At 61.6% G+C, this 57,492-nt stretch carries 49 protein-coding genes (2 of these 49 running past the window's edge); 30 read left to right on the top strand and 19 right to left on the bottom strand.

What is annotated here, in order from left to right; translation table 11 throughout:
- The 3 genes from F7R06_RS13070 to F7R06_RS13060 all read left to right on the top strand — a co-directional run.
- Positions 1–1,098: the 3' portion of an MFS transporter gene (locus F7R06_RS13070; protein ID WP_090319103.1), read on the top strand. Its footprint begins 240 nt before the window's first position; 1,098 of the gene's 1,338 nt are visible here — the last part of the coding sequence; its start codon lies beyond the left edge, outside the window; the stop codon is at positions 1,096–1,098.
- A gap of 25 nt (positions 1,099–1,123) precedes the next feature.
- Complete coding sequence (locus tag F7R06_RS13065) at positions 1,124–2,386, top strand: gallate dioxygenase (RefSeq protein WP_090319106.1); 1,263 nt, start codon at positions 1,124–1,126, stop codon at positions 2,384–2,386.
- Positions 2,387–2,521: 135 nt separating this feature from the next.
- Entirely contained in the window at positions 2,522–3,769 is a 1,248-nt protein-coding gene (locus tag F7R06_RS13060) for an OprD family porin (RefSeq protein WP_090319109.1), read from the top strand.
- Here the strand turns inward: F7R06_RS13060 and F7R06_RS13055 are convergent.
- Positions 3,744–4,985 (bottom strand): LysR family transcriptional regulator, encoded by a 1,242-nt coding sequence (locus F7R06_RS13055; RefSeq protein ID WP_090319112.1) that lies wholly within the window; start codon positions 4,983–4,985, stop codon positions 3,744–3,746. The two genes, F7R06_RS13060 and F7R06_RS13055, sit on opposite strands and share 26 nt — an antisense overlap.
- Before the next feature lie 157 nt (positions 4,986–5,142).
- Between F7R06_RS13055 and galB the strand changes: the two genes are divergently transcribed.
- Genes galB through F7R06_RS13040 form a run of 3 tightly spaced genes read left to right on the top strand, consistent with a single transcriptional unit; the run spans position 5,143 to position 7,687 of the window.
- Positions 5,143–5,877 carry a 4-oxalmesaconate hydratase gene (gene galB, locus F7R06_RS13050; RefSeq protein ID WP_090319116.1) on the top strand — a complete coding sequence of 245 codons (735 nt, stop codon included), beginning with the start codon at positions 5,143–5,145 and terminating at the stop codon, positions 5,875–5,877.
- Positions 5,874–6,590 (top strand): 4-carboxy-4-hydroxy-2-oxoadipate aldolase/oxaloacetate decarboxylase, encoded by a 717-nt coding sequence (locus tag F7R06_RS13045; protein ID WP_090319118.1) that lies wholly within the window; start codon positions 5,874–5,876, stop codon positions 6,588–6,590. Before galB ends, F7R06_RS13045 begins: the two co-directional genes overlap by 4 nt.
- Positions 6,591–6,592: 2 nt before the next feature.
- Complete coding sequence (locus tag F7R06_RS13040; protein ID WP_090319121.1) at positions 6,593–7,687, top strand: 4-oxalomesaconate tautomerase; 1,095 nt, start codon at positions 6,593–6,595, stop codon at positions 7,685–7,687.
- A 354-nt stretch (positions 7,688–8,041) separates the two neighbouring features.
- On the opposite strand, the gene F7R06_RS13035 is transcribed toward F7R06_RS13040, so the two are convergent.
- From F7R06_RS13035 to F7R06_RS13010, 6 genes are all read right to left on the bottom strand, one after another.
- The gene (locus F7R06_RS13035) at positions 8,042–8,377 is read right to left on the bottom strand and encodes a c-type cytochrome (RefSeq protein ID WP_090319124.1); all 336 of its coding nucleotides are present in this window, start codon (positions 8,375–8,377) and stop codon (positions 8,042–8,044) included.
- Positions 8,378–8,628: 251 nt separating this feature from the next.
- Complete coding sequence (locus F7R06_RS13030) at positions 8,629–8,835, bottom strand: hypothetical protein (protein WP_090319127.1); 207 nt, start codon at positions 8,833–8,835, stop codon at positions 8,629–8,631.
- Between the two features lie 200 nt (positions 8,836–9,035).
- Positions 9,036–9,464: a YajG family lipoprotein gene (locus F7R06_RS13025; protein WP_090319130.1), complete on the bottom strand. Its 429-nt coding sequence runs from the start codon at positions 9,462–9,464 to the stop codon at positions 9,036–9,038.
- A gap of 136 nt (positions 9,465–9,600) precedes the next feature.
- Complete coding sequence (locus F7R06_RS13020; protein WP_090319133.1) at positions 9,601–10,014, bottom strand: VOC family protein; 414 nt, start codon at positions 10,012–10,014, stop codon at positions 9,601–9,603.
- A 91-nt stretch (positions 10,015–10,105) separates the two neighbouring features.
- On the bottom strand, positions 10,106–10,765 hold the full coding sequence (locus tag F7R06_RS13015) for a TetR/AcrR family transcriptional regulator (RefSeq protein ID WP_090319136.1): 660 nt from the start codon (positions 10,763–10,765) through the stop codon (positions 10,106–10,108).
- Entirely contained in the window at positions 10,752–11,603 is an 852-nt protein-coding gene (locus F7R06_RS13010) for a 3-hydroxybutyryl-CoA dehydrogenase (protein ID WP_090319140.1), read from the bottom strand. Before F7R06_RS13010 ends, F7R06_RS13015 begins: the two co-directional genes overlap by 14 nt.
- Positions 11,604–11,770: 167 nt before the next feature.
- Here F7R06_RS13010 and F7R06_RS13005 point away from each other — a divergent pair, with 167 nt between their 5' ends.
- Together F7R06_RS13005 and F7R06_RS13000 are read left to right on the top strand one after the other, a co-directional pair.
- A complete protein-coding gene (locus tag F7R06_RS13005) occupies positions 11,771–12,811 on the top strand; it encodes an AraC family transcriptional regulator (RefSeq protein WP_090319142.1) in 1,041 nt (346 codons plus the stop codon).
- Positions 12,808–14,622 carry an ABC transporter ATP-binding protein gene (locus F7R06_RS13000; RefSeq protein ID WP_090319144.1) on the top strand — a complete coding sequence of 605 codons (1,815 nt, stop codon included), beginning with the start codon at positions 12,808–12,810 and terminating at the stop codon, positions 14,620–14,622. The genes F7R06_RS13005 and F7R06_RS13000 overlap by 4 nt, the downstream gene beginning before the upstream one ends.
- A gap of 59 nt (positions 14,623–14,681) precedes the next feature.
- On the opposite strand, the gene F7R06_RS12995 is transcribed toward F7R06_RS13000, so the two are convergent.
- Positions 14,682–15,560: a hypothetical protein gene (locus F7R06_RS12995; RefSeq protein ID WP_090319146.1), complete on the bottom strand. Its 879-nt coding sequence runs from the start codon at positions 15,558–15,560 to the stop codon at positions 14,682–14,684.
- A 268-nt stretch (positions 15,561–15,828) separates the two neighbouring features.
- On the opposite strand from F7R06_RS12995, the gene F7R06_RS12990 reads away from it, so the two are divergent.
- Positions 15,829–16,557: a hypothetical protein gene (locus tag F7R06_RS12990; protein WP_090319151.1), complete on the top strand. Its 729-nt coding sequence runs from the start codon at positions 15,829–15,831 to the stop codon at positions 16,555–16,557.
- Positions 16,558–16,617: 60 nt separating this feature from the next.
- Here the strand turns inward: F7R06_RS12990 and F7R06_RS12985 are convergent, their stop codons facing one another.
- The 3 genes from F7R06_RS12985 to F7R06_RS12975 all read right to left on the bottom strand — a co-directional run bounded on the left by F7R06_RS12985 (position 16,618) and on the right by F7R06_RS12975 (position 20,026).
- Positions 16,618–17,526 (bottom strand): alpha/beta hydrolase, encoded by a 909-nt coding sequence (locus F7R06_RS12985; protein ID WP_090319155.1) that lies wholly within the window; start codon positions 17,524–17,526, stop codon positions 16,618–16,620.
- A gap of 180 nt (positions 17,527–17,706) precedes the next feature.
- Entirely contained in the window at positions 17,707–18,705 is a 999-nt protein-coding gene (locus F7R06_RS12980; RefSeq protein ID WP_090319158.1) for an NAD(P)H-quinone oxidoreductase, read from the bottom strand.
- A 91-nt stretch (positions 18,706–18,796) separates the two neighbouring features.
- Entirely contained in the window at positions 18,797–20,026 is a 1,230-nt protein-coding gene (locus F7R06_RS12975) for a YbfB/YjiJ family MFS transporter (RefSeq protein ID WP_090319161.1), read from the bottom strand.
- Positions 20,027–20,137: 111 nt separating this feature from the next.
- Here F7R06_RS12975 and F7R06_RS12970 point away from each other — a divergent pair, with 111 nt between their 5' ends.
- Entirely contained in the window at positions 20,138–21,013 is an 876-nt protein-coding gene (locus F7R06_RS12970; protein ID WP_090319164.1) for a LysR family transcriptional regulator, read from the top strand.
- A 42-nt stretch (positions 21,014–21,055) separates the two neighbouring features.
- Here the strand turns inward: F7R06_RS12970 and F7R06_RS12965 are convergent, their stop codons facing one another.
- A complete protein-coding gene (locus tag F7R06_RS12965; protein WP_090319167.1) occupies positions 21,056–21,778 on the bottom strand; it encodes a pirin family protein in 723 nt (240 codons plus the stop codon).
- Between the two features lie 346 nt (positions 21,779–22,124).
- Between F7R06_RS12965 and F7R06_RS12960 the strand changes: the two genes are divergently transcribed.
- Positions 22,125–23,075: a GlxA family transcriptional regulator gene (locus F7R06_RS12960; RefSeq protein WP_090319170.1), complete on the top strand. Its 951-nt coding sequence runs from the start codon at positions 22,125–22,127 to the stop codon at positions 23,073–23,075.
- 158 nt (positions 23,076–23,233) lie between these two features.
- Positions 23,234–24,718, top strand: coding sequence for an ATP-binding protein (locus F7R06_RS12955; RefSeq protein ID WP_090319173.1), 1,485 nt, complete (start codon positions 23,234–23,236; stop codon positions 24,716–24,718).
- Here F7R06_RS12955 and F7R06_RS12950 read toward each other — a convergent pair.
- Positions 24,683–27,487 (bottom strand): ATP-binding protein, encoded by a 2,805-nt coding sequence (locus tag F7R06_RS12950; protein ID WP_090319176.1) that lies wholly within the window; start codon positions 27,485–27,487, stop codon positions 24,683–24,685. The genes F7R06_RS12955 and F7R06_RS12950 overlap by 36 nt on opposite strands.
- A 357-nt stretch (positions 27,488–27,844) precedes the next feature.
- Between F7R06_RS12950 and F7R06_RS12945 the strand changes: the two genes are divergently transcribed.
- Both F7R06_RS12945 and F7R06_RS12940 read left to right on the top strand, forming a co-directional pair.
- Complete coding sequence (locus tag F7R06_RS12945; protein WP_090319179.1) at positions 27,845–28,420, top strand: flavodoxin family protein; 576 nt, start codon at positions 27,845–27,847, stop codon at positions 28,418–28,420.
- A 34-nt stretch (positions 28,421–28,454) separates the two neighbouring features.
- The gene (locus F7R06_RS12940; protein WP_090319182.1) at positions 28,455–29,279 is read left to right on the top strand and encodes an alpha/beta fold hydrolase; all 825 of its coding nucleotides are present in this window, start codon (positions 28,455–28,457) and stop codon (positions 29,277–29,279) included.
- A gap of 107 nt (positions 29,280–29,386) precedes the next feature.
- On the opposite strand, the gene F7R06_RS12935 is transcribed toward F7R06_RS12940, so the two are convergent.
- The gene (locus F7R06_RS12935) at positions 29,387–29,803 is read right to left on the bottom strand and encodes a helix-turn-helix domain-containing protein (protein WP_090319185.1); all 417 of its coding nucleotides are present in this window, start codon (positions 29,801–29,803) and stop codon (positions 29,387–29,389) included.
- Between the two features lie 235 nt (positions 29,804–30,038).
- On the opposite strand from F7R06_RS12935, the gene F7R06_RS12930 reads away from it, so the two are divergent.
- The 5 genes from F7R06_RS12930 to ycaC all read left to right on the top strand — a co-directional run bounded on the left by F7R06_RS12930 (position 30,039) and on the right by ycaC (position 35,299).
- Complete coding sequence (locus F7R06_RS12930) at positions 30,039–30,959, top strand: LysR family transcriptional regulator (RefSeq protein ID WP_090319188.1); 921 nt, start codon at positions 30,039–30,041, stop codon at positions 30,957–30,959.
- Between the two features lie 788 nt (positions 30,960–31,747).
- Positions 31,748–32,164 carry a DoxX family protein gene (locus F7R06_RS12925; protein ID WP_090319191.1) on the top strand — a complete coding sequence of 139 codons (417 nt, stop codon included), beginning with the start codon at positions 31,748–31,750 and terminating at the stop codon, positions 32,162–32,164.
- Positions 32,157–32,768, top strand: a complete 612-nt coding sequence (locus F7R06_RS12920) for an antibiotic biosynthesis monooxygenase (RefSeq protein WP_090319194.1) — start codon at positions 32,157–32,159, stop codon at positions 32,766–32,768. Before F7R06_RS12925 ends, F7R06_RS12920 begins: the two co-directional genes overlap by 8 nt.
- The gene (locus F7R06_RS12915; RefSeq protein ID WP_090319197.1) at positions 32,765–34,603 is read left to right on the top strand and encodes an amidohydrolase; all 1,839 of its coding nucleotides are present in this window, start codon (positions 32,765–32,767) and stop codon (positions 34,601–34,603) included. Before F7R06_RS12920 ends, F7R06_RS12915 begins: the two co-directional genes overlap by 4 nt.
- A gap of 69 nt (positions 34,604–34,672) precedes the next feature.
- Positions 34,673–35,299, top strand: coding sequence for an isochorismate family cysteine hydrolase YcaC (gene ycaC, locus F7R06_RS12910; protein ID WP_047530725.1), 627 nt, complete (start codon positions 34,673–34,675; stop codon positions 35,297–35,299).
- A 185-nt stretch (positions 35,300–35,484) separates the two neighbouring features.
- Here the strand turns inward: ycaC and F7R06_RS12905 are convergent, their stop codons facing one another.
- The gene (locus tag F7R06_RS12905) at positions 35,485–36,912 is read right to left on the bottom strand and encodes a mechanosensitive ion channel family protein (RefSeq protein WP_090319199.1); all 1,428 of its coding nucleotides are present in this window, start codon (positions 36,910–36,912) and stop codon (positions 35,485–35,487) included.
- A gap of 66 nt (positions 36,913–36,978) precedes the next feature.
- On the bottom strand, positions 36,979–37,998 hold the full coding sequence (locus F7R06_RS12900) for an alpha/beta hydrolase (protein WP_090319202.1): 1,020 nt from the start codon (positions 37,996–37,998) through the stop codon (positions 36,979–36,981).
- Positions 37,999–38,157: 159 nt separating this feature from the next.
- Here F7R06_RS12900 and F7R06_RS12895 point away from each other — a divergent pair, with 159 nt between their 5' ends.
- Entirely contained in the window at positions 38,158–39,075 is a 918-nt protein-coding gene (locus F7R06_RS12895) for a LysR family transcriptional regulator (RefSeq protein WP_090319205.1), read from the top strand.
- A gap of 206 nt (positions 39,076–39,281) precedes the next feature.
- Here F7R06_RS12895 and F7R06_RS30750 read toward each other — a convergent pair whose 3' ends face one another.
- The 3 genes from F7R06_RS30750 to gspG all read right to left on the bottom strand — a co-directional run bounded on the left by F7R06_RS30750 (position 39,282) and on the right by gspG (position 41,612).
- Entirely contained in the window at positions 39,282–39,821 is a 540-nt protein-coding gene (locus tag F7R06_RS30750; protein ID WP_162842366.1) for a hypothetical protein, read from the bottom strand.
- Between the two features lie 154 nt (positions 39,822–39,975).
- Positions 39,976–41,163 carry a type II secretion system F family protein gene (locus tag F7R06_RS12885; RefSeq protein ID WP_090327250.1) on the bottom strand — a complete coding sequence of 396 codons (1,188 nt, stop codon included), beginning with the start codon at positions 41,161–41,163 and terminating at the stop codon, positions 39,976–39,978.
- Between the two features lie 14 nt (positions 41,164–41,177).
- A complete protein-coding gene (gene gspG, locus F7R06_RS12880; RefSeq protein WP_090319209.1) occupies positions 41,178–41,612 on the bottom strand; it encodes a type II secretion system major pseudopilin GspG in 435 nt (144 codons plus the stop codon).
- A 206-nt stretch (positions 41,613–41,818) separates the two neighbouring features.
- Here gspG and F7R06_RS12875 point away from each other — a divergent pair, with 206 nt between their 5' ends.
- The 10 genes from F7R06_RS12875 to F7R06_RS12830 form a co-directional block, all read left to right on the top strand.
- A complete protein-coding gene (locus F7R06_RS12875) occupies positions 41,819–42,427 on the top strand; it encodes a lytic transglycosylase domain-containing protein (protein ID WP_090319212.1) in 609 nt (202 codons plus the stop codon).
- A 206-nt stretch (positions 42,428–42,633) separates the two neighbouring features.
- The gene (gene mnxG, locus F7R06_RS12870; protein ID WP_090319215.1) at positions 42,634–48,447 is read left to right on the top strand and encodes a manganese-oxidizing multicopper oxidase MnxG; all 5,814 of its coding nucleotides are present in this window, start codon (positions 42,634–42,636) and stop codon (positions 48,445–48,447) included.
- A gap of 205 nt (positions 48,448–48,652) precedes the next feature.
- Positions 48,653–50,605, top strand: a complete 1,953-nt coding sequence (locus tag F7R06_RS12865) for a YncE family protein (protein ID WP_090319218.1) — start codon at positions 48,653–48,655, stop codon at positions 50,603–50,605.
- Positions 50,606–50,618: 13 nt separating this feature from the next.
- Positions 50,619–51,275 (top strand): SCO family protein, encoded by a 657-nt coding sequence (locus tag F7R06_RS12860; protein WP_090319221.1) that lies wholly within the window; start codon positions 50,619–50,621, stop codon positions 51,273–51,275.
- Positions 51,272–51,898, top strand: coding sequence for an SCO family protein (locus tag F7R06_RS12855; RefSeq protein ID WP_090319225.1), 627 nt, complete (start codon positions 51,272–51,274; stop codon positions 51,896–51,898). The genes F7R06_RS12860 and F7R06_RS12855 overlap by 4 nt, the downstream gene beginning before the upstream one ends.
- Before the next feature lie 9 nt (positions 51,899–51,907).
- Positions 51,908–53,458: an ABC transporter substrate-binding protein gene (locus F7R06_RS12850; protein WP_090319228.1), complete on the top strand. Its 1,551-nt coding sequence runs from the start codon at positions 51,908–51,910 to the stop codon at positions 53,456–53,458.
- 13 nt (positions 53,459–53,471) lie between these two features.
- Positions 53,472–54,425 (top strand): peptidylprolyl isomerase, encoded by a 954-nt coding sequence (locus tag F7R06_RS12845; RefSeq protein WP_090319231.1) that lies wholly within the window; start codon positions 53,472–53,474, stop codon positions 54,423–54,425.
- Between the two features lie 223 nt (positions 54,426–54,648).
- Positions 54,649–55,182 carry a response regulator gene (locus F7R06_RS12840; protein WP_090319235.1) on the top strand — a complete coding sequence of 178 codons (534 nt, stop codon included), beginning with the start codon at positions 54,649–54,651 and terminating at the stop codon, positions 55,180–55,182.
- Positions 55,183–55,266: 84 nt separating this feature from the next.
- A complete protein-coding gene (locus F7R06_RS12835; RefSeq protein WP_090319238.1) occupies positions 55,267–56,973 on the top strand; it encodes a GspE/PulE family protein in 1,707 nt (568 codons plus the stop codon).
- Positions 56,954–57,492, top strand: partial view of a hypothetical protein gene (locus tag F7R06_RS12830; RefSeq protein WP_090319241.1) — the 5' portion only. Its footprint extends 265 nt past the window's final position; only the first 539 of its 804 coding nucleotides appear in the window; it begins with the start codon at positions 56,954–56,956; its stop codon lies off the right edge, out of view. The genes F7R06_RS12835 and F7R06_RS12830 overlap by 20 nt, the downstream gene beginning before the upstream one ends.

The following is a 57,492-nucleotide window of genomic DNA, read 5'->3' as shown; positions in this document are numbered from 1 at the left end:
TACGCTGACCGCCTGGGGCGCAAGAAAGTGCTGCTGTTGGCCGTGTCCGGATTCAGCGTGCTGAGCCTGGCGTGTGCGTTTGCCCGCAACCCTTACGAACTGGCTACCTTGCGGCTGTTGACCGGTGTGGCCCTGGGCGCCGCGATGCCCAACACCACGACGTTGCTTGCCGAATACCTGCCAGAACGCAATCGTTCGCTGTTCATTACCATCATGTTCACCGGTTTCAACATGGGCTCGGGGCTGGGCGGATTGTTGGCCGCCTGGTTGATTCCTCTGCACGGTTGGCAATCGGTGTTGCTGGTCGGCGGCATCCTGCCACTGGTATTGCTGCCTTTGCTCTGGTTGTTGCTGCCAGAATCCGCACGTTTCCTGGCGGCCCGCAATGCACCTGCCGCCCAGATCGCCAAAGTGCTGAACAAGCTGGGTGGCAAATTCTCGGCCACCACAAATTTCACCCTCGCCGAACCCCAGGCCCAGCATAAGGCGCCGGTGCGCATGCTATTCAGCGAGCGTTATCGCAACGGCACGCTTGCACTCTGGTTGACCTATTTCATGGGCCTGCTGGTGATCTACCTGACCATGGGCTGGATGCCGACGCTGTTGCGTGATGGCGGCCTGTCCATCGAGCGTGCAGCCACCATCACAGGCCTGTTCCAGATCGGCGGTACGGTAGGGGCGATCGTGGTGGGTTGGATCATGGACCGACGTAATCCCAATGGCGTCATTGCGACTTCCTATGCGCTGGGCGGCGTCTTTATCTTGCTGCTGGGGGCGTTCAGCCTCGAGTCGAGTCTGCTGGCGGTTGGTGTCATTGCCGCAGGGTTCTGCATGAGCGGTGCGCAAACTGGCCTAAATGCTTTTGCGCCTGGCTATTACCCGACTGATTTCCGTGCCACGGGCGTGAGCTGGATGCTCGGTATCGGACGTTTCGGCGCTATCTTTGGTTCTCTCATCGGTGGTGCGGTGCTCAGCCTCGGCTTGGGCCTGCCATTGCTGTTCGCCCTGTTGAGCGTGCCTGCCTTCATCGCCGCGTTGGCGATCCTGGCCAACGGTCATGCACGGAGCCGGGTCAACCGGACCCTGCTGGCGCAATAATCTTTTTCGGACAAAGGAACTCATCATGGCACGCATCATCGGTGGCCTCGCGGTATCCCACACACCCACCATCGGCTTCGCCGTCGATCACGATAAACAGAATGAGGCCGCCTGGGCGCCGATCTTCGACGGCTTCGAACCGATCAAGGTCTGGTTGAAGGAGCAACAACCGGATGTGTTGTTCTACATCTTCAACGACCACGTGACGTCGTTTTTCTTCGATCACTACGGTGCATTCTCTCTGGGGGTCGATGAGCGTTACGAGGTGGCGGACGAGGGCGGTAATCCGCGCTTGCTGCCCGCGGTTGGCGGACATGCGGCGCTGTCGCGGCACATTGGCCAAAGTCTGATGGCCGATGAGTTCGACATGAGTTTCTTCCGTGACAAGCCACTGGATCATGGCTTCTTTTCACCGATGTCTGCACTGTTGCCGTGCGAACCTGACTGGCCGGTAGAAATCGTGCCGCTGCAGGTTGGCGTTTTGCAGTTCCCGATCCCCAGTGCCCTGCGCTGCTACAAGCTAGGCCAGGCCTTGCGCCGTGCGATTGAAAGCTATCCCGAAGATTTAAAGGTGGCCATCGTCGCCACCGGAGGCGTGTCCCATCAGGTACATGGCGAGCGCTGTGGTTTCAACAACCCGCAGTGGGATGAGCAATTCATTGATCTGCTGGTTAACGACCCGGTGCGCCTGACGGAGATGACCCACGCCGAATACGCCACCCTTGGCGGAATGGAAGGTTCTGAAGTCATCAGCTGGCTGATCATGCGCGGTGCACTGTCGGCCACGGTGAAGAACCTGCATCAGGACTACTACCTGCCGTCCATGACCGGTATCGCTACCCTGTTGCTGGAAAATCAGGACCGTGCGGTACCCGCCGACGTTAACGCGCGCCACTTGCAGCACATGCAGCATCAGTTGGCTGGTATCGAAAAACTGCAAGGCACCTATCCGTTCACCCTGGAGCGCAGCGCCAAGGGCTATCGCCTGAACAAGTTCCTGCACCGGATGATCGAGCCGCAATGGCGCCAACGATTTCTTGATGCACCGGAGGCGCTGTACGAGGAAGTTGGCTTGAGCGAAGAGGAATGCGATCTGCTGCGACGTCGTGACTGGCGCGGTCTGATCCAGTACGGGGCGATTTTCTTCGTGCTGGAAAAACTTGCTGCTGTGCTCGGCATTCCAAATCTGCAGGTCTACGCGGCCATGCGTGGGCAGAGCCTGGACGAATTCATGAAAACCCGAAACCAGCAGGTGCTGTACTCGGTGGCGGGTAAAGCGCCTCGCTGATGATCAAGGCCTGGCGTTCCTTCATTTAGCGGCGACTCCCCGCAGTCGCCTTCAGCCATTTCTCATTGACCTCACTGTGCCCGGCACTGACGGGCGCAGGGCATTTCTTTACCCAAAAATCGGAAAACAATAACAATGAAAAACACCGTAAGTCATCGAATCGTCAGCACGTTGGCTGTCATGTGCGTACTCCCTCAGTTCGCATCGGCGGCCGGTTTCGACGAGGATGCCAGCGTCAACCTGAACCTGCGTAATTTCTACATCAACCGCAACTTTACCAATCCGGCTTACCCGCAAGGCAAGGCCGAAGAGTGGACGCAGAGCTTTATCCTCGATGCTCGTTCCGGTTTCACCCAGGGCACGGTGGGATTTGGCGTGGATGTGTTGGGACTCTATTCGGTCAAGCTTGATGGCGGGCAGGGCACTGGTGGTACGCAGCTATTGCCACTCGATAGCGATGGGCGTCCTGCCGATGATTTTGGCCGCCTGGCGGTCGCCGGGAAAATGAAAGTGGGCAAAACCGAACTGAAGATCGGTGAGTGGATGCCGGTATTGCCGATCCTGCGTTCCGACGATGGCCGTTCGCTGCCGCAAACCTTCCGTGGCGGCCAGATCACCTCGCAGGATATCGATGGCCTGACCCTGTACGGCGGTCAGTTCCGGCAGAACAGCCCACGCAACGATTCAAGCATGGACGACATGTTCATGCAGGGGAAAACCGCGTTCACGTCCGATCGCTTCAACTTCGTCGGCGGTGAATACAGCTTCAACGACAAGCGCACCATGATCGGCCTGTGGAATGCCGAGCTCAAGGACATCTATCAGCAACAGTATCTGCAACTGGTACACAGTCAGCCGCTCGGCGCCTGGACGCTGGGGGCAAACCTGGGTTACTTCTGGGGGCGGGAGGACGGCAGTGCCCGCGCCGGCGACCTGGATAACCGCACCGCCTCGGCGCTGCTCTCGGCCAAGTATGGCGGCAATACCTTCTACGTCGGCCTGCAAAAGCTCACTGGCGACAACGCATGGATGCGGGTCAACGGCACCAGCGGCGGTACCCTGGCCAACGACAGCTACAACAACAGTTATGACAACGCCCGGGAGAAATCCTGGCAACTGCGCCACGACTACAATTTCGTTGCCCTCGGCATCCCGGGCCTGACCTTGATGAACCGCTACATCAGCGGGGACAACGTGCACACCGGCAGCATTACCGATGGCAAGGAGTGGGGGCGTGAGTCGGAGTTGGCGTATACGGTGCAGAGCGGCACTTTCAAGAGCCTCAACCTGCGCCTGCGCAACTCCAGCATCCGTCGGGACTACAGCAGCAATGAGTTTGATGAGAACAGGCTGATCGTCAGCTATCCGCTTGGCTTGTTCTAGATATCGACGTTTCGGCTGCCTGCTCGCGGATGACCCGGCGAATCATGTCCATCAGGGCTTGAGCCACCGGGGAGTGCAGGCAGCCGTTGCGATAAGTCAGACCGATGGCACGGGTGGTCTGTTTCAGCTCCAGTGGCAGAATGCACAGCTCACCGGAGGCGATCTCCTGTTCCAATTGGTGGGCAGACACTGCGGCGAGCATGTCCGAGCGTAACAACAGGCCGCGAATGATCGCCATGTCGGCGCTTTCCACCACCGGCCGGGGCGGTGCAATACCGAACCGGGTGAAACACTCGTCGAGCATCTGCCGGGCGGGTGATCCGGCGCGAGGCAGTACCCAGCGGGCAGTGCTTAGCTCATCGTGCAGCGCATGTTTCGAATAGAGCGGGTGATCGCGCCGCGCCACAACCACCATATCTTCCTTGAGCAACGCCTCGCCGGCCAGATCACTGGCGTAGGCCTCCGGGCGCAGGGCGCCAAAAATGAAATCGACATCGCCGGCGCGAAGTTCAGTCGCCAGCAGATCAAACGGGCTTTCATTGGTGATGACCTGGATCGCCGGGTGTTCGGCCATCATGCGCACAATGGCCTCGGGCAATATGCGGGTGCGACCCAAGGGCAGGGCACCGACATGCACCACGCCCTGCAATGCCCCGCGCAAGGCCGTTATGTCTGTTTCGATGTGACGCAACTCGTTCAGTGCCCGACGGATCGGAAAGAGGATTTCATGGCTGACACGTGTCGGCTGCAATCCGCGAGGCGTGCGCTCGAACAGCGGCCGACCACAGCCACTTTCCAATACCTTCAGAGTCGAGCTGACGGCGGGTTGGCTCAGGCCGAACAGACTGGCCACAGTCTGCATGTGGTGCGTCTCGCACAGTTTGACGAACACTTGCAGGCGTCTTACCTGGAACAAATAAAGCGGTTCGACAGCTTGCTTGTCCGCTCCACCCAATAGACCCGGCACAGTCTCCAGCTCAGCCAATGTGCGACGTGCCCGAGGCAACAGGCGTGCACCAAAATCTGTCAGTCGCATGCCGTTGGCGTGCCGCTCGAACAACGGTACGCCCAGTCGGGTTTCCAGTTCTGAAATAGAACGGGTGACCACAGACTGTGCCCGGAACAGGGCTACAGAAGCCTTCGAAACGCTGCCGTGATCAGCTACCCGGACGAAGGCGCGCACGTGCATCAGGCTGGGCAGTTCACTGGATTCCATAGGGTTCTGGCTCGGCAACGCTCTGTTTGAACCGGACTATGCCGCCGCCTTGAAGGTTCGGCAATAAAAAAAACGCATACCTCCAACACTGCAACGCATTACTCCGTCGGTAGTGGCCGATGCGATGCTCTTTCGAAACGCACAAGGAGCATTCGCAATGATCGAGTCACCAAAAAACGCGCTGGTCGTCAGCGCACACTCTGCCGATTTCGTCTGGCGTGCCGGTGGTGCCATCGCGCTACATGCACAACAGGGTTACAACGTGCACATCGTCTGCCTGTCCTTCGGCGAACGCGGTGAGTCCGCCAAGCTGTGGCGCAAGGGCGAGATGAGCGAAGACAAAGTCAAAAGCGCTCGCCGCGAAGAGGCCCAAGCCGCCGCCGATATCCTGGGTGCCAGTGTCGAGTTTTTCGATATCGGCGACTACCCGATGCGTGCCGACAAGGAAACCCTGTTTCGCCTGGCCGATGTGTTCCGCCGGGTTCAGCCCGAATTCGTGTTGAGCCACTCGCTGAAAGATCCCTATAACTACGATCACCCGTTGGCCATGAACCTGACGCAAGAGGCACGCATCATCGCCCAGGCCGAAGGCTACAAACCGGGCGAGAAAATCGTCGGCGCACCACCGGTCTACAGCTTCGAACCTCACCAGCCCGAGCAATGCGAATGGCGCCCTGACGTGTTGCTGGACATCACCTCGGTCTGGGACAAAAAGTACGCCGCCATCCAGTGCATGGCCGGTCAGGAACACCTCTGGGAGTACTACACGCGCGTTGCCCTGCAGCGTGGTGTGCAAGCCAAGCGCAACGTCGGGATCACCTCCAGCCGCGACATCATTTATGGCGAGGGCTACCAGAGCATCTTCCCGCGCGTGACGGAGAATCTGGCATGAGCGAGTTGATCGGAAAAACCGGTGTTGTCGTGCGCAACATCGCCAGGGCCGAGCAGGTGTTGGTCGATGAATTGCGGCGCTTCGGTGTCGCGACCGTCCACGAGTCTCAGGGGCGAAAAGGCCTGCTGACGTCATCGATCGCCCCCATACAACGAGGCACAGTGATCAGTGGCTCGGCGGTCACGGTGCTGGTGGCACCGGGCGACAACTGGATGTTCCATGTGGCGGTGGAGCAGTGCCGCCCCGGCGATATCCTGGTGGTCGCCCCCAGTTCGCCATGCACCGACGGCTACTTCGGCGACCTGCTCGCCACTTCGCTCAAGGCTCACGGCGTGCGCGCCCTGGTGATCGATGCCGGCGTGCGTGATACCCACACGCTGCGCGAGATGGGGTTCCCGGTTTGGTCTCGCGCCATCAGTGCTCAGGGCACGATCAAGGAGACCCTTGGTTCGGTCAACCTGCCACTGGTATGCGGCGGTCAGTTGGTTAACCCGGGTGACGTGGTGGTAGCCGATGACGATGGTGTGGTTATCGTGCGTCGCGGCGAAGTGCTCCAGGTTGTCGAAGCTAGTCGAGCGCGTGCCGATCTGGAAGAGCAAAAGGCCTTGCGCCTGGCGAAGGGCGAATTGGGGCTGGACATCTACAACATGCGTGCACGCCTCGCTGAAAAAGGCTTGCGCTACGTCGACAGTCTTGACGATCTCGGAGATTGAGCATGAGCCAGACACGCATTCCTTGCCTGTTGATGCGCGGTGGGACGTCGAAAGGGGCTTATTTCCTTGCTCAGGACTTGCCAGAGGAGTCGGCATTGCGAGACCGCGTCTTGCTCGCTGTCATGGGCTCGCCAGATGCGCGTCAAATCGATGGCATCGGTGGCGGCGACTCGCTGACCAGTAAGGTAGCAATCATCAAGCCGTCCACGCGTGCCGAAGCTGATGTTGATTACCTCTTCGCCCAGGTGTTGGTGGAGGAGCCGCGAGTCGATTACGGCCAGAACTGCGGCAACATCCTCGCCGGTGTCGGCCCGTTCGCCATCGAACGTGGACTGCTGGACGTGACGGGGGATGTGACCCCGGTACGTATCTTCATGGAGAACACTGGGCAGATTGCGATTGCGCATGTGCCTACCCCCAATGGTGCAGTTTGCTATACCGGTGATGCGCGAATCGACGGAGTTCCCGGCGGTGGTGCGTCATTGATCGTGGAGTTCGAGGATGTCGCCGGCTCCAGTTGCGGTGCTTTGTTGCCGACTGGCAACGCAGTGGATCTGTTCGACGGCGTTGAAGTCACTTGCGTGGACAATGGCATGCCAGTGGTGCTGATCCGAGCCGAAGACCTCGCTCTGAGCGGCTATGAGAGTCCGGCACAACTGGATGCCAATACTGAGTTGAAAGGCCGCCTTGAATCGATCCGCCTGCAGGCCGGCCCACGCATGAACCTCGGCGATGTGAGACAGCGCAACGTGCCAAAAATGTGCCTGATTGCACCGGCACAAGCCGGTGGGGCGCTCAGCACCCGTACATTCATCCCTCATCGTTGCCATACCAGCATCGGGGTATTCGGTGCGGTCAGTGTTGCCGCTGCCTGCTTGATCGAGGGCAGTGTGGCTATGCGTCTGGCCATTGTGAAAGACGGGGACGTAAAGCAGGTTTCGGTTGAACACTCGATGGGCGAGTTCACCGTGGAACTGCGCCTGCACAATGGTCAGTTGGTCAGTTGCGGGCTGATGCGAACGGCAAGGTTGTTGTTGGATGGAGCCGTATGTGTTCCGACGAATCTGTGGAATGACCGGGATGCATCTCAGCGATAACACTTAAAAACACGCGCGGTGCAACGGTATGTCCCTGCCCTGATGCCCGGGGCGATCTCCTCTTGATGTCTATCGAAAGGCTACATCGCCAAATAACGAACAAAAAAATGGCCCGCATGCGGGCGGACCAAATGGGAATCTTCTAAGGAGCAGGGATAATCTGCGCCTTGAAGTGTGAGTGAATGGTGAAAAGGATGTCGCAGATACGGAAAAGCCCGATATTGGGCTGGATGCATCCTTCTAGTGCGGTGTGGCGGAGGGGAAACAAAAGCCAGGCGCTGCGCCGGGCTTCTCCTCAACGTTCTGCTCATGAGAGGGTACTGGCACCCATGGCACCCCGCCTGACCCGATGCACTACTTTTGCTTATGCAGGTACTTTTGTATTGCATCAACTTCAAGCTTGCTGGGCATTGCACCATTGTCAGATTTGAAACTCGTTCCAGCCCAATGCGGCATTGGCGCTTTCAAGGGTTTTCCATGGTCGTCGATCCCGCTCAGTACCGCTCGCTCGAAGACCTTTGATTTCCATTCACTGGCATCTCCGGCCAGCCTGGGGGCTGAGCTTCCCATCCCTCGAGCGCCGTGACAGACACTGCAGTTTTCCTGGAAAAGCATTTCTCCATCGGGTGTCGAGGCTATTGCCGATGAGCAAGTGAGCAGGGCTATGAGTGTTACAAATGCGCCTTTCATTTTGGGCTCCTGGCGGCCCGGCAGTGACGTTAGCTGCTTCAGGGGCGCTATGTGAGCGTAGCAGCAGGCGAGGGTGGCGCAGGCGGAGAAAGTGAAGGAAAAGAAAAGCCCGGCGTCGACCGGGCTTTTGGGAGTTGGTGAGGCGATCAGCTTTGTTCTGCCTTTGGCCAGCGCCTGAGTATGGCGCAGGTTGAAGTACGTTCACGGTCAGGCGGGCGACAGGTCCACAGGGGGCGCACTGTCAAGTGCGGTTAGAGTGAGTAACCCACCACCTGACCGAGGTTGCTCTCCTGTACGCCTGCAATAAGGTGCAGCGAGACATGCTGTTGCGCATCTTTGCACGGGATTTCGATACTGCCCACCACATGAAGCGTTCGCTCACTCAGCGCGGTCGTCTCTTCCTCCTTTGCCTTGGCCATTCTCGCGTGGTTCGCTGCGATTTCATTGAGAGTAGACACGTTACATCTCCGGTGACTGACCAAGCGTATCGCTGGAGTCCTTAAGCGTTGAATTGAGGCGCAGCCGCGTCAGAATTATGTCGTTCTGGGGCGCTACGTCGGGCCTGTGCAAACCCTAAGCCAGACATGGGGCTTGGGGGGTCGCTGCGTTTTCATTTACGACGAAAGGTTGTGTCCCGGGCATTCGACGCAGGACCACGCTATCGGTACTTGATGACGATCCCTTTAAGCTTGCGCCCCTCAATGGTCTTTACATCCCGGGCCCATAGCGGCCCGTTGACATAAGCCCCCACCGCTTGAATATGGTCATAGACCACCACCACCGCATCGCCACCGAGCTTGGCCGCCTCATCCCGCAGTTTTTCTTCTACCTGGGTGATGGGCGGTGCGGGATCGACGCTGGCGTCGATCAATATTTCACCCAATCGAACATGTGGGCGCAGCGGCTCGGTACGCAGTACGACCACTTCACTGGGCAGCGTTGGCGCAGGATGCTCGACTCCGACATAAGCGGTCGTCTGGGCGTCGACGGTTGCGCACCCGCTGAGAACCAGCAGGGTGGCGGTCAGCCCGCCAGCCAGAAGCGACAGTTTCAATCGGGTGGACCATGACAGGTCATGGACTGGCATAGGGGATCCTCCGAAAGGTCGCTGCTATGCGGGTGACTATTTGACGGTAGCAGACGGCCCGAGAGTTGCCAGCAAGCCCAACCTCTCAAGGTTGGGCTTTTTCATGCCTTGAACATCGCCGATCAGCAGGACTTTCTCACTGATCCTTTTCGCAGTTGACCATCCACGACACGCCAAAACGGTCTACCAGCATGCCAAAACGTGCCGCCCAAAACGTGGTGTCCAAGGGCATTTGCACGCTGCCGCCTTCCGACAGTGCAGTGAAGACCCGCTCGGCCTCGGCGATGCTGTCGACGTTGAGGGAAATCGAGCAACCGCTCATGTCGTCCACCGGGCGGTCGGGCGTGGTGTCCGAGCCCATGAGCACTTGATCGCCCACCAGCAGGCGGGTGTGAATGATCAGGTTGTGCAGGTCTTTGGGCATCTGCTCGCCGACAGGGGTTTCACCGAAAGTCGTCATGGCTTCGATTCGGCCCTGCAGGCTTTGGGCGTAGAAGGTGAATGCGGTTTTGCAGTCGCCATTGAAGATGAGGTAGGGATTGATTTTCATGGTTCGGCTCCCGGTCATTGAAGGTGTGCATCGGATTGGACGAAGGGTTCGACGGCAAAATTCCGATGGCATTGACCCGGCAAGCAAAGCGCTAAATCGGCGTGGGAGCCTGGGTTTTTTTAGATGTTTTCTCGATAGAGGAGGCCAGGCTTATTGCCTCGTTTGCACGGCGTGGCGCCAGCAGGCGTTCAATGGCACCGCTGACCATGCTTTCGAGCAACTCGTGGTGCTCATGCTCATCGAGGGCGTGAGCGGTCAACCAGGTCGGAGCACTGTTGAGCAGCGCAGCAATGGCGTGACCGGCCGCCAACTGGCCCGACTCACTGAACCGCGAGCGGGCACCGAGCATCAGCAGTAACCTGCGCTCGTACTGCTCGCGCAGTTGCTGAACCCGAACCTGTTGCTCTTCGTTCAGGCAACCGCTGTCGCGCTCGACCAGACGGAAATGCCATGGCATGTCGCGATGCAGATTCAGGTGCGCGCGGATCAGGTTGTTCAGTCGATCGCGTTTGTTCGGGGCCTTTTTCTCGATGCGCCCGAGGGTGGCCAACAGCTCTTCGTAGAACTCCTCGATCAAATCGAGCAGCAAGTGCTGTTTGCTCGGGTAATGGTGATACAACGAGCCCGGGGACAACCCCAGGCACGTGGCGAGCTCACGCATGCCGACCTGACCGAAACCTTTGCTGGCAAACAGCTCCAGCACCTTGTCCCGGTATTCGGCGAAACGCGAGCAACGCTCAGGCATAGGCATGGAAGCCACGCCCCGTCTTGCGTCCCAGGTAACCGGCGGCGACCATTTCCTTGAGCAGTGGCGCCGGGCGGTACTTGCTATCGTTGAAGCCCTCGTAGAAGGCCTCCATGATCGCCAGCAGGGTGTCCAGGCCGATCAGGTCCGCCAGGGCCAACGGGCCGATGGGCTGGTTGCAACCCAGGCGCATGCCGGCATCGATGTCTTCGGCGCTGGCCAGGCCTTCCTGAAGCACCAGGATGGCTTCGTTGATCATCGGCACCAAAATCCGGTTAACCACAAACCCCGGACGGTTGCCGGCGGTGATCGCGGTTTTGCCAAGCCTGGTCGCCATCTCCAGTGCCAGGGCGTGGGTGGCGTCGCTGGTTTGCAGGCCGCGAATCACTTCGATCAGCCCCATCACCGGCACCGGATTGAAGAAGTGCAGGCCGATGAAACGCTCAGGCTGGCTGACGCTGGCGGCGAGTTGGGTGATCGACAGCGACGAGGTGTTGGAAGCGATTACACAGTCGGTGCTGACCTGGGCCGCGATCTGTTGCAGCACACGCAGTTTAAGATCGAGGTTCTCGGTAGCCGCTTCGATCACCAGTTGTGCGCCTTGCAGGCTGGCGTAATCGGTGCTGGTACGGATCTTGTCGAGGGCGGCGAGTTTTTGCTCGGGCGTCAGGGTTTCTTTGGCGATTTGCCGATCGAGATTTTTGCCAACGGTCGCGAGCGCTTTTTGCAGCGCGTTCTCGGAGATATCGATCAAGGTCACGCTGAAACCGGCCAGGGCGCAGACTTGCGCAATGCCGTTGCCCATGGTGCCTGCGCCAATCACGCCAATGTTTTGCAGATTCATCTTGCCGTCCTTCCGGTCAAACCTTGCAATACCTTGGCCGCGGTCACGGCCGAAGGCGTACTATTGGCAGCGAGTCTAGAGCTGGCAGGGCGGTTGTCCTATGCCGAAACTGTTCAACGGCGCTGGTGTTTTTTGCCATTTCGGGTGATGGGGAGAGAAGCGTTCACATGCGGGAAAAGGACTCGGTGGCCGCCTACTTCGTGCAGGCAATGCTCCACGGGATGGGCGACGATGCGCAGCGAGTGCAGGCCGTGCTCGAACAGGCGGGCATCGATCCGGCGGTGATCGGGCAACCCACGGCGCGGGTGCCGGCCAATGCATTTGCGGCGTTGTGGCTGATCCAGATCCGCGAACTGAACGATGAGTTCTTCGGGCTCGACGCCCACGGCATGCCACCGGGGGCATTCGCTCTGATTTGCCGGGCGTTGATTCAGGAGCCCGATCTGCACAAGGCCATGCGCCAGTGCCTGGCGAATTTCGCGCTGTTCCTCTGCGACTTTCGCGGCACCCTGACGGTGCGCGGCAAGCGTGCCGTCATCAGCCTCGACAGCCATTCGGCCAACGAAGAGGCCAGCCGCTTCGGCGAAGAAACCTTTCTGGTGCTGATGATCAGCCTGCTGTGCTGGCTCGGTGGCCGGCGCATTCCGATCGACCGCGCCGACTTTCGCCACGCGCGCCTGTCACTGAGCGACGACCGCCTGCTCTGGGGACCCAATCTGACCTTTGGCGCCGAGCGCACCGAAATCGAGTTCGCCAGTCACTACCTGCGTCTGCCGGTGGTTCAGGACCTGGCGTCGCTCAAAGTGTTCCTGCGTACCGCGCCGCAGTGGCTGGTGATCCGCTTCCGCAACCAGCATGGCCTGGCGTCCCAGGTGCATCAGCGCTTGCGCTCCAGTCACTACAGTGATTGGCCGACCCTGCAGGCCTTCGCCCTCGAGCAGCATTTGAGCCCCAGCACCTTCCGCCGGAAACTCGAGCGTGAAGGCTGTTCCTATCAAGAGATCAAGGACGAAGTACGGCGTGCCGTGGCATTCGAGCAATTGCGTGAAAGCCGGGCGAGCATCAGTGACATCGCCGAGCAGTTGGGCTTTCAGGAACCCAGTGCGTTCCACCGCGCGTTCAAGAAATGGACGGGTGAAAGTCCGGGACGCTATCGGGCGCGGTATCAGGGAGAAAGAGCTGACGTGGTGGCGGAGCTGGGGGCGTGAGTCCTGTTCTTGAACGCTTCACCTCGCTAGTCGACCAGGCCCGACGTGCCCTGCTGCTGGTCTGGGGCACCTCACGCGGGTTGTTTCTCGGCCTGGTGCTGGCGACGCTGATTGCCGGCGTTCTTCCGGCACTGGCGGCCTGGCTGGGGCAGCGCATCGTCGACGCCGTAGTGTTCGCCATGCAGTTGCATGCGCAACAGGGCAGTGCGCCGCTGTGGCCGGTGGTGCGTTATGTGCTGATGGAGGCGGGTGTGTTGGCATTGCTGTCCGCCACCCAGCGTGCGCTGTCGGTCCAGCAGTCGCTGTTGCGTGTGCAATTGGGGCAGAAGGTCAACACGATGATTCTGGAAAAGGCCCAGACCTTGTCACTGGTGCAGTTCGAGAATTCCGAGTTCTACGACAAGCTGGTACGGGTGCGCCGCGAAGCCTCGACCCGGCCGCTGGCGCTGGTGATGAAGTCGTTGGGGTTGATCCAGAACCTGATCCTGCTGACCAGCTTCGGTGTGCTGCTGGTGCATTTTTCGCCGTGGGCGCTGGTGCTGTTGGTGGTGGGGGCATTGCCGGTGTTTTTTGCCGAGGCGCATTTTTCCGGAGACGCCTTCCGCCTGTTTACCCGCCGTGCGCCAGAGAGCCGGCAACAGAACTACATCGAGACGCTGCTCTCCCACGAGGGCTACATCAAGGAGGTCAAACTGTTCGGTTTCGCGCCGCTGTTGTTGCAGCGCTACCGCGATACCTTCGCCCGTCTCTACGCCGAAGACCGGCGCCTGACCCTGCGCCGTGACGGTTGGGGATTCGTCCTCGGTTTACTGGGCACCGGGGCGTTTTATCTGGCGTATGCCTGGGTGGTGGTCGACACGGTGCACGGCAGTATCAGCCTCGGGCAGATGACCATGTACCTGGTGTTGTTCAAGCAGGGGCAGACGGCGGTGAGCAGCAGCCTGAGCGCTATCAGCGGGCTGTACGAAGATGGCCTCTATCTCTCCAGCCTCTACGAGTACCTGGCCGAACCGGTGGTGGCGGATACCGGCCACCTCACCGTTGGCGCGGTGCCCGGCGATGGCTTGCGTTTCGAGAATGTCGGGTTTCGTTACCCGGGCGCCAGTCGCGCTGCGCTGGAAGGCATTGATCTGCACCTTGTCCCTGGCCATAGCCTGGCGCTGGTGGGGGAGAATGGCTCGGGCAAGACCACCCTGATCAAACTGCTGACCCGCTTATACCGGCCCGACCAGGGGCGCATTCTGCTCGACGGTAGCGATTTGCAGACCTGGGAGGAAGACGCATTGCGTCGGCGCATTGGCGTGATTTTCCAGGATTACATTCGCTACCAGTTCTCCGTCGGCGAGAACATCGGCGTGGGCGACACCCTGGCCTTCAACGATCAACAGCGCTGGCAGGAGGCCGCTGCCGAGGGCATGGCCGCGCCCTTTATCGAGCGCCTGGATCGCGGCTATGCCACACAACTGGGGCGCTGGTTTGCCGGTGGCCAGGAGCTGTCCGGCGGGCAGTGGCAGAAGATCGCCTTGTCCCGCGCGTACATGCGCCGCGATGCCGATATCCTGATTCTGGACGAGCCGACCTCGGCGCTCGATCCGGCGGCGGAAGCCGCGGTGTTCGAGCATTTCAGCCAGCACACCCAGGGCCGCATGACCTTGTTGATTTCCCACCGTTTTTCCAGTGTGCGTAACGCCGATCACATCATCGTCCTCGATCAGGGGAAGATCCTTGAACGTGGCGATCATGAGCAACTGCTGGCGGGTGGCGGGCGCTATGCGCAGTTGTTTGACTTGCAGGCGCGGGGTTATCGCTGAGTCATGAATGTTTTGCAGTAACAGCTAACTATAAATACCTGCTTCATTGTTCGGAATTCTCATGCCTGGTTACGCAACATCCGTTGATAACAGATCTGCGCGAATGAAACGTTCGGCACGTTAGGGCCTCCCACCCCTGAAGCTTCTTTTCCTTGAATCTGGATCAGCCAATACCCCAGGTTGTATTCAGCGTCCCACTGATAGTAATACTTGCCACTGCGGGTCCAGAACGGGGCAGATTTAAGACGGCCATGACAGCTACCCAACTCAATGTCTTGCGTCGCACTGCCTGTGCTGTCCGTTATAAGAGGAAAGTCGATCTCGCCCGCTCCCTTGTTCAATTTCAAAGTCGCCGTAGCGCCTTCGAGCGAATGCCCTGTCGAATCCGCCAATCGGACCGACCAGTTCAAGATTTTATAGGCCTGGGTGGTTGCCCAGTAGAGCGGCAGCTCACCGGCGTCGCCGCGGACGCGACTGTCGGCGTAATAGGGTGCTGAACCAAATTCAATTTTGTAGGTGCTGCCCAGCACGAAAGGGGCGGAGGGTGTCTTCGAAATGCGAACCTGAATCTCCTGATTCGGTTGTAAGTCGGATACCGTCAAGTGTTCTCCCCAAGGAAAAGTGAGCCAAGTGCCATTGAGATTGTATTCCAGAGTGAGTAGTGAACCTTTGCGCTCTTTTGCATGAATCCACACGTTTTGCCCCCGAACCGCCGTGAAGCTGTAATGCTTCACATCTGTTTCGTCAGCCAGACTGTCTTCCAAGGTGTTCAATTTGTCGGGCAGTGCCGTTGTCGCCGTCGGAATTTTAGAGGCGATGTCCGGAATAGCCGAGGCGCTCAAAAAAGACATCGCCGGTGCCATGCCGGCCGCCAGGAATATTCCCCAAAACAACAATACCGAGCGTATCCCGATATTTTTAAAGCAAGTAATCCACATGATGACGTTCTCGTAATTTAATCAGATGCCAGAAGTAAAAGTTCTGAAGCAGTTGTGCCCAAGCAGGCATCTGTATTTGAACGTTCTCCTCTTTGTAAAAGGCGGTACATATTTATCGCTGGCGTTACAGCAGGCTTTTATCTTGATCAGCAACGAGCTGATAGAAAATACCTACTCCTTTTTCGGATTTTTCCTACGCGTTTATCAGGTCACCCATTTCCCGTTCTGGCCGTTATGCAACATGGAATCCCCATGAGGAGTAGTTGATATGAATATAAATACCGCTGCATCTTTTCAAATGCCCTGCCCGAAAAGGGTGAAGGCAAGCACTGAGCAAAATCAACCAGACTCAGTAGAAAAGCCGGTGATTGAAGAGAGGGTGAGGTTGGCCATCGAGAAACTCCAGGCTCCTGCTGTTACAGGCCTCACCATGGATGACTTGGAAGCGGTAGAGGACTTTATTGAAAAGTCCCCTTTAGGTGCCGGGTACGTTGGCCTATACACTCGGATTGATAGCTTTAGATTTACAATCCTTTGGGCAAAAGAATGCCGCGCAGCGGATGCGCTCAAAACAATTGACGGTATATACACCGACTTCAAAGCAAATCTGCACAGCCTATGGCCCAAGTTGGCGGACAAAGCATTCGGCTACACGGTGGCCGAAGACGGGCAGTTGCAAGTCACTGCGCCGCCAAACATGCTGACGGCCTGGGAACAGGACACGTTGAATACCCTGTTAAACGAGAGAAAGGACCTCCAGTCCTTGAGTTTCAATCACGCCAAAGCGGTGATCGAGCTGGTCCAGCTGGATAAAAAACAGTTCGAGGGCAAGGTGACGCTGGACCTGACCAACTTCCACAGGTTGATTGACTATGGATTGTTATTGAACAAAGGCGCGCTGGACCTGAGATCAACGGACTCCTGGCTGGATCAGCTATATAAAAAAGCCAAAGAGGAACCGATCGAGAAGAAGCAGGGGCTGCACATTCAGGTCTGATTCGTTGATCAAGCCCGGCAAAGCGAGTTCGAATAGAGCTTTGCCGGCTGCATGACCGGCCTAGCTGGCCCTCATCAAGCCGTCGAGTGCCTGGCGATACTGGCTACCCCCCAGGCTCATGCTGTTGTTGTGCGTACCGCCAGGAATCAGCAACAAACGCTTGGGTTGATTGGCGGCATTGAACAGCTGCTGGCTGAATCGCGACGGCATGAACGGGTCGGCCAGGCCATGGACCACCAGCAACGGCATGTCGATGTCGACGATCTTGTCGATGGAGTCGAACTTTTGCGACAGCAGCCAGCGCACGGGCAGCCAGTGGACTGGCAAATTATTGTCGGCGACTTCTGCCACGGCATCGCCCAGCGAGGTGAAGGTCGACTCGATCACCAGGCCGCGTACCGGTACCGGAATGTGCTGCTGTTTCGCTTGCGCAGCCAAATCTGCCGCGAGGTCGATGGCCACCGCGCCGCCCAGGGAATGACCGTAGATCAAACGCTTGCCCGGGTCCGGTTGCATCGCGGTGAAACGCTCCCAGGCGGCTCGGGCGTCTTCGTAAACGCTGGCCTCCGACGGCAGGTCACCGTGGCTCTGGCCGAACCCCCGGTAATCGATAGCCAGCACCGAGTAACCCATGGCGCGCAATTGCTCGATGCGAAACGCCTGGCCGGTGAGGTTCCAGCGCACGCCGTGCAGGTAGAGGATCGCCGGCGCATCGCGGCGCGCCGCCGGCCACCACCAGGCATGCAGGTTCTGCCCGGCCTTGAAGCTGGCGGGCTTGATATCAAATTCCTCGACGTCCTGCGGCAGGCCGCGATACCAGCCGGCAGTGCCCGGCTCGATGCGAAACAGCAGCTCGCGCTCTTTGTACCTGAGCGCCCCGCAACTCACCGGCAGGCCGACGATCAACGCGGCCATGCACAGCAGCGACAGCCACCGTGGGCGCAAGCGGGAGAGAAAAGCAGAGGACATCGGGTGATCTACCGGCACAGACATGGAGCCCGCGTTTTAACAGATGTGTGCCGGCAGCAGGGATAAATTCGACTTGTGGGAGCGAGCTTGCTCGCGATGAGGCCGTGACATTCAACATCCATGTCAACGGCCAGGCCGCTTTCGCGAGCAGGCACGCGCCCACAGGGATTTGCGTTGCTTTCAGTCCACGCGCAGCACGATCTTGCCGATGTGCTCGCCACCTTCCATCCGGGTGTGGGCCTGTGCCGCCTCGGTAAGGGCATAAACCTTGTCGATCATCGGCAGGCAACGACCAGCTTCCAGCACGGGCCAGACGTACTCGCGCAGCTGTTCGGCGATCGAGGCTTTTTCTTCCCGGGTGCGAGCGCGCAACAGCGAGCCGGTGATCACCGCGCGCTTGCCCATGATCGCCAGCAGGTCGACGTCCTTGGCGTGAGCACCACCGAGAAAGCCGAGCATCACCAGTCGGCCCTCCATGCCCAATGCCGCGATGTTCTGGTTCAGGTACGAACCGCCCATGATGTCGAGAATGACATTAACCCCCTTGCCGGCGGTTTTTTCCTGAATGACCTGGACGAAGTCCTGATCACGATAGTTGATGGCTTCGGCCCCCAATTGACGGATCGCCGCACACTTGTCCTCGCTGCCCGCGGTGGCGAATGCCTTGACCCCGAACTCGCGGCACAGCATCAGCGCGGTGGTGCCGATGCCGCTGGTGCCACCGTGAATCAGGGCTCGCTGGCCTTTGCTGGCGCCACCCATGTCGAACAGATTGGCCCACACCGTGAAGAAGGTTTCCGGGACCGCTGCCGCTTGCACCCAGTCCATGCCCTCGGGAATCGGTAGCGTCTGGCTGGCCGGGACCGCGCAATATTGGGCATACCCGCCACCGTTGGTCAGCGCGCAGACTTTGTCGCCGACGATGAAGTCATTGACCCCTGAACCGATGGCGACCACTTCACCGGCCACCTCCAGCCCCGGAATCGGGCTCATGCCGGGTTTCATCGGGTACTTGCCGGCGCGCTGAATCACATCGGGGCGATTGACCCCGGCCGCGTGCACGCGGATCAGCACTTCACCAGCGCCCACGGCAGGCAAGGGCACCTGTCGCGGTTGCAGGACTTCGGGAGCACCAGGCTGGGTGATTTCAATCTGGGTCATGGTTTGGGGGAGGGTCATGATGAATACCTGTTGTGATGACAAAAAAATTTCGGTTCGACGTGTTGAGTCAGTGTGAAGCTTGCTAGCTCCCACATGGGTTTTGCGTTGTTCATGCAGCGCTCGGTTTGATGCAGCCGCCATCATTCGGTTGACCCAGTAAACGCACCACCAACTCCAACAGCAATGCAACAACAATAGCCCCGGCCGCGATCACGAACATCAGTGCATGATGACCGCCACTGGCGTTGAACAGTGCCGAGTAGGCAAAACCGGCGATGGCCTGGAAGGTGGCGAAGGACACGGTGGCGCGACTCCAGGCGACCTGCTGCTGGTGATGCCCGGGAATCAGTTCGTGAACCCGCGCCAGGGCCAGCGGCACGATGCCGGGCGGGAACGAACCGAGTATCACCGCCAGCAAGGCCAGTGCCCAAAAGGCGCTGGAGATCGACAGCAGACCGACGGCAATCGCTTGCACCAACAACACCAGTCGAATGCCCGACTTCGCCCCCAGTTGGTCGGCCAGAAAGCCGTAGCTCACCGGCCCGACAATCGCCCCCAGGCCGTACATCACCCAAATCAGTGCGCCCACGTGTTGCCCGGCACCGAGCCCGCGGGCCACGTAATCGACCAGGAACACCATGGCCGGCACCAACCCGGCGGCCATGAAGGCGTACTGGGCGAATAGCAGGTAGACGCTCGGGTTTGTCGCCGTTGCCGCAGTCTTGAGCGGCACGGTTGCTGCGTCATGGGGTGTGGCGGCCGGCCAGGCAAACCAGCTGGCAGCGGTCAGGACCAGCGCCAGCAAGCCGAGACCGAGCCAGGTTTGTTGCAGTCCAAGGCTCAGCAGTGGCGGAACGATCGTCCCCGAGCCGGCGATGCCCAGGCCGATACCGAGAAAGATCGCGCCGCTGGCCAGGCCTTTGCGCGAGGCCGGTACATGTGGCAACACCGTGGACGCCACCAGCACCATGATCGCGCCGCCGGCAATGCCGGACAGCAAGCGCCAGGCGAAAAACCAGCCCACCGACAATGGAAAGGCACAGGCGAAAAACGCCAGGGTCACCGCCAGCATCATCAACCGCAGCGCGGTGTTGTTGGAGGTGCGCCGAGCCAGTGGGTGGCCGATCAGCGCGCCGATCAGGTAGCCCACCAGGTTGGCGGCGCCGAGGAACACCACGTCGGTGGCGCTAAACCAATGGGCCTGGATCAGCGAGGGGATCAACGGCGTGTAGGCAAATCGCGCCAGACCGATGCTGACCAGGCTGGCGCAGAGTCCGGCGAAGATCGGCAGCCAGATCGCGCTGCGAGGTGCATCGGCGGAAGTTGAAAGGCGGGTCATGGGGGTTGTCCTTCAGGTTTACTCTGGAGCCAGCATAACGGGATTTTTTGATGCAATAATGCTGCGATTTCACGTTGCTACGATGCATAAATGCATCGCTCTGGAGGCCTCATGAATTGGGATGACGCACGGGTGTTTCTTGCGGTCTGCCGCGAATCGACGCTGCGCGGTGCCGCGCGGGTGCTGGGGGTGGATCAAGCCACCGTAGGGCGGCGGATCACGGCGCTGGAGAAGTCCTTGAGCGCGACGCTGTTCCTGCGCACCTCAGAAGGCTATGCCCTGACAGCGGTGGGTGAGGCGGCCATGCGAGCGGTGGAGAAAATGGAGCTTTCGGCACTGGAACTGGAGCGCCGGATCCAGGGCCTCGATGATCGGCTCACCGGTACGGTACGCGTCACCACCACCGACTCCCTGGCCATCGACTTTCTGATTCCGGCCGTGGCCCGTCTGCATCAACAGCATCCCGACGTACGGGTGCAACTGGACGCTTCGACTCAATTCCTCAGCCTGGCCAAACGCGAAGCCGACATCGCCGTGCGCAACATCCGGCCGGATAACCCCGACCTGATTGCCCGGCGAATCGCCCGCTGGCCAGTGGGCCTGTTCGCCTCACGGGAATATGTGGACGCCCACGGCGTGCCGGAACCGGGAACGGCCTTCGAGGGGCATGATCTGGTGGTGTATCAGCCGTACTTGCAGGGCGGCAAAGACATGAGCCTGGTCAGCGAACCCCTGGGGCGTGGGCGGATTGTCGCCAGCCTGAGCTCCAGTCTGTTGGTCCGCCGCTCCATCGCTGCGGGAATCGGGGTGGGGGAAATTCCGGTGTACGTGGGGGAGAGGGACGGGCTGGTCCGGCTTTGGCCGGAGCGGACGCGGCCGCTGCCCTATGACGTCTGGCTGGTAACCCACGCGGACTTGCGGCATACCGCCCGGGTACGGGCGGTGATTGATGAGATTGTCGCGGGGTTTGCAGGGACGGGGGAATAAACGGTGGCCAGGGAGCAAGCTCCCTGGCCATACCGGCGATGTTCAAGGGATTTCCGGCAATTCCTGCGGACGCAGATCGAACACCAGGACTTCGGCATCCACGCCGTTGCTCAGGGTCAACAGCTGTTCCTCGCGAACCCGCACGCCATCGCCTTCCTGCAACGACAAGCCGTTGAGTTCGACACTGCCCCGAGCCACGTGCACGTAGGCATAGCGGTTGGCGGCCAGTTCCAGGGTCGCGCTTTCCTTGCCATCGATCAGTCCTGCGTACACCCGCGCATCCTGACGCACTTTCAACGAACCCTTGGCGCCGTCGGGGGAGATGATCAGCTGCAAGCGACCACGCTTTTTCTGCGTGCTGAAGTGCTCCTGTTGGTAGCGTGGCTTGGCGCCGCTGACTTCCGGCACGATCCAGATTTGCAGAAAGTGCACGGGCCGGCTGTCCGAATGATTGTATTCACTGTGCGCCACGCCGCTGCCGGCGCTCATCAACTGCACGTCGCCGGGGCGGATCACCGAGCCGGTGCCCAGGGTGTCCTTGTGTTCCAGCGCGCCTTCGAGCACATAGGAGAAAATCTCCATGTCGCGGTGCGGGTGCTGGCCGAAGCCCTTGCCGGCCGCCACGCGGTCATCGTTGATCACCAACAGGTCGGAGAAACCCTGTTCCCGCGGGTTGCGGTAGTTGGCGAAGGAGAAGGTATGGAACGACTTCAACCAACCGTGATTGGCGGCGCCGCGTTCCGAGGCTTTGCGAAGGGTCAGCATGATGAAATCTCCTGTGGGGACGTTGATTCGTCCGAGTGAGGAGAAGGTTAATGTTTATTAATCGATGCAATAAGTAGATGGAAATTGAAATACTGTCTCTCTCAGGTTGACAGTTTTGCGAAGTTTATCACCGACGTCAGCCGTGAATTTGGCCATAATGCTTAGCACACCTTTTTAATGTCGGGCGCGAACCCGGTGGGAGCGGGCTTGCTCCGGGCGGCGTTGCGACGATGGCGGTATAACCGTCACTTTCACGATTGAATGTGAAATCGTTTCGTGAGCAAGCTCGCTCCCACAAAGGGTTGTGCAGGTCCATCTTCGTTTTGATCTCAGTGATATTGAACCCATGAAAACAGTGGCAATGGTGCTGTTCCCCAACTTTCTCCTGCTCGACATGGCCGGGCCGATGGAAGTGTTTTCCATTGCCAATCGCTATCTCAAACCCGACGACCACTACGTGCTGACGACCCTTGGCACCGAGCCCGGCGCGCTACGGGCGTCCAACGGCGTGAAGGTGCAGGCCGACATGCCTGTCGACCAGGCCTGCGACGGCTTTGATTTGCTGCTGGTGCCAGGTGGCCCCGGTGCCTACAACGAAAAACATCCACCCTTGCTCGAGTGGCTCAAGTGCAACGTCAGTCGATCCCGAACCTATGGCTCGATCTGCACCGGGGCGTTCGTGCTGGGCCATGCCGGTTTGCTCGACGGCTATCGCGTGACCACCCACTGGCACTACACCGAGCGCCTGATCAAGGGCTTCCCCAGGGCCACTGTCGAGACTGACCAGATCTACGTTCAGGACCGTAACCTCATCACCTCCGGCGGGGTGACCGCCGGCATCGACCTGGCGCTGGCGGTGGTCGCCCAGGACCATGGCAAGAAAGTCGCCCAGGACGTGGCCAAAGTGCTGCTGGTGGTGATGAAGCGCCAGGGCGGTCAGGCGCAGTTCAGCCCGTTGATGGCGGCGGTAGCCCCCCATGAAACAGCCATCACCCGGGTGCAGAACCATGTCCTCGAACACCTCGACGAAGCCTTCAGCATCGAGCGCATGGCCAGCCTGGCCACCATGAGCCCACGGCATTTCGCCAGGGTGTTTGCCCGGGAAGTCAACATGACGCCCATGGAATTTCTGCAAAGCGCCCGCATCGACTGTGCCCGCAACCTCCTGGAAACCAGCGAGTTGCCGCTCAAGACCGTGGCGTTCAAGAGTGGCTTTGGCAGCGTGCGGCACATGCGTTTTCTGTTCAGCGAGAAGCTTGGCCTGACCCCGACCCAGTACCGTGAGCAGTTCAGCTAGCCCGTGTCCGTCGCGCGCACCGTAATGGCCGTGACGCTCCCCCTGTGGCAGTTGTACCGTCATCGAGGCCTGCCAAGATACCTCTGAACTCATTGCAAGGAAGGTACGGAGCCTGGATGGACTCGCGTGCCGAGCAGGTTTCCAGCAGGTGAAGATGTATGAATAGCCTCAGAGATATCAACGGCGAATCGGTGCTGCACTTCGGCCCCTTTGTGTTCCATCTGAATCAGCGCCTGGTCGTGGAAGGCGATCGGCCGTTGCGCCTGGGCGGACGGGCCCTGGATATATTGCAGGTGCTGGTCGAGCACGCCGGCTCTGTGGTCAGCAAAGACGAGCTGATCGCTCAGGTCTGGCCAAGGTCGGTGGTCGAGGAAATCAACCTGCGCGTGCACATCGCCGCGCTGCGACGGGCTTTTCGTGACGGGCAGAACGGTCACTCCTACATCGTCAACATTCCCCAGCGCGGTTACAGCTTTGTCGCGCCGGTGCAACAGGTCGCGGCGACCGCGTCCGTCGCCTTCGAAAACCTGCATAAACCCCAGCACAACCTGCCCGCGCGCCTGACACCGGTCACCGGTCGCGATGCAGTGGTCGGCAGTCTGGTACGGCAGTTGCCGGTACGACGCTTTATGACCCTGGTCGGGCCCTGCGGCATCGGCAAGACCACCGTCGCCGTGCGGGTCGCTGAACTGCTGCTGGAGCATTACCGTGACGGTGTGTGGCGGGTGGATCTGGCGTTGATCGATGACCCGGCGCAAGTGGTCGATCATCTGATGCGCACCCTGGAGCTGGAGACCGGCACCGACCTCGATGCACTGGGGCAATGGCATGCACTGCTGGTCCTCGATAACTGCGAGCACCTGCTTGAGCGCTGCCGGACACTGGTCGAAGCAATGCTGATCGCGGCACCCCGATTGTCGATTCTTGCCACCAGCCGCGAGCCGCTGCTGGCCACGGGCGAATCAATCTTGCTGTTGCCACCGCTCTTGGTCCCGAAAGCATCGGCGCTGGGCAGTGTCGACGAGGTCATGGGCTATTCGGCGGTCCAACTGTTCGTCAGCTGTGCCCGAGCCCGCCAACAAGGCTTTGCCCTGCGCGAACAGGACCTCAAGGCGGTACGCGAAATCTGTCGGCGCCTCGACGGCTTGCCCCTGGCGATAGAGCTGGCGGCGGCGCAGATTGATGCGCTGGCGTTGGTGGGGCTGCAAGCCCAGCTGGACAACTGTTTTCAACTGCTGACCCAAGGGCGGCGCACTGCGGTGCCGCGTCACCAGACATTGAAGGCTGCCCTGGACTGGAGTTATGAGCGGCTCAGCCCCGTGGAGCAACTCTTGCTGCAGCGTCTGGCGGTGTTCAAGTCGGCGTTCACCCTGGAAGCGGCGATGGGCGTGGTCAGTTGCGCAACCTTGTTGCCCGCCCACCTGCGCCACGTGATGGAAGGCCTGGCGCTCAAATCGCTGCTGTCGCGCGAACAGGTCAACGGACTGACGCGCTACCGCTTTCTCAACACCACCCGCCGCTATGCACTGGAGAAACTCGAACTCAGTGGCGCCTTGCGCACCTTCGAAAGGCGTTACGCCACTTACATCGCCCAGGTACACCCGCCATCAGGCCGACAAGTGTTCCTGCAACTCGCCGAGTAGACGCTCAACAGCGATCAGGTCCGGCGTGGCATAGCCTTCGGTAAAGCGCTGGTAGATCGGCGCCAGCAGCTCATGGGCTTGCCGGTAGCGTCCCTGGCGCTGCCAAAGCCGCGCCAGCGAAGTGGCGCTGCGCAATTCCCAGGCCAGGGCCCCCTGGTGCTTCGCGACATTGAGTGCCCTGATCAGCACGCTCTCGGCCGCGTCGTTGCTCACCGGACCATCGGCTGCCAGCAGCGCGTCGGCCCGGGCCCGCAGAATCTCCGCCGTGCTCCAGCCCGCCGCGCCGGTGTCGGCGCGTTGCAGCAAATCGTCGTCGATGAACGTGCTGTCCAGCGTGACCATGATTTCCTTGATCAACCCTGCACCCGGGCCTGACAACGCCGGCGCATCGGCACGATGGATGACCCGTGCATAGTGCTGAGCCCAGGAATGGAACAGATGCACCGAGTGTTTTTGCGCCTGTTCCAGCAACAGGTGCAGGAGCTCGCAGGCAGTGCGGCTGTCGCCGTTGTAGTGGGCGATCAGGCAACCCGACAGCGCCAGGGTGTAGCAGATGGACGTGCCGTGATTGATTTGCAGCGCAATGTCCAGCGCCTGTCGGGCGGTGCGCCAGGCCTGTTCCGGTTGGCCCTGGATCCAGAGGATGCGCGCGAGGATGGTCAGGGCGGCAACGCTCTGGTCGTATTGCACGCCAAAACCATGGGTGAAGCGGTTGAGATGGCCGCTGTGGGCCATGCGCTGGATCACCTCTTCGGCATTCACCCGTGCCCGTTGCTGATCCCCGGCAAAGTGCAGGGCCAGCACTCGCAGGCGATGGGTGCTGAGGTCCAGCAGCGCATCGCCATTCAGCCCCAGGCGGTCGAATTGCTGGCTCTGTTCCAGGGCCATTTGATAGTTGCCGCAACTGAGATTGACTGCCAGGTACCCGGATACCGCACGCAGTTGCCCGGCCACATCGTTGCACTGCCTGGCCAGGGCCCGGGCGCTGACGAAGGCCTCGATGGTTTCCGGCGTGCCGCCCTGAGCGTGATAACAGGCGCTGCCCAAGGCCAGTTTCAGGGACATCTTCAAGCGCGGGCAGGGCTCGGGCGCGGCATCGAGCAAGGCCAGCGCCCGGCGCACGTACCCGCCGTGCTCCTTGAGCAGCGACAGCTCCTGCCACAGTGGCGTCGAGGTCGCGGTCAGGCGGATTGCCAGGGCGTGCGGTCCCTGGGCCGACAATCCCCAATCGAGCGCCGAGCGAATGTCTTCCAGGCCTCGGGCATAGCGCTCGATCCACAGGCCGGTGGGGATCAGCTCCCAGTCGTTTTGCGCCTGATGCATCAAGGCCAGGCAGCGTTCGGCATGGCGTTCGCGGGTGGCGGGCAATTCGCCGGCCTGTTCGAGTTTCTCCAGGGCATAGTTGCGCGTGGTGTCGAGCAGGCGGTAGAACACCTCTTCGTCACCGACGTCCACGTTCAGCAGGGATTTGGCCACCAGTTGCGTGATCGAGCCAAATACCTCGCGCGAATCCACCTGTTCGCCGACGATCACCGCCGCGGCCGACGCCAGGGTAAAGCCGCCACGGAACACCCCGAGACGGCGCAGGCAGGTCTGTTCGCAGGCACTGAGCAGGTCGAAGCTCCAGTCCAGGGTGGCACGCAGGGTCTGATGCCGGCCCAGGGGACTCTGGTTGTGCGAGGTGAGCAAGCGAAAGCTGCCTTGCAGTTGCCTGAGCAACCCGTCGAGACCGAGGCTGGCGACTTGCGCGGCCGCCAGTTCCAGCGCCAGCGGGATGCCATCGAGGCGACGGCAGATATCGATGACCACGGGCAGTTCGGCATCGGTCAGTTCGAAGCTGTCATGGCTGGCCATGGCCCGTTCGACGAACAGTTGCAGCGCCGAGAAGGCCAGGGCCTGGGTGCGGTCCAGCACGGCGATGGGAGGAGGGCAGTCCAGGGAGTCCAGGCGCTGAACGAATTCGCCTTCGGCCCGCAGGCACTCGCGGCTGGTGGCCAGGATGTGCAGTTGCGGCGCGCCACGCAGCAGGCTTTCACACAGCAGTGCCACGCTGTCGATCAGGTGTTCGCAATTGTCGATGACCAGCAGCATCTGGCGTTCGCGCAGGAAGGTGGCGAGGTTGTTCAAGGGTTCTGCATCATGCAGGGACAGCTCAAGCAGCGTTGCCAGGTGACCGGTGATCATTGACGGATCGTTGATCGGCGCCAGGTCCAGCAGGCGAATCCCGTCCCGGTAGCGACCGATCAACTGTTCGGCGACCCGCAGGGCCACGGTGGTCTTGCCGATCCCGCCGGGGCCGACCAGGGTGATGAAACGCTGGCGCGGCAGGTGTGTCATCAGACTGTCGACCAGGGCTTGCCGGCCGATCATGCGGGTGCGGCGAAGCGGCAGGTTATGGCTGCTCGATTCCACCGGCTCGCCTGGCCGGTCGGGCTCGATATGCTCCAGCGAAAACGGCGCGACAAAGCTGTAGCCGCGCTGGGCCACGGTGACGATATAGCGCTGACCGGCCTGACCGTCGCCCAGCGCCTTGCGCAGGGCGGCCATGTGCACCCGCAGGTTGATTTCTTCCACCACGCTGTCGGGCCAGATCTCGGTCATCAGGTGTTGCTTGCTGACCACATTCCCGGCGTGCTCCAGCAGGATCAACAGGATGTCCATGGCCCGCCGGCCCAGGCGCAGGGGGCGGTCGGCCTCCATCACCAGGCGTTGTCCGGGGTAGATCCTGTAGGGTCCGAATTGGACCGCCTGTTCGGGGGAAAGGGTCAACGTTCACTCCTGATTGCATCCGTCTAGTACGCGGCTTTCGAACATGTTTATCAGGTTATTTCCCGAACGCAATGCACGATTTGGGTGACTGCACGGTGCCAGTATCGACCGATGTTTTCACCAGCCCATCGTCCGGTCCCGTGCTGATTGGGCGCGAGGCAGACAACGGTGCGGTCGAGGCTTTTGGCGCGCCAGGAAAAATTAACAACGTTTAACTCGTCCTGGGTCCGCTCTACACCCAAAACTCTCACCCTGTGAGCGTTGTCGTCGACTGCGAACCGTAGATTTTAGCTGCAAAAATCTAGCGCAGCCTGCGGTAAGGCCTACATGGATTTTGCCTGTCTGGAGGACACCGCAATGAGCAAGGTGGTCGTGGTCTATCACAGCGGCTACGGGCACACCCGGGTCATGGCCGAAGCCGTGGCTCAAGGGGTGGAGCGGCACCTGGGCAGCACCTGCCGGCTGATTGCGGTCGAAGAAGTCGACGAGTACTGGGAGCACTTGCACCAGGCTGACGCGATCATTTTCGGCGCCCCGACCTACATGGGCAGCGCCTCTGCGGCCTTCAAGGGCTTCATGGAAGCCACGGCCGCGTTTTACCTGGCGCAGCCGTGGCGCGACAAGCTGGCCGCCGGCTTCACCAATTCCGGCTGCCTGTGCGGCGACAAACTCAACACCTTGCTTCAGATGGCCGTGTTCGCCGCCCAGCATTCGATGATCTGGGTCGGCCTCGACCTGTTGCCCGCTCGCTCCGGCACGGGCGTGTTCGACGGGCAACTGAACCGGCTGGGCAGCTCGCTGGGCGCCATGGCCCAGTCGAATGTCGAACAGTCCCCCGACCTGGCGCCGCCCCCTGAAGACCGCTGCACCGCCGCCCACCTGGGTGAGCGAGTGGCGCGGCTGGCCGAGCGCATGGCACGTCCATCCCATTGATTCACCCCAAACCCCACGTAAAGGAGCACGCCTTATGAGCACGTTCACCACCCGCGACGGCACCGAGATTTACTACAAGGACTGGGGCACCGGTCAGCCGATAGTCTTCAGCCACGGTTGGCCGCTGAATGCCGACAGCTGGGAATCGCAAATGATCTTCCTGGCGTCCAAGGGCTACCGCGTCATCGCCCACGATCGCCGAGGGCATGGCCGTTCCAGCCAGCCATGGTTCGGCAACGACATGGACACCTACGCTGATGACCTGGCGCAACTGATCGAACACCTGGATTTAAGCGACGCCGTGCTGTTCGGCTTCTCCACCGGTGGTGGCGAAGTGGCGCGCTATATCGGTCGTCATGGCACCGACCGGGTGGCCAAGGCCGGGCTGATCTCCTCGGTGCCGCCGCTGATGCTCAAGACGGCGGCCAACCCCGGTGGGCTGCCGATTGAAGTGTTCGACGGTATTCGTCAGGCCTCACTGGCAGACCGCTCGCAACTCTACAAGGACCTCGCCAGCGGTCCGTTCTTCGGCTTCAACAAACCGGATGCCAAGCCATCCCAAGGCATGATCGACTGGTTCTGGATGCAGGGCATGACCGCCGGCCACAAGAACGCCTACGACTGCATCAAGGCGTTTTCGGAAACCGACTTCACCGAGGATTTGAAGAAGTTCGACGTGCCGACCCTGGTGGTGCATGGCGACGCCGATCAGGTGGTGCCGATCGAAGCGGCGGGCATCGCATCGGCCGGTCTGGTGAAAGGTTCCACGCTGAAGATCTACCCCGGCGCGCCCCATGGCTTGACGGACACCCACAAGGATCAACTGAACGCCGATTTGCTGGCCTTTCTGAAGGGTTGAGTCCCGGTCAACCACTGCAGGGTTGCGACGCAATACAGCAACCCTGCAGCAACCCGGCTTGCCGGCGATGGCGATCATGAAATCGCCACCGCCGGCAAGTCGGGTTCCTACAGGGACAGGTGATGAACGGCGCGTACCACCCGACAACGCCAGGCAAACGGATTGATGCCTTCGCTGCGGGTGAACATGTGGCAGAAGTGCGCCTGATCGCAAAAGCCGCATTCGAGGCTGATTTGCGTGAGGCTCAGGTCCGTATGCTGAATCAACAGCTTGGCCCGGGCGATGCGCTGTTGGCGAATCCATTCCTGGGGCGAATGGCCGGTGCTGCATTTGAACGCACGGGAGAAATGACTGCGCGAGAGGGCGCAGGCCCGGGCCAGTTCGCTGACTTCCAGGCTGTCGCCGAGGCGATCGAGGATCAATTGTTTCACCAGCCGTTCGCGCTGCGGGCTGAGGCCGCCACTGCTGGTGTTGCACGGTTCGCTGAGCGGGGCGCGGGCGAGGGTTTGCTGTGAGTGAGCCATGTCCAATGTCCGTGTCGGTGGGAAGGCACTGGCAAACGGTTTGTTTGCCAGTGCCTTCCCTCTGGAAGAAAAACAGCTCTGCGCAGAGGTTTTCATTCTTGGGTGCGGCCCAGTGGCTGACGAGTTAAACGTTGTTAATTCCTCCTGCGCGAAGCGGGCGGTTTTGAGTAAAGTCAGAGACAATCATTGCCTTCGCGCCTGGCTCAACACACACACACACAAGGGAACCGTGCCCATGAACCGCAACGATCTGCGCCGTGTAGACATGAATCTGCTGGTGATTTTCGAAGCCTTGATGTTCGAAAAAAACCTCACCCGCGTAGCGGAAAAACTGTTCATGGGCCAGCCGGCGGTGAGTGCTGCCCTGGGACGGTTGCGCGACCTGTTCGATGACCCGCTGTTGTTGCGCAATGGCCGTGGCATGGAGCCGACCGCGCGGGCGCTGGCAATTCTCAAGGAGCTGCAACCGGCGATGGACACCATCTCCGGGGCGGTCAGCCGGGCCAAGGAATTTGACCCCACGACCAGTTGCGATGTGTTTCGTATCGGCCTGTCGGACGATGCCGAGTTCGGCTTGTTCCCGCCGCTGTTGCGCCAGTTGCAGGAAGAGGCGCCGGGGATTGTCGTGGTCGTGCGCCGGGCCAATTACCTGTTGATGCCGGCGTTGCTGGCATCGGGGGAAATCTCCGTGGGCGTGAGCTACACCACGGACCTGCCGGCCAATGCCAAGCGCAAGAAACTGCGCGACATTCCCTGCAAAGTGCTGCGTGGCGACAAGCGGCCGGGGACCCTGACCCTGGATGAATATTGCGAGCGGCCCCATGCCATGGTGTCGTTTTCCGGGGACCTGAGCGGCAACATCGATCTGGACCTGGCCAAGCTCGGACGTACCCGCCGGGTAGTGTTGGGAGTGCCGCAGTTCAGTGGCTTGCGCGCGTTGCTCGCCGGTACCGAGATGATCGCCACCGTGCCGGACTATGCGGCCTGCGCATTGGTGGAAGGCTGTGGCTTGCGGGCCGAAGATCCGCCGTTTCCCATCGACGCGGCGCAACTGTCGATGGCCTGGAGCGGGGTGCATGACAATGATCCGGCGGAGCGCTGGTTGCGTTCGCGGATCGGTCAGTTCATGTCGGTGCCGTTGCCGGTTCCGGCTTGATCGTGGTTGCGTCTGATCCACTGTAGGCGCTGGCTTGTCGGGGCGCCGCATCGCAGCGATGGCGGCCTGACAGCCGACCTGTGTGTTGTTGACCGCGTACATATCCGTTGCTGCGGTAACGGCGGCTTAGGGTTTCGCCCTTACGGCGACTTACTTTTTTTTCAAACCCCTCCAAAAAAAAGATAAGCAAAAAAAGGCTCGCCCCGAGCGTCCGGCCCCTCGCTTAGGCTCGGCGTTCCTTCGCTGCGGTATCCATCCGGGGACACTGCCCTCCGGTTGGCTTCGCTTCAACCTACATGCAGCGTGTTCGACTGCGTCGAACGGCGCTGCGCGCCACTCCCCGGATGCACACCTCCACTCAGCCTCCCGAAGGGGCGGGTAGATCAAAAGCTGCAGGCGAGCTAACGCTCGGCCTGATGAGTGGTGAAGAGCGGGTGGGGGGCGCTGCTGTGCTTTTCTGTAGGAGCGAGCCTGCTCGCGATGAACGTCCGGGCAACGCGGGCATTGAGACAACCCGCGTCATCGTTGACGATGGCGACCTCACAGCCGACCAAAATTTCCACGGTTGCCCCAACCCCTGATGGCGCTGGCTCGCCATCGAAGGCGGGCTCGAAATCATGGCAAGCCTCGAAGGCCTGTCGCGATCAAGCCCACTCCAACACGCGCCTATGTCGCCCCATGGCCACAAAAGAGCACGTACATCCAATTTTTCCCACCCTGGCCCCGTCACTATCGCATCAAGTTCCGGCGCTTCGACGCCGGTCGTTTTTCAATTGTGCGGGGCGGCCATGATTGTTTCGCGTTGGGATGAACGGGCTCGGGACGTCGGGCTGCTTTTCTTGCGGGTCAGCGCCGGGTTGTTCCTGTTGTGGGTGCATGGTTTGCCGAAGTTGCTCGACTACGCTGTCGAGTTGCAGCGCATCGAAGACCCGTTTCACCTGGGGGCGAATCTCACGCTGATGCTGGCGATTTTTGCCGAAGTGCTGTGTCCGTTGCTGATCATCGCCGGGGTGCTGGTGCGTCTGGCCTGCCTGCCTATTCTATTTGTGCTGCTGGTGGCGTTGCTGATCGTGCATCCGCAATGGAGCTTGGCCGAAGGCCAGTTCGGCTGGCTGTTGTTGATTCTGTTCACCAGCATCCTCATCGCCGGGCCGGGGCCGCTGGCGTTCAACCATCGATTTTCCGGAGCCTTTCGTTATGCCTGAATCCACTTTGCTCGATACACCTGTGCGCGGCTTCGAGGAGGTCGTGACGCTGATCATCAAGCACCGGGTCAAGGCCGGGTTTGAAGTGCCTTACGAAGCCTGGCTGCGCAACATTGTCCGAGTGGCCGGGCAGTGGGACGGGCACTTGGGGGTGGACGTGGTGCGTGGCAAGAACGCCGGCCTCGACACCTACACCTGCGTCTTGCGGTTCTGCTCCACCGAGGCGATGCAGCGCTGGCTGGATTCGCCGCAGCGTCAGGAGCTGATCGCCGAAGCCACGCCGATGCTGGCCGACGGCGACCAGACCGAAGTCAACCCGGTGAACGAATTCTGGTTCGCCCCACCGGCCGAGGCGGGCTCGCCACCGCCGCGCTGGAAGCAGGCGGTGGTCACGCTGTTGGTGATTCTGCCGCACACCTTGCTGGTGCCGCTGCTCTGGGGACCGCTGTTGAAGCTCAATGCCTGGCTCTCCAACTACGTGGTCGCGACCTTTCTGATCACCCTGACCATCGTGCTGTCGGTGGTGTACCTGTTCATGCCAATGGCAACGCGTTTGTTCGCGCCTTGGCTATCCTCATCCACCCAGACCAAGGAAACGCGATGAACGCCGATCTGATTCTGTTCAATGGCCAATTTCATACCGTTGACCGTGAGAAGCCGCTTGCCAGCGCGGTGGCCATCAGCGATGGCCGCTTCGTCGTCGTTGGCAGCGATGCCCAGGCCATGGCCCTGCGCGGTTCGGCCACGCAAGTGATCGACCTCAAGGGGCGCTGCGTGATTCCGGGCCTCAACGACTCGCACTTGCACCTGATCCGTGGCGGCCTGAACTACAACCTCGAACTGCGCTGGGAAGGCGTGCCATCCCTGGCCGATGCCTTGCGCATGCTCAAGGACCAGGCCGATCGTACGCCGACGCCGCAGTGGGTGCGGGTGGTGGGGGGCTGGAACGAATTCCAGTTCGCCGAAAAGCGCATGCCGACCCTCGAGGAACTGAACCAGGCCGCGCCCGACACCCCGGTGTTTGTCCTGCATTTGTATGACCGCGCCTTGCTCAACCGCGCGGCGCTGCGGGTGGCCGGTTATACCCGCAACACACCGAATCCGCCGGGCGGCGAGATTGTCCGGGATGCCAATGGCGAGCCGACCGGCATGCTGGTGGCGCGACCCAACGCGATGATTCTGTACTCGACGCTGGCCAAGGGGCCGAAGCTGCCGCTGGAGTATCAGGTCAACTCCACCCGCCAGTTCATGCGTGAACTCAACCGCCTGGGCCTGACCAGTGCCATCGATGCCGGGGGTGGTTTCCAGAACTATCCGGACGATTACCAGGTCATTGAGCAGTTGGCCAAGGATGAGCAACTGACCGTGCGCATCGCCTACAACTTGTTCACCCAGAAGCCCAAGGAAGAATTGACCGACTTCAAGAACTGGACCAGCAGCGTGACCCTGCACCAGGGCGACGATTACCTGCGGCACAACGGCGCCGGGGAAATGCTGGTGTTCTCGGCGGCGGATTTCGAGGACTTCCTTGAGCCGCGCCCGGACCTGCCGCAAACCATGGAAGACGAACTGGAGCCGGTGGTGCGCCATCTGGTCGAGCAGCGCTGGCCGTTCCGCCTGCACGCCACCTACAACGAATCCATCAGCCGCATGCTCGACGTATTCGAAAAGGTCAACCGCGACATCCCGTTCAATGGTTTGCCCTGGTTTTTCGATCACGCCGAAACCATCACCCCGCAGAACATCGAGCGGGTGAGGGCGCTGGGGGGCGGCATTGCGATTCAGGATCGCATGGCGTTCCAGGGCGAATATTTTGTCGAGCGTTACGGCGCCAAAGCCGCCGAAGCCACGCCGCCGATCAAACGCATGCTGGCCGAAGGTGTGCCGGTGGGCGCCGGCACCGATGCGACGCGGGTATCGAGCTACAACCCGTGGACTTCGCTGTACTGGATGGTCAGCGGCCGCACCGTCGGCGGCATGGAACTGCATGCCGAAGGCCTGTCGCGCCAGACCGCCCTGGAACTGTTCACCCACGGCAGCGCCTGGTTCTCGTCCGAACAGGGCAAGAAGGGCCAGATCAAGGTCGGGCAATTGGCCGACGTGGCGGCGTTGAGCGCGGACTTTTTCAGTGTCGACGAAGAAGCGATCAAGTGGATCGAGTCGGTGCTGACCGTGGTCGGCGGCAAGGTGGTGTACGCCGCCGGCGATTTCGAAAAACTCGGGCCGGCCAGTGTGCCGGTGCTGCCGGACTGGTCGCCGGTGGTGAAAGTACCCGGGCACTGGCGGCCGAACTCGCCGCTGCAGGCGCAGGTTCACCAGTGCAGCGGACCGTGCGCGGTGCATTCCCACAGCCACGAGCGTGCGCGACTGTCGAACGCGCCGGTCAGTGACTTCGCCGGTTTCTGGGGCGCCTTCGGCTGCTCGTGCTTTGCCTTCTGACGAATATAAAAAAGCGCCGGCCCGATGGCCCGGCGCGATCTGCAATATCCATCCACCAAGGAGTTTCTTATGAGCAATGTTCCTTACAAACGTCTGAACAAAGATGACGCTGTCGTACTGCTGGTCGACCACCAGACCGGCCTGATCTCGCTGGTGCAGGATTTCTCGCCCAACGAGTTCAAGAACAACGTGCTGGCCCTGGGTGACATCGCCAAGTTCTTCAACCTGCCGACCATCCTCACCACCAGTTTCGACAGCGGCCCCAACGGCCCGATCGTGCCTGAACTGAAAGAGCAATTCCCGGATGCGCCCTTCATTGCCCGTCCTGGCCAGATCAACGCCTGGGACAACGAGGATTTTGTCAAAGCCGTGAAGGCCACTGGTCGCAAGCAATTGATCATTGCCGGTGTAGTGACGGATGTTTGCGTGGCGTTCCCGACCCTGTCGGCCATCGCCGAAGGCTATGAAGTGTTCGTCGTCACCGACTCGTCCGGTACCTTCAACACCACCGTGCAACAAGCAGCGTGGGCGCGCATGTCGGCTGCCGGTGCGCACCTGCTGAACTGGTTCGCCGTGGCCTGCGAACTGCAGGGCGACTGGCGCAACGACATGGAAGGCCTGGCGAATCTGCTGTCGAACCGCCTTCCGAACTACCGCAACCTGATCAACAGCTATACCAAGTTCACTGCCAAATAAGCCGTCTCACTGACACCGCGAAATGCCCGCCTGTTGGCGTGATGTTGTTCTGTAGGAGCGAGCCTGTTCGCGATGGACTTGAGAGCGCCGCGTTTAGCCAGTAAACACGCGTTTTCTTTGACGACCATCGCGAACAGGCTCGCTCCTACAGGAAAACATTACCCGCAACGGCGGGCATTTTTGCCTCAGCGCTTTTGCAACCAGCCGAGAAACCCTCCTTTCTTGATCGGTACCGGTTTGCTCATCAATGCCAGCCGGCTGTTCTGCTCCCGCACGGCTTGCAACTTGTTCAACGCCTGGCCGACTTCGCTGCGCTGCTCCATGCAGTGGCGGGTGAGGGATTTGTCGAGGCGGTAAATGATGCACGAGGTCAGGGTGGTGAACGTGGCTTGTGAGGGGGTGTCGGCGAGGATGCTTTGTTCGCCCATGACTTCACTCGGCCCCATCCGGCCGGCTTCGGTTTGACCGGCGCCGTCGGGCACCGAAGCACTGACGACGCCGGTGGCAATCACGAACAGGCTGTCGGGCACTTCGCCCAGCCCCAATACCACCTGGCCCGCAGAGTACTGTTGCGCGGTCATGGACTGCGCCAATTGATCGCGTTCGTCTTCACTCAGCGAGCGGAAAATCTTCACCTCGTCGAGCAAGGCTCGTGCCCGCGTCGAAGGCTCGATCACGCCATCGAGCTGCCGGGAAATGCCGGCCGCTTCCAGGTGACGATGGGCCAGGTCGAACAATTGATTACGCACTTCGCTTTTTTTGCCCAGATCGGCGATGAAACCGCTGGCCACATACTCGGACAGGGTTTCGCCGGCTTCTTTCAACACCGCTTTGGGCGCCGGGTTCAAGAGCAGGCTGCTGCTGCCCTGAAGCGTGCGGTCCAGGGCATCGAGGACTCGGCGCGGACGAATGTGGTTGGGTACCTGAATGCTGATCGACACCCCGTGCATGTTGCTCGGGCGACTGAGGTTGACGATCTTCGCCTTGGCCGCCACCGAGTTCGGCACCACGGCGGTACTGCCGGCGCTGGTGAGCAGGTGGGTGGCGCGCCAGTCGATGTCCAGCACCTTGCCCTCGACGCCGTCGATCGAGATCCAGTCGTCCACCTGATACGGCTTGGTGGTGTTGAGCACGATGCCGGAAAACACATCGCTCAAGGTGCTCTGCAACGCCAGGCCGACCACGATGGCCACCACCCCGGAGGTCGCCAGCAGCCCCTTGACCGGCAGCTCCAGCACGTAGCCTGCCGCCGCAACGATCGCGGCCAGAAACACCAGTGCGCCGATCACATCCTGCAACAGCCGGCCGCTGTGGCCGATACGCCGCATCAGCACCAGGCCAATGGCTTCGGTGAGCACCCGCGCCGCGTACAGCCACCAGAGAATCCCCAGGGCCGTGGCCCCCAGTTGCGCCACGCGATCATCGGCGAACACCGGTGCCTGCAACGGGCTGATCCCCGCATTGATGATGAGCGTACTGAAGGCCAGGAACAGGCCGGTGCGCCAGCCGATCCGGGTGACGCGGTGCTTGAACGGTGCGAGCTGCCAGAGCAGCGCGTCGATCACCAGCAACAGGGCGCTCCAGGACAGCAGGTGAGCCAGGAGAAAGGACATGGGCAAACTCCATTTAAAAAGGGCGGACCGAAAAAAGCCTGCCCGAGGGCAGGCTTTCTACAGGACTCAGTTCAAGTGTGTCTTGAGCTCCAGTGCTGCCTGGCGCACCGCTGCCTGGACTTCTGGAATCCGGCTCAGCGGATTCAACAGGCCGAAGTCATGGATCATGCCGTTGTAGCGCACCGCCGTGACCGGCACGCCCGCCGCGTCGAGGTGACGGGCATAGGCTTCGCCTTCATCGCGCAAGACGTCGAACTCGGCCGTCTGCACCAGGGCAGCGGGCAGGCCTTTAAGCTGTTCGGCGGTGGCCTTGAGCGGCGAGGCGTGGATCTGCGCACGCTCGGCCTTGTCGGTGGTGTAGTTGTCCCAGAACCACTGCATCATGCCCTTGGTCAGGAAGTGGCCCTCGGCAAATTGCTGGTAGGAGCCCGTGTCGAACTGCGCGTTGGTCACCGGCCACATCAATAACTGAAAGCGCAGTGCCGGGGTTTTCTGTTCCTTGGCCATCAAGGCAACGACCGCGGCCATGTTGCCGCCGACGCTGTTGCCGGCCACGCCCAGGCGCTGGCCATCGACGCCGATCTCCTTGCCGTGTTCGGCCACCCAACGGGTCGCGGCGTAGGCCTGGTTGATTGCGGTCGGGTAATGCGCTTCAGGCGAGGGTGTGTAGTCGACATACACCGCCACGGCACCGGAACCCACCACCAGATCGCGAATCAGCCGCTGGTGTGTCGGGAAGTCGCCCAGTACCCAACCGCCACCGTGGAAGAACATGAACACGGGCAACTCACCTTTTACATGGGCCGGACGCACGACTTTGAGTTTGAGGGTCTGGCCATCGACCGTGATCGCCCGGTCGCTCACCTCGACACCGGACAGGTCCACTTTCACCGAGGCCTGGGCGCCGGTCAGCACCGCACGGGCGTCTTTCGGGCTCAGTTGCTCCAGCGGTTTGCCACCACCGGCAGCAAGGGTTTCGAGGAAGGCCTGGGTGTTGTGTTCGACACCGGGGCTGCCCGCGGCGAATGCATTGCCGATGGACAGGGCGAGGAGGGAAGCGGTCAGGGTTTTCTTGACGATGTTCATGGCAAATCCTTTTTGAATTCTTGGACGTTGAGTACCTGGGTTCAGGTTGCTGGTGGCTGGGCGATTCAGGCCTCGGCAACACCGTGAGCACAGATTAATAGGGTGCCGAAACGGGAAAAAGCCGTTATAAAGCGTTTAACTGTCAACCGGGATGTGACAATGAACCCCTTCGAAGATATGCGTATTTTTTGCCAGGTGATGGACTCCGGCAGCTTTACGGCCGCTGCCGATCAACTGGGGCTGTCCAAGCAATTTGTCAGTCGGCGCTTGATGCAACTTGAAGAGCGCCTCGGCGTGCGATTGCTCAATCGTTCGACCCGGCGACTGGACGTCACGCCCCTGGGGCAGAGTTATTACGAGTCGGCCCTACGCTTGCTGGGCGAGGTCGAGCAAGTGGAGCAGGGCATCGCCGGCCAGACCACCGAACCGCGCGGCACCCTTCGCGTCAGCGCGCCGCTGTCGTTTGCGTTGGCCCATCTGGGGTGCTTGTTGCCGGTTTTTTTGCAGCGCTACCGCGAGGTCACGGTGGAAGTGGATTTGAGCGACCGGCCGGTGGACTTGCTCGGCGAGGGCTACGACCTGGCGCTGCGCATCGGCATTCTTGAAGACTCGACGCTGATCGCGCGGCGCATCGCTTCCATCCAGCGCGTGTATTGCGCCAGTCCCGCTTACCTGAGCGAGCGTGGCACGCCACTCAAACCCGAAGACTTGCACAACCATGACTGCCTGCCTTACGGCCACGGCCGCCAGGTGCAATGGCGTTTCGCAGGGCAGGGCAAGCCGCTGGCCGTCAACGTCACCGGGCGCATGCGGGTCAACAACGGCGAGTTGCTCAAGGACGCAGCGATTGCGGGAATGGGCATTACGTACCTGCCGACGTTCATTGTCGGTTCGGCATTGAAGGACGGGCGGCTGGTGCCGGTGCTGGATGAGTTTCGACCCGAGCCGCTGACGCTGTCGGCGGTCTACCCGCAACACCGCCAGTCATCGCGACCGGTGCAGGCGTTGATCGAGTTTTTGCGCGAGCGGCTGGATCAGAGTAATGGGGACAGCCCCTTCAATAGGGAGGGCGCCTGACACGCCGCGTTCGCCGACAAGCCAGCTCCCGCAGGGGATTTTGGGCATATACACAAATGTGTGACTGCCCATAAAACTGTGGGAGCGTGGCTTGCCCGCGATGGGGCCCGCACATCCAGCATCGATGGTGCCTGACCCACCGCCTTCGCTGCGATGCGACGCCCCGACAAGCCAGCTCCCACAGATCGTGTGTTGATGAGTAAATGTCAGGTCCGTTTGTCATCGCCTGCTTCGCCACCCACATGCACGCCGTGATCGTCACCCACTTCACCATTGGCGTGAACGCCGTGATCATCCCCGATTTCGCCAGCGCGATGGACCCCGTGGTCGTCGCCTATCTCGCCGCTACGATGAACCCCGTGGTCGTCGCCTATCTCGCCGCTACGATGTACCCCATGGTCATCACCCGGTTCCGCGTGAGTGCTGCTGCGTCCCGAGTTGGAGGAGGCTGTGCTGCCGCTGTGTCCCGAGCCATGGTCGCTGCCGCTGTTGCTGCCACTTCCACCGTGGCCACTGCCGCTACCACCATTACCGCCGCCACCGCTTCCACCGTTACCGCCACCACCGCCGCCACCGCCACCGCCACCGCCGCCACCGCCACCACCATGGCCGCCACCCCCTCCACCACTACCCCCTTCTTTTGCGTGAGCACTCGAAACCCCGGACAGGTTGTCCGGAATCAGTACGGTAGACGCCGACAGAACTGCGCCAATAGCAACCGCCAGCATGAGCTTGTTCATGTGCATATCGATCTCCGTCTTCTTCAGGTGGAACGTTGATAAACAATGCAATGCATTGCTTTATTCAGCAGGAACCGTCGATAAACACCTCAACGTCCGGCTTTATTCATTTACAAACTCGATAAATCGCCCATCGCGCTGCCAGTCCCGCTGCCAGGGCTCAATGAATGCTCGAGGCCAGCTCGAAAATGGGGATGTACATCAGGATCACGATCACCCCGATCAACAGGCCGATGAAGGTCATCAGCAAGGGTTCGAACAAGCGCACGAACCATTCGATCCAGCGGCTGATTTCTTCGTCGTAGAAGTCGGCGCTGCGCTCCATCATCTGCCCGAGGTTGCCGGACTGTTCACCGGCGCGCAGCAAGCGCAGGGACACCGGGGTCACCAGTTGATTGAGCTCCAGTGCCGTCGACAGCGATTGCCCCTCGCGTACCCGTTCGCAGGCCTGGTCCAGCCGTGTGCGCGAGGCCACGGTGAGCAGGCCCCGGACCATGCCCATGGCGGTGACCAGAGGAATGCCGCCCTGCAAGAGGATCCCCAGGGAGCGGTAGAAGCGCGCCAGTTCGTACATGAAAATGCGCTGGTGCACCGCCGGGAGTTTTTCGATCAAGCGGTCCACGCCCCGACGAAAGGCCGGTTGGCGCTTGAGCAGCGCCAGGGTGACGATGATGGCCAGCAAAGCAGCGAAGAACTCGCCCTGATGGGCGTGCAGGAACATGCCGCTGCTCATCAGGATCTGCGACAACCACGGCAGGTTCGACCCCAGCCCCTCGAACACAAGGCTGAAGCGCGGCACCACATAGCCCATCAGAAACAGCACCACGCCACCGCCCACCACCAGCAACAGCATGGGGTAAATCGACGCGCTGATGATCTTCTGGCGAACCTCGTCCATGCGTTGGCGATAGCTGACATAGCGGCCCAGGGCTTCGCCCACGGCACCGGTCTTCTCGCTGGACTGCACCAGGGCCACATACAACGGCGGGAACACCGCCGACAACTGGGCCAACGCCTGGGAAAACGATTTGCCTTCATAAAGCAGACGCACCAGCTCGCTCAGGGTCTTACGGGCCTGGGGCGCGGTTTCTTTTTCCGCCAGGCTTTCCAGGGCATCGATCAATGGCAGGCCGGCATTGAGCAAGGTGGTCAGTTCCTGGCTGAACAACACCAGGTTGAACGTCTCGCGCTGTTTCAAGCGCAGCGCCCGCCAATGACGTTCGGCGTGCAGGCTGACCACCCGCAGGCCCTGGTCTTCGGCGATGCGCCGCGCCTCGCTGTGACCGGGCGCCTCGACGGTCATGGAAACCACGCCGGTCTTGCCGACGGCTTTGAGATGAAATCGCATGGTGGCCATTTCCGTCACTGCCAACTGGTGATTTCAGCGTTCTCGCCTTCGCCGCCGGGTTGCCCGTCCTTGCCCAGGGACAGCAGGTCGTACTCGCCGTTTTCGCCAGGGTAGCGGTAGGTGTAGTTACGGCCCCACGGATCCTGCGGCAGCTTTTTCTGCAAGTAAGGACCGGTCCAGTGGGGTTCATCACTGGGCGCGGTGACCAACGCCTGCAAGCCCTGTTCGGTCGATGGGTAATGGCCGACTTCGAGGCGATACAGGTCCAGGGCCTTGCCCAGTCCTTCTATTTGCGCCTTGGCCACTTTCACTTCGGAACGGCCCAGTTGCGCAAAGTACTTCGGCGCGACGATGCCGGCCAACAACCCGAGCACCACCAGCACCACCAACAATTCGAGCAAGGTGAAGCCGCGTTGGGCACGCGGGGCGAAACACAGACGCTGATTCATGATGACCTCACACAGTCGGCAGAAGGGTCGCAACAACGCCTTATGCAATTGCCATGCAAAGGGCCGGCGAAGCCCTTGGCATCCTCCTGTACCCCGCGTGCCACGGGCTTCTGCGCTTTCGGCACAGTGCTTGCGTATGCCTGATTCACGACTGGCCATTGGGGCATAACCCCCAATTTTCGGGGCCGGGCAGGGGAGGCGGAACCATGAAAACTCTCACCACGGGAATGCTCGGCTGCCTGCTGCTGGCGGGCGTCGCTCAAGCCGATGTGTTCGTGTCCACGGATGCCAAGGGCAACTTCGTCCTGTCCAATGTCCATCGCCCCGGCCGGCACTATGAACGGGTCATCCACGAGCCTGCCGTGGCGGTAGTCAGCCTCGATCAACAGCCGCAGATGATCGCCGCGCAACCCTACGCCGAGCTGGTGTCGGCGGCGGCCACGGCCAATGAATTACCGGCCGCGCTCTTGCACGCGGTGATCAAGACCGAGTCGGCCTACAACCCCAGTGCGGTGTCAGCCAAGGGGGCCGGTGGCCTGATGCAGTTGATGCCAGACACGGCCCGCGAGATGGGCGTGACCGACGTCTACGACCCCAAGGCCAACATCCAGGGCGGTGCCCGTTATCTCAAGCGGTTGATGACCCTGTTCGACAACGACATCGCCCTCGCCGTGGCCGCTTACAACGCCGGGCCGCAAGCCGTGCTCAGCCGGGGCGGCGTGATCCCGCCGTTTGCCGAAACCCAGCGTTATGTGCCCAGCGTGCTGCGCCAGTACCGGCGTCTGCAGGGCTTGTCGGCGGATGCCCCACTGTGAGCGAAAGCCGTGGGGTGGTTTTCCCCAACATTGGGGCAGGGTGGCCCCGGCGAAAAAGTGGGGAATAAGTGGGGAATTATCCCCCGAGCTATCAACTGAAAATCGTAACTGGCTGAAAAATAAACAGAATTTTTATGGCATGCGGATTGCTCAACGGAGTTGTCGAGAATTATTCCCTGTGAGCATCCACAGCGAGGCCCGTGATCATGACCGGCATTTTCCACGCACCATCCGTATTCCATTTGTTGCTGCTGGCGGCCTCGATGTTCGGCGTCGAACTGGCCGAAGCGGCAGTGCGCTGTGAGCGCAACCTGGTGGCCAACGTCGTGGCGCTGGACCAGCCACTGATGTTCAACCGCCTCGGTGCGCAAAACGTCAACGGCATGATGTTCGCGTTGCGTCGCGACGTGGTCGATGACCATGAGATTTCCCTGGCTCAGGGCGGCGCCGCAGTGCCGGGCAAGGTGTCGCTGCGTCCCGACAAGCGTCCGCGTCCGCTGGTACTGCGGGTCGCCGCCGGTGATTGCCTGACCATCAATCTGCAGAACCTCCTGGCCTATCAGGCCAACCCCGGTTCCCACGAAAATGGCGGAGTGGAGGGCGAAGTCGAAGTCGGCAACGAAAATGCCTTCAAGGTCGATGAACAGGTCACTGACCGCCATGTCGGTTTTCAGGTCAACGGCATGCAAGCGGTCAACACCATCGACGACATCGCATCGTTCACCGGACGCAATGCCAACACCTTGATCCCGCCCGGTGCCACCCGCAGCTACACCTTGTACGCCGAGCGTGAAGGCGCATTCGCCGCCAGCAGCCGGGGCGCGACCTTCGGTGGCGAAGGGGCGGCCGGCAACGTCGCCAACGGGCTGTTCGGCGAAGTGGTGGTGGTGCCCAAGGGCGGTCGCACCTACCGCAACACCGTGACCGAAGAAGAGATGCGCCTGGCCACCACCGGGCGCACCCCGGCCGGCCAGCCGATTGTCGATTACCAGGCGCGCTACCCGCAGCGCCAGCCCTGGATACGGGAAGGCAAGGCCGGCACGCCGATCATCAACATGGTCGACGGCAACGAAATCATCTCCAGCGAGAGCGACGCCATCGTCATGGGCAGCAACGCCGACGGCAGCTTCCCGCCCTCGACCTATCCGCTGGAATCGGTGGGCAAACGCAACCCGGCGCTGCCCAATCGTCTGGAGCCTTTCCGCGACTTCGCTTCGCAGTTCCAGGATGAAACCGCCGCGACCCAGGCGTTTCCAGGTTACTGGGCCGACCCGGTCATGGCCCACGTGCTGGAGCCGACCCGCGATGGCTTCATGATCAACTACGGTTCCGGCGGCATGGGCGCCGAGGTCGTGGCCAACCGACTGGGCGTGGGGCCGATGCACGATTGCCTGTCCTGCGCCTATGAAGAATTCTTCCTCAGCTCTCACACCGTCGGCGACGTGGCGATGCTGGTGGACGTCCCGGCCAACGCCGGGCTGGAAAACATTCGTCCCGGTGAAGTGCCCAGGACCGATCAGGTCGGGGTCAAGGCGACCATGGCGCTGTATCCATCCGAGCCGTCCAACGTCAACCACAGCTACATCGGCGACTTCGTCAAATTCCGCAATACCCACAACGGCCATGAGCAGCACATTTTTCACCTGCACGGCCATCAGTGGCTGTTCAACCCCAACGACGACAACTCCGACTACGTGGATGCCCAGGGCATCGGGCCGGGCGCCGGCTACACCTATGAAATCGCCAACGGCGGTTCGGGCAACCGTAACCGGGTAGCGGGCGATGCGATCTATCACTGCCACTTCTACCCGCACTTTGCCCAAGGCATGTGGAGCATGTGGCGGGTCCATGACGTCTTTGAAGAGGGCACCCGACTCGAAGTCTCGCAACAGGGCGCCGACGGTTTCCACAGCGAACCCTATGCCCTGCGCAGCGGTAAACCGGCGGCGGGCGCACGGGCCTTGCCCGACGGTGAGATTGTGGCCGGCACGCCGATTCCGGCGGTGGTGCCGTTGCCTGGCAAAGCCATGGCGCCGATGCCCGGCAAAGTCGCAGTCGTGCCGAAAATCAGCGAGACCCTTGTGGCCGCCAATGATGACGTTGAAGCAGGCGACGATGACAGCGGGCATCATGGTGGCAACGGCGGCGCCCAGGCGATTGGTTCGCTGGCGCTGGTGGATCGCAGCGAAGCCAACCGCAACGCCGACGGCAGCCTGAAAAACCCCGGCTATCCCTTCTGGATCGGCGGCATGGAAAGTTCGGTCGGCCAACGCCCGCCGACCCCACCGCTGGACATGCTCGACGCCGCCAAGGCCCAGGCCTTGAAGTCGAGTGGCAATGCCTTGTGGGCCAACCTCGACCCGGCTCAGTCCGGTGGCTGGGACGGCGGCCTGGGGCGTCACTCGCTGGACGGTTTCTCCTCCGGCGGCGAGGCGCACACCGTGACCACCTCCCTGGATTTCTCCAAGGAAGTGACCCGCGCCAAGCCGCTGTACCTGCCGGAAGAAGGCACCGAAGTCGAACAGGCAGCCATGGCGTTCCACGCCAAGAAAGAACACCCCAGCTTCGCCGTGCTGCCGGGCAACCAGGTGGTGGCGCGCAACTTCCGCACCAACGGCGCGCTGCCGATGGCGGGCGCACCGTACTACGAACCGTGCATGGATGACCGGGCCAAGCGCCTGACCAGCAGCGCCGGCAGCGGCGAGTTCAACAGCGGCGAGCGGATCGACGGCATGTCGTTCAGCGGTGCCTCGACCTTCACCGCCGACCGTCCGCGCATCTACAAGGCGGCGAACATCCAGTTCGACGCGGTGTACAACAAAGTCGGCTACCACTTCCCGCAGGCGCGCATTCTCGCGCTGTGGGAAGACGCCTGGCCGGTGATCACCAAGCAGCGTCCGCCAGAGCCGCTGGTGATGCGCATGAACACCTTCGATTGCGTGCAGTACCAGCAAACCAACCTGGTGCCGGCCGTTTATGAAATGGACGACTATCAGGTGCGCACACCGACCGACGTGATCGGCCAGCACATCCACCTGCCGAAATGGGACCTGACAGCGGCCGACGGTTCGGCCAATGGCTGGAACTACGAAGACGGCATCCTTTCTCCGGGTGCCGTGCAAGAACGCATCCACGCCATTCGCCAGTTCAACCAGTGCGAAGGCACCGACCCGCGCGACGGCACGGCCGCGTGCCCGAAAGCCAAGGCGCACCCGTTCTTCGGTCAATACGGCCGGGCCGACTGGGTCGGGGCGCGCACCGCGATGCAACGCTGGTTCGTCGATCCGGTGGTGAACACCAAGGGCGTCGACCGTGGCCTGGGCACCATCTTCACCCACGACCACCTCGGCCCATCGACGCACCAACAGATTGGCCTGTACGCCACCGTGCTGGCCGAACCGGCCGGTTCCACCTGGTTCCACGCCGAAACGGGCGAGCCGTTGTACAGCGGCGCGCGGCAGGACGGTGGGCCGACCTCGTGGCAAGCGGTGATCTCTACCGGCGACCTGGACGGTGACGGCAAGAACGACAGCTTCCGTGAGTTCTTCCTCGAATACAGCGACTTCCAGCACGCCTATGAAGCGGGCGTCTACGTGGGCGCCGGTCCCAATGGCATTCCTGATGCGCAAAGCTTCCCGGCCACCGCCGACAGCTTCCGCTACGCGATCAATCCGCCGGTGCGCAAGGAAGCCGAGACCCTGCTTGAGCAGGTGGTCGAAGCCCGTGGCGGCTTGATGCAGGGCTGCCCAAACCGGCCTTGCCCGCAAGCGATCTCGGTCGATGACCCCGGCATGTTCGTGGTCAATTACCGCAACGAACCGCTGGCCCTGCGGGTGTACGACCCGAACAAGGTCGGCCCGGACGGCAAGCGCGGCATGCAGGCCGATGGCCTGGGCGGCGACCTGGCGTATGCCATGCAAAGCCGTACCGACCGTGCGATCCCGGCGATGAACCTGGCGCCGAACCTGATCACCGCGGCCACCGGTCCAACCGGCGGCACCACGCTGTTCCCGCCGCACATCAACAAGGGCGGCGCCGAACCGGGTGACCCATTCACTCCGATGCTGCGCACCTACACCGGCGACAACGTGCGGCTGCGGGTGCATGCCGGCGGTCACGAAGAGGAGCACAACGTCACCCTGCACGGCGTGAAGTGGCTGCAAAGCGGCTCCGGTTTCGGCAACAGCTCCAACTCCGGCTGGCGCGCGTCGCAGATGATCGGGATTTCCGAGCAGATGGGCTTCATCGCACCGGTGTCGATGCTCTCCAGTTCGGCGGCCACCACCGGTGACTACCTGTACTCGATGGACGCCTCGCTCGAAGGTTACTGGAGCGGCATCTGGGGCGTGATGCGCAACTACACGGCCCAGCGCAACGATCTGTTCGCGCTGCCGAACAACCCGAAACCGGCCGGCATGCGCAACACCGTGGCCTTCGATGGCACTTGCCCACGGATCGGCGCCAACCCCAACGGCATCGGTACCCGGCCGACCCCGCAACGCAACTATGAAGTGGTCGCGGCCCTGGCCAACGACATCCTCGGCAACCCGTTGGGGCTGGCCATCGGTGACTCGGCGGGGCTTGGGCAGCATGTCGGCGGGCCGCTGAATCCGGCCGGCGGCACACTGGTCTTCAACTCGCGGGCGGTGAGCATTCCGCAAGTCACCGTGACCGACCCTCAAGACGGTGTGACCTTCACCATCGGTGGGCAAAGCGGGCCGTTGCATGACCCGACCGCGATCCTCTATGTGCGCAAGACCGACCTTGATCCGGTCACTGGCAAACTCAAACCCGGCGTGCCGGTGGAACCGCTGGTGCTGCGTGCAGCGGCGGGTGACTGCATCAACATCACCCTGGAGAACCGTCTGCCCAGCGTGATGCCGGACCTGCCCCAGACGGCCACCGTGATGGGCATGGTCAAGCGTGACCGCAACAACGGCGAGGGCTCGACCACCTTCAGCAATAACCTGCTGCGGCCATCGAGCACCGTGGGCCTGCATGCACAATTGCTGGCTTACGACATCACCAAATCCGACGGCACCAACGTCGGCACCAACCCGATCCAGACCGTGCCGCCACGGGTGGGCAACACCGGACCGTACCCGACCCGTACCTATCAGTACTACGCCGGGCACCTGGAGCGTGAAGGCAAGCCGATCACCCAACTGGGCCGCAGTGTCGACAACATCAACGCCACGGCGGTGGAATTCGGCGGGCTGAACATCACGCCGGCAGACGTGATCAAACAGCCGCAAAAAGGACTGGGCGGCGCGATGAGTATCCTGCCGGTCGGCGCCACCTGGACAGAAGACACACGCAAGGTCAATGCGACCGTCACCGCCCCCGGGCAAACCCCCTATCGCGACTTTGCCATGGTCTGGCAGAAGGCATTGAACATGCGCTGGGCCAATGGTCGTCCGGTGGAGGGCATTGCCTCGGAAGCGGGTGTACCGACCGATCCGCAGGACAACTCGAGCATGGCCATCAACTTCAAGACAGAGCCGATGTGGTACCGCTTCGGTCTTGCCCCGGATGCTCCGTTCGGCCACGCCGACGGGCATGGCTATGGCGATGTGCCGAACGCGCACATGGCCTTCAGCAATGCGCTGGTGGGGGGCGATCCGCAGACGCCTGTGCTGTACGTCAAACCGGGTCAACCGTTCCGCACGCACATCCTGATGCCGACCGGTGGCAGTCGTGGCACCACCTTCCAGCTCGACGGTCACGTCTGGTCGGTCAACCCGTTCCAGTCCGAGAAGAGCGACACCGGTGGCTACCCGATGAGCATGCCTGGCGTGGGTTCGGTGCGGTTTGGCTACAACCCGATGTCGATGTACATCGGTGCCCACGAAAGCATCCTGCCGGCGGCGCACTTCAGCTTCATGCACCCGAGTGCCGGGGGCAGCAACGCGATCCCGGGTGATTACCTGTTCCGCGATTACGGCGCCTACGGCAACACCGCCGGGCTGTGGGGATTGCTGCGGGTGACCAACGAACCGGAGCCGGCACCGGCGCCGTAGGCGAGAGGAATCGGCAGGAGAGAGCGCGATTGATTGTCTGTGGCGAGGGAGCTTGCTCCCGCTGGGCCGCGCAGCGGCCCCAAAAATCATACTGTCAATGCAGATTTTGTGAGTGCTGCGCACTCAAGCGGGAGCAAGCTCCCTCGCCACAGAAGCAGGCATCGCTGCTGGATAGGCAGACACAGATCTGAAGGGGAGTGTTGGCATGAACAGGACCATCAAAATCGCCATCGGTGTGTTGATTGTCGGCGTGGGGCTGATCTGCCTCGGGGTATGGCGCACATCACCCCCGACCTTGCTCAGCGACGTTGCATTGCCCGATACCTGGAGCGGCCAGTCGCTGGAGCGTGACGGCGTGTCGGTGGCGCTCGACGTCAAGCCGCTGGCCGCGGACGGCGTACTGCGCGAAGGGGAGTTCGCCGACGTGCAGTTCCGCATCACCGACAAGGCCTCCGGCCAACCCTTGGCAGGCGTTGCCCCCGGCGCCTGGCTGGACCCGGAAACCGTTGCCGCCGACCAGGCCCAGGGCCGCGAACAGAGCTGCAAGGCGCGGGTCGGGGTGTTCCTCAAGTCGAGCATCGGCGCGCGTCCCTTGCTCGATCTCAACAGCTACTTCCTCATGGTGATGAACCGCGATGCCAGTGTCTCGGTGGTCGACCCGTCGGTGTCGGTGGGCGGCATTACCAGCACCCTGGCGCGGATCGACATCAAGCAACCGCCAATGGACTGGGTCACCCCCAGGGACAACAAGCGGGTGTTCGTGTCGATGCCGGCGGCGGGTGAAGTCGCGGTGATCGACAGCGAGCAATTCAAACGGGTGGATTCGGTGGCGGCCGGCAGCCACCCGGTTCGTGTGGCGCTGCAACCGGACGAACGCTTGCTGTGGGTCGGCAACAACGCACAGGCAGCGGAGCAGTCCGGGGTCACAGTGATCGACACCCACAGCCTGAAAACCCTCAAACACCTGGCGACGGGGGGCGGCCACCACGAAATCGCCTTCAGCAAGGACAGCCGTTTCGCCTTCGTCACCAATCGCGATGACGGCACCCTCAGCATCATCGACATCGCCAGCCTGACCCTGATCAAACAACTCAAGACCGGCTCGCACCCGTTGTCGGTGGTGTACTCGCCACTGTCCGGCGCGGCTTATGTGGCCGATGGCAAGGACGGCACGGTCACGGTGGTGGACGCGGCGAGCCAGTCGGTGCGACGGGTGATCAAGGTCAAGCAGGGCCTCGGCCCGATGGGGTTCAGCGCCGACGGTCGTTTCGGCATCGTGCTCAATACCCTGGAGAACCAGGCCTCGGTGATCGACGCCGCCACCGACTCGCTGATCCATGAGCTGGACGTGTCCGCCGAGCCCTATCAGGTGGTGTTCACCAAGGCCTACGCCTATATTCGCGGCCTCGCCTCGCCCAAGGTGACGATGATCAACCTGGCGTCACTCGGCGAAGGCCGCACGCCGATCAGCCAGGGCTTCGAAGCCGGGCCCCAGGCACCGCGCCTGGCCGGGGACCTGCCATTGGCCTCAAGCCTGGCGGTGTCGCGGGACGACAACGCGGTGTTTGTGGTCAATCCGGTGGACAACACCACCTACTTCTACGCCGAAGGCATGAACGCCCCGATGTCCGGTTACCCCAACCGCGGGCAAGTGGCGCGGGCGGCGCTGGTGATCGATCGCAGTCTGCGCGAAATCGAGCCGGGGCTGTACAGCGCGCGGATCAAGCTGCCGCCGGCCGGACGTTTCGACGTGGCGTTCCTGCTCAATCAGCCGAACATCATCCATTGCTTCACCACCGTGGTCGAGGCCAACAAAAGCCTCGAGCCTCTCGTCGGCGTGCCCAGTGTGGAGTTCCTGCTCGACACCTCTACCGCCACGTTGGGCAACCCTTATGTCGTGCGTTTCCGCATCGTCCAGGGCAAGCAGAAAACCGAGCGCAGTGGGGTCAAGGACGTTTTGGTGCGCTACTTCCTGGCGCCGACTTCGCGGCCTCGGGAAGTCGCAGCCCTGGACGTCGGCAACGGTGTGTATGAAGCCCCGGTCGACCTCAATCAACAAGGCGCCTGGTACCTGCACGTGCGTGCGGCGTCACTGGGGGCGAATTTCGGCGACCAGACCTTTGCCAGTGTTCGGGTGACCCCCGGCCAGACTCATTGAAGAGGACATCGACATGAACCGATTTGCACACCGCGGCCTGCTGACCCTCTGCCTTCTGGCCGCGGGCATCGGCCAGGCACTGGCCCACTCGGCCGATGAACATGCCGGTCACGACATGCAGGCCAAGAGCGCCAGTCAGGAGAGCACCCAGGTCAAATTCGCCGACGTGGCGCTGGTGGATCAGAACGGCAAAACCGTCCGCCTGGAAAAAGACCTGGTCAGCAACAAGATCGTGGTCATGAGCTTTATCTACACCAGCTGCACCACGGTCTGCCCGGTGGTGTCTTCGATCATGGGCAAGGTCCAGAAACAGCTGGGCGCACGGGTGGGCAGCGAAGTGCAACTGGTGTCGATCAGCATCGACCCGCAGCGCGATGACGCCAAGCGCCTGAACGATTATGCCCGTACCTTCCAGAATGGCCCGGGCTGGAGCTGGCTGACCGGCACCACGCAGTCGGTCAACGAAACCCTCAAGGGCCTGGGCGCCTTCAGCGGCGACTTCAAGAACCATGCGCCGCTGATTCTGGTCGGCGATGGCAACAGCCGCCACTGGACGCGTTATTACGGGTTCACCGACCCGACGGTGCTGAGCCGTGAAGTCGAGAAACTCAGTGGTCAGCGCAATGCCCACGCCAAGCACACGGCCGTTGCCATGGAGGATCAGCCATGAGAACCCTCGAGCGCATGGCCCTGAGTGCCTGCCTGTGCCTGTTCAGTGCGCTGGCCTTCGCTCATGAAGGCCATCAAGAACCGGCACCCGCGGTGGCTGTCGCCGCGGCGCAACCGGCGGGCGGCACCCGCGATGCGAAAACCTGGTTCACCGACACGCCGTTGCAGGACCAGAACGGCAACACCCTGCGCTTCTTCAGCGATGCGCTACAGAACCGGGTGGTGCTGCTCAACGTGATTTTCACCAGCTGCACTGACGCCTGCCCGCTGATCACCCAGAAGCTCAAGCAAGTACGCGAAGTGTTGGGCGACCAGGCCGACGGCATCACCTTCATTTCCCTTACCAGTGATCCGCTGCGGGACACCCCGGCGGTACTCAAGGCTTACACCTTGAAGCAGGGCGTCGATGGCCCCCACTGGCTTTTCCTTACCGGCGACAAGGCGCAAATGGACCTTGTCCTGGGGCGCATCGGCCAGATCGTGCCGACCCCCGAGCAGCACTCCACGCAGTTGATCGTCGGCGACGTGGCCAATAAACGCTGGAGCAAAATCCGGCCTGATGCGCCCGCCGCCGCCATTGCCCAGCGCTTGCAGTTGCTGACAATGCCCGTGGTCGGGCGCTGAGTCCGGGCCATGAAAAAAGCCCTGATCCTCGGCCTGCTCATGGTGTCCGGCATCAGCCTGAGCGCCCAGGCGTTGACGCTGACAGCCAGTGAAAGCGCCGGCAAACGGCTGTACCGCGAGGGGGTGTCGGCCAGTGGCGAACCGATCATGGCCAGGGTCGGGGCGGCCGGCATGTTGCTGCCGGCCACCAGCCTGCCGTGTGCCAACTGCCATGGCAGCGATGGCCTCGGCCGTCCCGAAGGCGGCGTGCGACCGCCGGACCTGAGCTGGTCGCGGCTCACCAGCACCTACGGCCAGCAGCAAGTCAACGGACGCGCTTACCCGGCGTATACCGAAGGCACCCTGGCCTTGGCCATCCAGGAGGGCCGCGATCCGGGCAACAATCAGCTCGATCCGGCGATGCCCAGGTTTGTGATGTCGATCAAGGATCAGCGCAACCTCACGGCCTATCTCAAACGCGTGGCCGATGACCGAGACCCTGGCCTGAGCGCTGACAGCCTGCACCTGGGCACCTTGTTGCCGAGCACGGGGGCGCTGAGCGAGGAGGGCGCCACGGTGGCGGCGGTGCTCAACGGTTGCGTGGCGCGCATCAATGAGGCCGGCGGCATTCATGGCCGACAGTTGCGCCTGACCATTCTCGACCCCGGCCCGGACCGCGCCAGCGCCGAGCGTGCGTTGGACCAATTGATCGAGAAAGAGCAGGTGTTCGCCCTGATTGCGCCGCTGGCCCCGGCACTGGAGTCGGACCTGGCGCAGCGCCTGGAGCAGGCCGGCGTGCCGCTGATCGGGCCGCTGTCATTGCAGGGCACGGCCCAGGTCAGCCGGCAGATTTTCGAGCCGCTGCCGGGGCTGAGCGAACAAATGATTGCCCTGGCCAGTTACGCCGCCACCAGTCTGAGGGTGCTTCAGGGGCCGACGCTGATCGCCTATCCGGACGAGCCGGGTCAGCACCAGGCGGCGGAGAAACTAGCCCAGTACCTGCAAGCCAACGACTGGCAAGCCGTGCGCCTGCAAGCCTATCAATCGGCGCAGGACGAGTTGCCGCTGGGCGCGCGCTCGGTGTTTTACATGGGCAGCAGCGGCGGCTTCAGTCACCTCGCCGCGCGCCTGCAGACGGCGGGTCAAGTGCCTTACCTGTTCGCCGCGTCGAATCAGGTGGCGGGGGATCTGCTGCAAGTACCCAGTGAGTTTTCCCGGCGAGTGTTCCTGGCCTACCCGTTCGTGCCCAGCGACTGGACGCTGGCCGGACGCCTGGCCCTGACCCAATTGCGCCAGCGGCAGAAACTGGGCGGCGAGCACGCGGTCCTGCAGGTGGGGGCGTTCAGCTCGATGATGCTGTTGAGCGAAGGGATGAAGCAGGCCGGGCGAGACGCCAGCCGCGAAAAACTGATTAGCGCCCTGGAAGGCCTGCATGACTTCGATACCGGACTGACCCCGCTGATCAGTTTCGGACCGGGTCGCCGCCTGGGCCTCAGTGGCGCGCACATTGTCACGGTGGACCTGCCCGACCAGCGTTTCTACCTGGTTGCCCCCTACAAACCGATAGCCGCCATGCCCTGACCGGAGGCCGAACATGAAACTCAACACTTTGCTGATTCTGTGGGCGCTGTGGGTGCCGGCGGCTTACTGCAGCAACGGTCCGGCCGTGGCGCGGGTCAATGGCGAGGAAATTTCCCAGCTGCGCCTGGAGCGTTATTTCGCCGAATACCTGGAGGATCAGGGGCGCTCGGTGGGCAATATCCGCAATCCCAAGGCGTACAAGCAGTTGCGCAAGGCGGCGCTGGACGCGCTGATCGACAAGGAATTGCTCTGGCAGGAGGCACTCAAGCGCGGGGTGGTGATCAGCGATGCCACGGTGCAAAGCCAGGTCGAGCAGACACGCCAGGCCTTCGGCGGTGCCGAGGTGTTCGCCCGGCGCCTGGAAGACGCCGGTTTCGATGAAGCCAGCTACGCCGAATACACCCGGCGTGAACTGGCGGCTCAGCAAGTGTTCGCCGACCTCACCCGTGTCAGTGAGCCGGACGAACAGCAGGTGCAGGCGTTTTTCGAGGAACACCGCGCCGAGATGAACCGGCCCGAGGAAATACAGGTCAGGCATATCCTGATCAAAGTGCCTCAGGGGGCGGATGCTTCCACTGTTGAAGCAGCAAGACTACGCTTGCAAGCAATGCACACCCGAATCACCCAAGGTGCGGATTTTGCCAGTGTTGCCAGGGAGGGGTCTGAAGACGCCTCGGCCAGCGAAGGCGGCGAACTGGGCTACTTTCCTCGGGGGCGGATGCTGCCGGAGTTCGAAGCGACAGCCTTTGCCCTGGCGCCGGGAGCCGTCAGCGAGCCGGTGCGCACGGCAGTGGGCTGGCATTTGATCCTGTTAGAGAACCGAGTGGAGGCAACCGATGTCACAGAGGAGCAAGGACTTGACATGGTTAGGGCGTACCTTGCCCGACAGAAACAGGTTCAGGCTCGTCTGCAGGCACTGGCGCAATTGCGTTCCGGTAATCGGATCGAACGGGTTGACGATGATTGAGCGTTTCCCCAAAAGTGGGGAATCGATTCAATGCAAAGCCGTTCGCTTTCCCCCGTTTTTGGGGGGAGTGGTCAGTGGACGAAAAGGCATTGTTTTTAAATTCAAGGACATGAAGCGATAAAACGACCGGCGCTCAGCCTGGCATGAAGTGTGCGTTAGACCTGTTGAAGGCGCGCACTCCAACAGGTTCGGTATTCGGCCCTGCGGTTTCAAGGAGTCCACCTTGTTAAACAAAGTACTGGTTGTTGACGACGAACAGCTCCTTGCGGAAAACCTCCAGGGTTACCTGCAGGCGCAAGCGCTGGAAGTCCGGATAGCGCACAACGGTGAGACGGCGATTGGCGAAGCCGAACGCTTTTCACCCGATGTGATGGTGTTCGATTACCGCTTGCCTGATATGGAAGGTTTTGAGGTGCTCGATGCCGTCCGCCAGAACAGGAACTGTCATTTTGTGCTGATCACAGGGCACCCCACCGCAGAAGTTTGCGAGCGGGCCCGGCAACTGGGAGTCAGCCACATCCTGTTCAAACCCTTTCCCTTGGCGGAATTGGCCCGTGCAGTCTGCGATCTTCTGGGGATGAAGCGCGAACCCAAAGCAGGTGCAAGCCAATCCGAAGGATTCGTCGAACGACGCCAGAGCAGGACCGAAAGTTTCCCGCTGCAGTTGTACGACGGTAGTTGGGTGCTGGCCGATCGCCGACGAAGTTCATCGGCCGCCAGTGCGCCAGGCGACGAACAATTGCTCACCGGGGAGTAGTGGCGCGACAAGAGGTTCCGGCCCCCGCCGAAACAGCTCGCCGCGCCGACAGGGCTCAAAGCCCCGGGCGTTGGAGAGCAAGCCATGGACCGTCTATCCCTTGTTGTCGAGCCGTTGCCGTCGGAGTCTCTACCCAGCCGTTTTTCCAGTGAGCAATTAGCCCAGGCGCGGGCGCTGGCCGCCAGTTCCGGTGAACGGATCCTGGACGCCCTCGGGGAGCTCTGCGAACTGGCCCCCATGCCCTTCATCCAGTGCCTCGGCGCGACCCTGCATTATCCGGTGCTCGACACCGACAGCCTGTTTCAAGCCACCCCGGTGTTCGACCGGGTCACCCTGGCCCAATGCCTCAAGCGCGAATTCACCCTGCTGCGTCACAACGATGCGGTCATCGGCGTGTTTGCCGATCCCTTCGACACGGCCCGCCTGGCCTGGATCGATGATTGCCTGCACGGCGCGCCGCTGTACCTGGTGCATGCCGACGACCTGAAAGCCTACCTGGCGCGCCACGAAGAGAGCTTCCACGCGGTCGAATCGCTCAACGCCCAGGCTGACGCCGGCAGCGAAATCGACAACCTGCAAAGCCTGTCCCTGACCAGCATCAGCGAAGACTCCAGCGTGGTAGTCAAACTGGTCAACTCGACCCTGTACGACGCGCTGAAAATGCACGCCAGCGACATCCACCTGGGCACCACCGGCAGCGGGCTGGTGATCAAGTACCGGATCGATGGGGTGTTGAACAACATCAGCAAGATTCAGGGCAACGAGTTCGCCGAACAAGTGATTTCCCGGGTCAAGGTCATGGCCGAACTGGACATCGGCGAAAAGCGCGTGCCCCAGGACGGTCGCTTCAAGATCGGTATCAGCGGGCGGCAGATCGACTTTCGGGTGTCGATCATGCCGAGCATTTTCGGCGAGGACGCGGTGCTGCGGGTGCTCGACAAACAGGACCTGGCGGACAAGGTCTGCGGCGTGCAATTGCAAGCCCTGGGCTTCGAAGACGAAACCCTGCGCCAACTGCGCCGGCTGGCGGCCGAACCCTACGGCATGGTGCTGGTTACCGGCCCCACCGGCAGCGGCAAGACCACTACGCTGTACGCGATGATCACCGAGATCAATCACGGCGTGGACAAGATCATCACCATTGAAGACCCGGTGGAATATCAGCTGCCGGGCGTGCTGCAAATCCCGGTCAACGAAAAGAAAGGCCTGACCTTCGCCCGTGGCCTGCGCTCGATCCTGCGCCACGACCCGGACAAGATCATGGTCGGGGAAATCCGCGACCCCGACACCGCGCAAATCGCCGTGCAATCGGCACTCACCGGGCACCTGGTGTTCACCACCATTCACGCCAACAACGTGTTTGACGTGATCGGTCGCTTCACCCAGATGGAAATCGACCCCTATAGCCTGGTCAGCGCCCTCAACGCGGTGCTGGCCCAGCGCCTGATTCGCCTGGTTTGCAGCAGCTGCAGCACGGCGTACACCCCGACTGAAGAGGAATTGCAAACCTCGGGGCTCGATGCGCAGCAGGTCGCTGACTACCACTTCGTGCATGGCAAGGGCTGTGGCCATTGCCGCGGCACCGGCTACCGCGGCCGTAGCGCGATTGCCGAGCTGCTGCACCTGGACGACGAACTGCGGCAAATGATCGTCGAGCGCCAACCCATTTCGAAAATCAAGGCCCACGCCTGCAAACGTGGCTTGCGCCTGCTGCGCGAGTCGGCGCTGGAACTGGTGCAACACGGCCGGACCACTCTCGAGGAGATCAATCGTGTCACTTTTATCTCGTGAGCGTTATATCGCCGTCCTCGGCGCCAGTGGTGTCGGCCTCGGCCAGCGCCAGGGCAGTGAAACCCGCTGGCTGGGCAGTGTCGGCTTCATCGATGAAGGGTTTCATGCCTGGGCCGTGGCCCTGGAAACCCTCGACCGGCTGCTGGGCGAACATGCCCGCGCCGGTGCGGAGTTGACCGTGGTGATCTCCGGGCACTTCAGCCGGTTCTGCCTGGTGCCCTGGAGCGATCAGATCAGCAGCCCCGAAGAACTGCGCGGGTTTGCCCAACTGTGCTTCGAAGACCTCTACGGCGTACCGAGCCAACCCTGGAGCCTGGTGCTCTCGGCCGAACCGGCCGGCTACGACCGCATCGCCAGCGCGCTGCCGCAGGACTTGCTCGAACGTCTGCGCACGCTGGTCAGTGGTCGCGGCCTGAAACTGAGGTCGGTGCAGCCGTACCTGATGGCCGCGTTCAATCATTTCGACAAGAGCTTCGACGCCGGGGACTTCCTGTTCGTGGTCGCCGAACCGGTGCGCAG

The sequence above is a fragment of the Pseudomonas moorei genome (genome assembly GCF_008801475.1).
Taxonomy (GTDB): Bacteria; Pseudomonadota; Gammaproteobacteria; order Pseudomonadales; family Pseudomonadaceae; genus Aquipseudomonas; species Aquipseudomonas moorei.
The sequence above is the reverse complement of the archived record's forward strand: the minus strand, read 5'-3'. Positions and strand labels throughout refer to the sequence as shown.

What these genes read in the sequence shown, in the direction of transcription:
- F7R06_RS13065 (WP_090319106.1), top strand. Translation starts at nt 1,124, where the DNA reads ATGGCACGCATCATCGGTGGCCTCGCGGTATCCCACACACCCACCATC.
- F7R06_RS13060 (WP_090319109.1), top strand. Translation starts at nt 2,522, where the DNA reads ATGAAAAACACCGTAAGTCATCGAATCGTCAGCACGTTGGCTGTCATG.
- F7R06_RS13055 (WP_090319112.1), bottom strand. Translation starts at nt 4,985, where the DNA reads ATGGAATCCAGTGAACTGCCCAGCCTGATGCACGTGCGCGCCTTCGTC.
- galB (WP_090319116.1), top strand. Translation starts at nt 5,143, where the DNA reads ATGATCGAGTCACCAAAAAACGCGCTGGTCGTCAGCGCACACTCTGCC.
- F7R06_RS13045 (WP_090319118.1), top strand. Translation starts at nt 5,874, where the DNA reads ATGAGCGAGTTGATCGGAAAAACCGGTGTTGTCGTGCGCAACATCGCC.
- F7R06_RS13040 (WP_090319121.1), top strand. Translation starts at nt 6,593, where the DNA reads ATGAGCCAGACACGCATTCCTTGCCTGTTGATGCGCGGTGGGACGTCG.
- F7R06_RS13035 (WP_090319124.1), bottom strand. Translation starts at nt 8,377, where the DNA reads ATGAAAGGCGCATTTGTAACACTCATAGCCCTGCTCACTTGCTCATCG.
- F7R06_RS13025 (WP_090319130.1), bottom strand. Translation starts at nt 9,464, where the DNA reads ATGCCAGTCCATGACCTGTCATGGTCCACCCGATTGAAACTGTCGCTT.
- F7R06_RS13020 (WP_090319133.1), bottom strand. Translation starts at nt 10,014, where the DNA reads ATGAAAATCAATCCCTACCTCATCTTCAATGGCGACTGCAAAACCGCA.
- F7R06_RS13015 (WP_090319136.1), bottom strand. Translation starts at nt 10,765, where the DNA reads ATGCCTATGCCTGAGCGTTGCTCGCGTTTCGCCGAATACCGGGACAAG.
- F7R06_RS13010 (WP_090319140.1), bottom strand. Translation starts at nt 11,603, where the DNA reads ATGAATCTGCAAAACATTGGCGTGATTGGCGCAGGCACCATGGGCAAC.
- F7R06_RS13005 (WP_090319142.1), top strand. Translation starts at nt 11,771, where the DNA reads ATGCGGGAAAAGGACTCGGTGGCCGCCTACTTCGTGCAGGCAATGCTC.
- F7R06_RS12995 (WP_090319146.1), bottom strand. Translation starts at nt 15,560, where the DNA reads ATGTGGATTACTTGCTTTAAAAATATCGGGATACGCTCGGTATTGTTG.
- F7R06_RS12990 (WP_090319151.1), top strand. Translation starts at nt 15,829, where the DNA reads ATGAATATAAATACCGCTGCATCTTTTCAAATGCCCTGCCCGAAAAGG.
- F7R06_RS12985 (WP_090319155.1), bottom strand. Translation starts at nt 17,526, where the DNA reads ATGTCCTCTGCTTTTCTCTCCCGCTTGCGCCCACGGTGGCTGTCGCTG.
- F7R06_RS12980 (WP_090319158.1), bottom strand. Translation starts at nt 18,705, where the DNA reads ATGACCCTCCCCCAAACCATGACCCAGATTGAAATCACCCAGCCTGGT.
- F7R06_RS12975 (WP_090319161.1), bottom strand. Translation starts at nt 20,026, where the DNA reads ATGACCCGCCTTTCAACTTCCGCCGATGCACCTCGCAGCGCGATCTGG.
- F7R06_RS12970 (WP_090319164.1), top strand. Translation starts at nt 20,138, where the DNA reads ATGAATTGGGATGACGCACGGGTGTTTCTTGCGGTCTGCCGCGAATCG.
- F7R06_RS12965 (WP_090319167.1), bottom strand. Translation starts at nt 21,778, where the DNA reads ATGCTGACCCTTCGCAAAGCCTCGGAACGCGGCGCCGCCAATCACGGT.
- F7R06_RS12960 (WP_090319170.1), top strand. Translation starts at nt 22,125, where the DNA reads ATGAAAACAGTGGCAATGGTGCTGTTCCCCAACTTTCTCCTGCTCGAC.
- F7R06_RS12955 (WP_090319173.1), top strand. Translation starts at nt 23,234, where the DNA reads ATGAATAGCCTCAGAGATATCAACGGCGAATCGGTGCTGCACTTCGGC.
- F7R06_RS12945 (WP_090319179.1), top strand. Translation starts at nt 27,845, where the DNA reads ATGAGCAAGGTGGTCGTGGTCTATCACAGCGGCTACGGGCACACCCGG.
- F7R06_RS12940 (WP_090319182.1), top strand. Translation starts at nt 28,455, where the DNA reads ATGAGCACGTTCACCACCCGCGACGGCACCGAGATTTACTACAAGGAC.
- F7R06_RS12935 (WP_090319185.1), bottom strand. Translation starts at nt 29,803, where the DNA reads ATGGCTCACTCACAGCAAACCCTCGCCCGCGCCCCGCTCAGCGAACCG.
- F7R06_RS12930 (WP_090319188.1), top strand. Translation starts at nt 30,039, where the DNA reads ATGAACCGCAACGATCTGCGCCGTGTAGACATGAATCTGCTGGTGATT.
- F7R06_RS12925 (WP_090319191.1), top strand. Translation starts at nt 31,748, where the DNA reads ATGATTGTTTCGCGTTGGGATGAACGGGCTCGGGACGTCGGGCTGCTT.
- F7R06_RS12920 (WP_090319194.1), top strand. Translation starts at nt 32,157, where the DNA reads ATGCCTGAATCCACTTTGCTCGATACACCTGTGCGCGGCTTCGAGGAG.
- F7R06_RS12915 (WP_090319197.1), top strand. Translation starts at nt 32,765, where the DNA reads ATGAACGCCGATCTGATTCTGTTCAATGGCCAATTTCATACCGTTGAC.
- ycaC (WP_047530725.1), top strand. Translation starts at nt 34,673, where the DNA reads ATGAGCAATGTTCCTTACAAACGTCTGAACAAAGATGACGCTGTCGTA.
- F7R06_RS12905 (WP_090319199.1), bottom strand. Translation starts at nt 36,912, where the DNA reads ATGTCCTTTCTCCTGGCTCACCTGCTGTCCTGGAGCGCCCTGTTGCTG.
- F7R06_RS12900 (WP_090319202.1), bottom strand. Translation starts at nt 37,998, where the DNA reads ATGAACATCGTCAAGAAAACCCTGACCGCTTCCCTCCTCGCCCTGTCC.
- F7R06_RS12895 (WP_090319205.1), top strand. Translation starts at nt 38,158, where the DNA reads ATGAACCCCTTCGAAGATATGCGTATTTTTTGCCAGGTGATGGACTCC.
- F7R06_RS30750 (WP_162842366.1), bottom strand. Translation starts at nt 39,821, where the DNA reads ATGCACATGAACAAGCTCATGCTGGCGGTTGCTATTGGCGCAGTTCTG.
- F7R06_RS12885 (WP_090327250.1), bottom strand. Translation starts at nt 41,163, where the DNA reads ATGCGATTTCATCTCAAAGCCGTCGGCAAGACCGGCGTGGTTTCCATG.
- gspG (WP_090319209.1), bottom strand. Translation starts at nt 41,612, where the DNA reads ATGAATCAGCGTCTGTGTTTCGCCCCGCGTGCCCAACGCGGCTTCACC.
- F7R06_RS12875 (WP_090319212.1), top strand. Translation starts at nt 41,819, where the DNA reads ATGAAAACTCTCACCACGGGAATGCTCGGCTGCCTGCTGCTGGCGGGC.
- mnxG (WP_090319215.1), top strand. Translation starts at nt 42,634, where the DNA reads ATGACCGGCATTTTCCACGCACCATCCGTATTCCATTTGTTGCTGCTG.
- F7R06_RS12865 (WP_090319218.1), top strand. Translation starts at nt 48,653, where the DNA reads ATGAACAGGACCATCAAAATCGCCATCGGTGTGTTGATTGTCGGCGTG.
- F7R06_RS12860 (WP_090319221.1), top strand. Translation starts at nt 50,619, where the DNA reads ATGAACCGATTTGCACACCGCGGCCTGCTGACCCTCTGCCTTCTGGCC.
- F7R06_RS12855 (WP_090319225.1), top strand. Translation starts at nt 51,272, where the DNA reads ATGAGAACCCTCGAGCGCATGGCCCTGAGTGCCTGCCTGTGCCTGTTC.
- F7R06_RS12850 (WP_090319228.1), top strand. Translation starts at nt 51,908, where the DNA reads ATGAAAAAAGCCCTGATCCTCGGCCTGCTCATGGTGTCCGGCATCAGC.
- F7R06_RS12845 (WP_090319231.1), top strand. Translation starts at nt 53,472, where the DNA reads ATGAAACTCAACACTTTGCTGATTCTGTGGGCGCTGTGGGTGCCGGCG.
- F7R06_RS12835 (WP_090319238.1), top strand. Translation starts at nt 55,267, where the DNA reads ATGGACCGTCTATCCCTTGTTGTCGAGCCGTTGCCGTCGGAGTCTCTA.